General features: G+C 65.2%; 37 protein-coding genes, 1 tRNA gene, 1 other RNA gene and 1 pseudogene. 21 read left to right on the top strand and 19 right to left on the bottom strand.

The features are described from left to right. Positions 1 to 56: 56 nt before the first annotated feature. The 3 genes and pseudogenes from ATE59_RS16850 to coxB form a co-directional block, all read right to left on the bottom strand. Positions 57 to 530, bottom strand: a pseudogene (locus tag ATE59_RS16850) (UbiA family prenyltransferase); the annotation flags it as partial. 64 nt (positions 531 to 594) lie between these two features. Continuing rightward, positions 595 to 2,262: a cytochrome c oxidase subunit I gene (ctaD, locus tag ATE59_RS16845; protein WP_003050220.1), complete on the bottom strand. Its 1,668-nt coding sequence runs from the start codon at positions 2,260 to 2,262 to the stop codon at positions 595 to 597. A gap of 16 nt (positions 2,263 to 2,278) precedes the next feature. Continuing rightward, complete coding sequence (coxB, locus tag ATE59_RS16840; RefSeq protein ID WP_058813410.1) at positions 2,279 to 3,370, bottom strand: cytochrome c oxidase subunit II; 1,092 nt, start codon at positions 3,368 to 3,370, stop codon at positions 2,279 to 2,281. Positions 3,371 to 3,603: 233 nt separating this feature from the next. On the opposite strand from coxB, the gene pyrE reads away from it, so the two are divergent. From pyrE to ATE59_RS16815, 5 genes are all read left to right on the top strand, one after another. Then, positions 3,604 to 4,185, top strand: a complete 582-nt coding sequence (gene pyrE, locus ATE59_RS16835; protein ID WP_003050216.1) for an orotate phosphoribosyltransferase — start codon at positions 3,604 to 3,606, stop codon at positions 4,183 to 4,185. Beyond that, positions 4,182 to 4,925 carry a pyridoxine 5'-phosphate synthase gene (locus tag ATE59_RS16830; RefSeq protein WP_003050215.1) on the top strand — a complete coding sequence of 248 codons (744 nt, stop codon included), beginning with the start codon at positions 4,182 to 4,184 and terminating at the stop codon, positions 4,923 to 4,925. Before pyrE ends, ATE59_RS16830 begins: the two co-directional genes overlap by 4 nt. Before the next feature lie 121 nt (positions 4,926 to 5,046). Beyond that, positions 5,047 to 5,448 carry a holo-ACP synthase gene (gene acpS / locus ATE59_RS16825; RefSeq protein ID WP_058813409.1) on the top strand — a complete coding sequence of 134 codons (402 nt, stop codon included), beginning with the start codon at positions 5,047 to 5,049 and terminating at the stop codon, positions 5,446 to 5,448. A gap of 2 nt (positions 5,449 to 5,450) precedes the next feature. Beyond that, positions 5,451 to 6,308 carry a signal peptidase I gene (gene lepB, locus ATE59_RS16820; protein ID WP_003050212.1) on the top strand — a complete coding sequence of 286 codons (858 nt, stop codon included), beginning with the start codon at positions 5,451 to 5,453 and terminating at the stop codon, positions 6,306 to 6,308. A 25-nt stretch (positions 6,309 to 6,333) separates the two neighbouring features. Further along, positions 6,334 to 7,407, top strand: a complete 1,074-nt coding sequence (locus tag ATE59_RS16815; RefSeq protein WP_058813408.1) for an AI-2E family transporter — start codon at positions 6,334 to 6,336, stop codon at positions 7,405 to 7,407. 34 nt (positions 7,408 to 7,441) lie between these two features. Here ATE59_RS16815 and ATE59_RS16810 read toward each other — a convergent pair whose 3' ends face one another. After that, positions 7,442 to 7,963, bottom strand: coding sequence for an FKBP-type peptidyl-prolyl cis-trans isomerase (locus ATE59_RS16810; RefSeq protein ID WP_003050208.1), 522 nt, complete (start codon positions 7,961 to 7,963; stop codon positions 7,442 to 7,444). Positions 7,964 to 8,060: 97 nt separating this feature from the next. Continuing rightward, on the bottom strand, positions 8,061 to 8,543 hold the full coding sequence (locus ATE59_RS16805) for a DUF6456 domain-containing protein (RefSeq protein WP_003050207.1): 483 nt from the start codon (positions 8,541 to 8,543) through the stop codon (positions 8,061 to 8,063). A gap of 85 nt (positions 8,544 to 8,628) precedes the next feature. Between ATE59_RS16805 and ATE59_RS16800 the strand changes: the two genes are divergently transcribed. Both ATE59_RS16800 and ATE59_RS16795 read left to right on the top strand, forming a co-directional pair. Continuing rightward, a complete protein-coding gene (locus ATE59_RS16800) occupies positions 8,629 to 9,189 on the top strand; it encodes a helix-turn-helix domain-containing protein (protein ID WP_058813407.1) in 561 nt (186 codons plus the stop codon). A gap of 18 nt (positions 9,190 to 9,207) precedes the next feature. Further along, positions 9,208 to 10,374, top strand: coding sequence for a glycosyltransferase (locus ATE59_RS16795; protein WP_058813406.1), 1,167 nt, complete (start codon positions 9,208 to 9,210; stop codon positions 10,372 to 10,374). A gap of 4 nt (positions 10,375 to 10,378) precedes the next feature. Here the strand turns inward: ATE59_RS16795 and secF are convergent, their stop codons facing one another. The 3 genes from secF to yajC are packed head-to-tail and all read right to left on the bottom strand — an operon-like array spanning position 10,379 to position 13,374. After that, entirely contained in the window at positions 10,379 to 11,365 is a 987-nt protein-coding gene (gene secF, locus ATE59_RS16790; protein WP_003050202.1) for a protein translocase subunit SecF, read from the bottom strand. A gap of 16 nt (positions 11,366 to 11,381) precedes the next feature. Continuing rightward, positions 11,382 to 12,995 carry a protein translocase subunit SecD gene (secD, locus tag ATE59_RS16785; RefSeq protein ID WP_058813405.1) on the bottom strand — a complete coding sequence of 538 codons (1,614 nt, stop codon included), beginning with the start codon at positions 12,993 to 12,995 and terminating at the stop codon, positions 11,382 to 11,384. A 49-nt stretch (positions 12,996 to 13,044) separates the two neighbouring features. Further along, entirely contained in the window at positions 13,045 to 13,374 is a 330-nt protein-coding gene (yajC, locus tag ATE59_RS16780; RefSeq protein ID WP_003050198.1) for a preprotein translocase subunit YajC, read from the bottom strand. 253 nt (positions 13,375 to 13,627) lie between these two features. Here yajC and ATE59_RS16775 point away from each other — a divergent pair. The 4 genes from ATE59_RS16775 to ATE59_RS16760 all read left to right on the top strand — a co-directional run bounded on the left by ATE59_RS16775 (position 13,628) and on the right by ATE59_RS16760 (position 19,124). Next, a tRNA-Pro gene (locus ATE59_RS16775) sits at positions 13,628 to 13,704 on the top strand. A 194-nt stretch (positions 13,705 to 13,898) separates the two neighbouring features. After that, positions 13,899 to 15,140 carry an NAD(P)/FAD-dependent oxidoreductase gene (locus ATE59_RS16770; RefSeq protein WP_058813404.1) on the top strand — a complete coding sequence of 414 codons (1,242 nt, stop codon included), beginning with the start codon at positions 13,899 to 13,901 and terminating at the stop codon, positions 15,138 to 15,140. 92 nt (positions 15,141 to 15,232) lie between these two features. Further along, positions 15,233 to 17,047, top strand: a complete 1,815-nt coding sequence (locus ATE59_RS16765; protein WP_058813403.1) for a DUF885 domain-containing protein — start codon at positions 15,233 to 15,235, stop codon at positions 17,045 to 17,047. A gap of 166 nt (positions 17,048 to 17,213) precedes the next feature. Beyond that, positions 17,214 to 19,124 carry an AsmA family protein gene (locus ATE59_RS16760; protein ID WP_197409199.1) on the top strand — a complete coding sequence of 637 codons (1,911 nt, stop codon included), beginning with the start codon at positions 17,214 to 17,216 and terminating at the stop codon, positions 19,122 to 19,124. A 117-nt stretch (positions 19,125 to 19,241) separates the two neighbouring features. Here ATE59_RS16760 and ATE59_RS16755 read toward each other — a convergent pair whose 3' ends face one another. From ATE59_RS16755 to ATE59_RS16740, 4 genes are all read right to left on the bottom strand, one after another. Next, positions 19,242 to 24,878 carry an autotransporter domain-containing protein gene (locus tag ATE59_RS16755; RefSeq protein ID WP_058813401.1) on the bottom strand — a complete coding sequence of 1,879 codons (5,637 nt, stop codon included), beginning with the start codon at positions 24,876 to 24,878 and terminating at the stop codon, positions 19,242 to 19,244. Between the two features lie 274 nt (positions 24,879 to 25,152). Continuing rightward, positions 25,153 to 26,259, bottom strand: a complete 1,107-nt coding sequence (locus ATE59_RS16750) for a helix-turn-helix transcriptional regulator (RefSeq protein WP_058813400.1) — start codon at positions 26,257 to 26,259, stop codon at positions 25,153 to 25,155. A gap of 180 nt (positions 26,260 to 26,439) precedes the next feature. Next, positions 26,440 to 27,768: an alpha/beta fold hydrolase gene (locus ATE59_RS16745; RefSeq protein WP_197409198.1), complete on the bottom strand. Its 1,329-nt coding sequence runs from the start codon at positions 27,766 to 27,768 to the stop codon at positions 26,440 to 26,442. A gap of 450 nt (positions 27,769 to 28,218) precedes the next feature. Beyond that, positions 28,219 to 30,876: a sensor histidine kinase gene (locus ATE59_RS16740; RefSeq protein WP_058813398.1), complete on the bottom strand. Its 2,658-nt coding sequence runs from the start codon at positions 30,874 to 30,876 to the stop codon at positions 28,219 to 28,221. A gap of 255 nt (positions 30,877 to 31,131) precedes the next feature. On the opposite strand from ATE59_RS16740, the gene kdpF reads away from it, so the two are divergent. The 6 genes from kdpF (at position 31,132) to ATE59_RS17920 (ending at position 37,266) form a co-directional block, all read left to right on the top strand. Continuing rightward, on the top strand, positions 31,132 to 31,221 hold the full coding sequence (kdpF, locus tag ATE59_RS16735) for a K(+)-transporting ATPase subunit F (RefSeq protein WP_040590286.1): 90 nt from the start codon (positions 31,132 to 31,134) through the stop codon (positions 31,219 to 31,221). 14 nt (positions 31,222 to 31,235) lie between these two features. Then, positions 31,236 to 32,939 (top strand): potassium-transporting ATPase subunit KdpA, encoded by a 1,704-nt coding sequence (gene kdpA, locus ATE59_RS16730; protein ID WP_058813397.1) that lies wholly within the window; start codon positions 31,236 to 31,238, stop codon positions 32,937 to 32,939. Positions 32,940 to 32,951: 12 nt separating this feature from the next. Beyond that, entirely contained in the window at positions 32,952 to 34,982 is a 2,031-nt protein-coding gene (kdpB, locus tag ATE59_RS16725; RefSeq protein ID WP_058813396.1) for a potassium-transporting ATPase subunit KdpB, read from the top strand. A 10-nt stretch (positions 34,983 to 34,992) separates the two neighbouring features. Further along, complete coding sequence (gene kdpC, locus ATE59_RS16720; protein ID WP_058813395.1) at positions 34,993 to 35,580, top strand: potassium-transporting ATPase subunit KdpC; 588 nt, start codon at positions 34,993 to 34,995, stop codon at positions 35,578 to 35,580. A gap of 9 nt (positions 35,581 to 35,589) precedes the next feature. After that, entirely contained in the window at positions 35,590 to 36,282 is a 693-nt protein-coding gene (locus ATE59_RS16715; protein ID WP_058813394.1) for a response regulator, read from the top strand. Between the two features lie 150 nt (positions 36,283 to 36,432). Then, complete coding sequence (locus ATE59_RS17920) at positions 36,433 to 37,266, top strand: hypothetical protein (protein WP_197409197.1); 834 nt, start codon at positions 36,433 to 36,435, stop codon at positions 37,264 to 37,266. Positions 37,267 to 37,380: 114 nt separating this feature from the next. On the opposite strand, the gene ATE59_RS16705 is transcribed toward ATE59_RS17920, so the two are convergent. Next, positions 37,381 to 39,435 (bottom strand): S46 family peptidase, encoded by a 2,055-nt coding sequence (locus tag ATE59_RS16705; protein ID WP_058813393.1) that lies wholly within the window; start codon positions 39,433 to 39,435, stop codon positions 37,381 to 37,383. A gap of 177 nt (positions 39,436 to 39,612) precedes the next feature. On the opposite strand from ATE59_RS16705, the gene ATE59_RS16700 reads away from it, so the two are divergent. After that, a complete protein-coding gene (locus ATE59_RS16700; protein WP_058813392.1) occupies positions 39,613 to 41,484 on the top strand; it encodes a M1 family metallopeptidase in 1,872 nt (623 codons plus the stop codon). On the opposite strand, the gene ATE59_RS16695 is transcribed toward ATE59_RS16700, so the two are convergent. From ATE59_RS16695 to ATE59_RS16680, 4 genes are all read right to left on the bottom strand, one after another. Next, a complete protein-coding gene (locus ATE59_RS16695) occupies positions 41,481 to 42,854 on the bottom strand; it encodes an efflux transporter outer membrane subunit (protein WP_058813391.1) in 1,374 nt (457 codons plus the stop codon). The two genes, ATE59_RS16700 and ATE59_RS16695, sit on opposite strands and share 4 nt — an antisense overlap. Further along, positions 42,851 to 44,038: an HlyD family secretion protein gene (locus ATE59_RS16690; RefSeq protein ID WP_156416829.1), complete on the bottom strand. Its 1,188-nt coding sequence runs from the start codon at positions 44,036 to 44,038 to the stop codon at positions 42,851 to 42,853. The genes ATE59_RS16695 and ATE59_RS16690 overlap by 4 nt, the downstream gene beginning before the upstream one ends. Next, a complete protein-coding gene (locus ATE59_RS16685) occupies positions 44,035 to 45,717 on the bottom strand; it encodes an MFS transporter (protein ID WP_058813390.1) in 1,683 nt (560 codons plus the stop codon). The genes ATE59_RS16690 and ATE59_RS16685 overlap by 4 nt, the downstream gene beginning before the upstream one ends. Before the next feature lie 186 nt (positions 45,718 to 45,903). Further along, a complete protein-coding gene (locus tag ATE59_RS16680) occupies positions 45,904 to 46,521 on the bottom strand; it encodes a cation transporter (RefSeq protein WP_003047320.1) in 618 nt (205 codons plus the stop codon). Positions 46,522 to 46,628: 107 nt separating this feature from the next. Here ATE59_RS16680 and ATE59_RS16675 point away from each other — a divergent pair, with 107 nt between their 5' ends. Beyond that, the gene (locus ATE59_RS16675) at positions 46,629 to 47,039 is read left to right on the top strand and encodes a MerR family transcriptional regulator (protein WP_003047323.1); all 411 of its coding nucleotides are present in this window, start codon (positions 46,629 to 46,631) and stop codon (positions 47,037 to 47,039) included. A gap of 90 nt (positions 47,040 to 47,129) precedes the next feature. On the opposite strand, the gene ssrA is transcribed toward ATE59_RS16675, so the two are convergent. Both ssrA and mscL read right to left on the bottom strand, forming a co-directional pair. After that, positions 47,130 to 47,488, bottom strand: a transfer-messenger RNA (tmRNA) gene (ssrA, locus tag ATE59_RS17670). Positions 47,489 to 47,546: 58 nt separating this feature from the next. Next, positions 47,547 to 47,969 (bottom strand): large conductance mechanosensitive channel protein MscL, encoded by a 423-nt coding sequence (gene mscL, locus ATE59_RS16670; protein ID WP_003047324.1) that lies wholly within the window; start codon positions 47,967 to 47,969, stop codon positions 47,547 to 47,549. A 118-nt stretch (positions 47,970 to 48,087) separates the two neighbouring features. On the opposite strand from mscL, the gene ATE59_RS16665 reads away from it, so the two are divergent. Both ATE59_RS16665 and ATE59_RS16660 read left to right on the top strand, forming a co-directional pair. After that, positions 48,088 to 48,690: a LemA family protein gene (locus ATE59_RS16665; protein WP_003047327.1), complete on the top strand. Its 603-nt coding sequence runs from the start codon at positions 48,088 to 48,090 to the stop codon at positions 48,688 to 48,690. A 1-nt stretch (position 48,691) separates the two neighbouring features. Then, a partial coding sequence (locus tag ATE59_RS16660) for a TPM domain-containing protein (protein ID WP_231737473.1) occupies positions 48,692 to 49,446 on the top strand: 755 nt, incomplete at its 3' end.

Raw genomic sequence — 49,446 nt, 5'->3', positions numbered from 1 at the left:
CATCTACACAATGTGGCTCAAGCCGCGGACGCCGCAGAATATCGTGATTGGCGGCGCGGGAATGCCCCCGCCGCGCCGCCAATCACGATATTCTGCGGCGTCCGCGGCTTGAGCCACATTGTGTAGATGAAGACGTAGAACAGGATTGAAACGGTCAGCAGTACCGCCGCCTGCCAATTGGCGGCGAACAGCATGAGGAAGACCGAAAAGGCAGCGAGTCCGACCCCGAACTGCAACGCCGTCTGGCGGTCGAGACGACCGGCGGGCAGCGGGCGATTCGCCGTCCGCTTCATCTTCGCGTCGATAGTCGCTTCATACCATTGGTTGAGCGCCCCCGATGCGCCCGCCCCGAGCGCGATCGCGAGGATCGACGAAAAGGCAAGCACCGGATGAACGCTGCCCGGTGCCGCGAGCAAACCGCACAGCGCGGTAAAGACGACGAGCGACATCACGCGCGGCTTGGTCAGCGCGAACAGGTCGCGCCAGTCTGCGGGAAGCGACATCTCGCCGTGGGTCAGGCTCTGCGCCATGCTAACTCCAGGCCGGAAAGCGGAGCGCCCCCTGCCAAGGCTCTTAGCAGGGGGCGCAGCGTAATCAGGCGATACGCGGCAGTTCGTTGAACTGGTGGAACGGCGGCGGGCTCGACAGCGTCCATTCGAGCGTCGTCGCACCTTCGCCCCACGGGTTGTCGGCGGCCTTCTTGCCCGCGAACAGCGACCAGGCGATGTTCACGAAGAAGAAGATCATGCCGACGGCCATGATCACATAGCCGAACGACGAGATATAGTGCCAATAGGCGAAGGCTTCCGCATAGTCGGGATAGCGGCGCGGCATGCCCTGCTGGCCCAGGAAGTGCTGGGGGAAGAACAGGACGTTCACGCCGATGAAGAAGATCCAGAAGTGCAACTGTCCGAGGAACTCGTTGTACATCCGGCCCGACATCTTCGGGAACCAGTAATAGAAGCCCGCGAACAGCGAGAAAACCGCGCCGAGCGACAACACATAGTGGAAGTGCGCGACCACATAATAGGTGTCGTGCAGGTTGGTGTCGACGCCGCCATTGGCGAGCACGACGCCGGTCACGCCGCCCACGGTGAACATGAAGATGAAACCGATCGCCCAGACCATCGGGGTCTTGAAGCTGATCGAACCGCCCCACATCGTCGCGATCCACGAAAAGATCTTGATGCCGGTCGGAACCGCGATGACCATCGTCGCGGCGGTGAAGTACATCTTCAGGTTCACGCTCATGCCGACGGTGAACATGTGGTGCGCCCACACGATGAAGCCGACGACACCGATCGCGACCATGGCGTAGGCCATGCCGAGATAGCCGAACACCGGCTTGCGGCTGAAGGTCGAGATGATCTGGCTGACGATGCCGAAGCCCGGCAGGATCATGATGTACACTTCGGGGTGGCCGAAGAACCAGAAGAGGTGCTGATAGAGCAGCGGATCGCCGCCGCCCGTGGCGTCATAGAAGGTGGTGCCGAAGTTACGGTCGGTCAGCAGCATGGTGATCGCGGCGGCAAGGACCGGCAGCGCGAGCAGCAGCAGGAAGGCGGTGACGAGCACCGACCAGACGAACAGCGGCATCTTGTGCAGGGTCATGCCCGGCGCACGCATGTTGAAGATCGTGGTGATGAAGTTGATCGCACCGAGGATCGACGCCGCACCGGCAAGGTGGAGCGAGAAGATCGCCATGTCGACCGCCGGGCCGACCGACCCGCTGGTCGACAGCGGGGCATAGACGGTCCAGCCGGTGCCGGCGCCGAGGCCGCTGCCGCCCGGAACGAACATCGATCCGCACAGCATGACGAACGCAACCGCCGTCAGCCAGAAGGACACGTTGTTCATGCGCGGAAAGGCCATGTCCGGCGCACCGATCATCAGCGGGACGAACCAGTTGCCGAAGCCGCCGATCATCGCGGGCATGACCATGAAGAAGACCATGATCAGGCCGTGCGCGGTGATCATGACGTTCCAGAAATGCTTGCCCGCGGTCGCGTCCGCCGCGCCACCGAGCATATGCGCCCAGCCCGGAAGATACTGGATGCCGGGTTCGGCGAGTTCGAGACGCATCATCCCCGAAAGCGCACCGCCGACGATGCCGGCGATGATCGCGAAGATCAGGTAAAGCGTGCCGATGTCCTTGTGGTTCGTCGACATGAACCAGCGGACAAAGAAGCTGGGCGTGTCATGGTCGTGGTCGTGCGCATGGTCGTGGCCATGCGCCGGTGCAGTCGCTGCGATATCGGTCATCTGTCGGACCCCCTGATTAATTCTTGGCGGCCGGCGCGGCGGCAGGCGCCGCAGCCGGAGCCGCTGTGGTCGTGTCGGCGGCGGGGACGGTCGTCGCCGGGATCGGGCCGGTCGGCGCCGGGGCGGCCGCGGCGGGCGCTGCCGCGGCGGCGGCCTGGGCGCCGTCGGGATTGCCGCCCTTCGAGCGGACCCACGCCTTCCACTTGTCCATCGGCAGCGCTTCGACCGCGATCGGCATGAAGCCGTGGTCGACGCCGCACAGTTCCGAACACTGGCCGTAATAGACGCCGGGCTTGTCGACGGTGAACGTCGTTTCGTTGGCGCGGCCCGGAACCGCGTCCATCTTGGTCCACAGCGCGGGAACCGCGAAGCTGTGGATCACGTCGGCGCCGGTGATGATCAGCTTCACCTGCTTGCCGACGGGGACGACCATGCGATTGTCCACCGCGAGGTGATAAGGCTCGCCAGCGGCGACGGCCTTGTCCTCGGGCAGCATCTTCGAGACATATTCGCCGATACCCTGGTCGGGATAGGCATAGCCCCAATACCATTGATAGCCGGTGACCTTGATCGTCAGCGCATCCTTCTTCGGCGGCTCATATTGTGCCGCGAGCAGGCGGATCGACGGAACCGCGATCACCGCAAGGATCAGGACCGGGATCGCGGTCCAGATGATTTCGATGAAGGTGTTGTGCGTCGTCTTCGACGGCACCGGATTGGCCGAAGCGCGGTAGCGCACGACGACCCACAGCAGCAGGCCGAGCACCAGCAGCGAGATGAAGGTGATGACGGGCAGCAGCATATAATGGTTGAACCAATAAGCGCGCTTGCCGATCGGGCTTTCCTGTTCCTGGAAGTTCCATCCGCCCTCGACCGGCTGACCGATGCCTGCGGTCGGCTTCATCGGCACATAGGTCGCATCGCCGGCCGGCACCGCAGCCTTGTCGCCGGCGGGAGCCGCCGCATCGCTGGTCGTCGCGGCCGGAGTCGCATTCGTCGTCGCGGCCGGCGCCGCAGCGGGAGCTGCCGCCGGGGCCTGCGCCTGCACCGCGCCCACGGTGCCGAGCGACAAAGCCGCCGCAATTACAAGGGTTTTCAAGCTCTTCATAAGGATAGTGCCGCCCGTTGCCTGTTGCTGTTCTCGATCCCCCAACCTCTCCGTCTCGGCAGCCGGGCACAGGCCCGGACAGCCCGCGAACAGGCTGAAACTCGCCGGGGCTATAGACCCGCTTGCCGCTTGCCTCAAGCATCTCTAACACTATTTTGCAGCACGATATTCTTCGTGCCCGAAACCCGCTCATCCGACGCGGGCGACTTGATGGACAAAAGACCGAACCTCCCATGACCGACGACGAAATTCTGGCCGAGTTCCGCGCCGCAGACGCGCTGTTGCAGGGGCATTTCCTGCTCTCTTCGGGGCGCCACAGCGAATATTATCTGCAATGCGCGCGCGTTTTGATGGACACCGAACGCGCCGGACGGCTGGCGATCGCCCTCGCCGCCAAGCTGCCGCGCGACCTGCGCGCGGCGATCGACATGGTCGTTTCGCCCGCGATGGGCGGCGTCATCATCGGCCATGAAATGGGCCGCGCGCTCGGCAAGCCCGCGATCTTCGTCGAACGACCGACCGGCACCTTCGAATTGCGCCGCGGCTTCGCGATCCCGGCCGGCGCCAAAATCCTGATGGTCGAGGATGTCGTAACCACCGGCCTGTCGTCGCGCGAAGCGATGGAGGCGGTCCGTGCCGCGGGTGGCGACGTTATCGCCGAAGCCGCCCTTGTCGATCGTTCGGCGGGCAGCGTGGACCTCGGCGTTCCCTTCTACCCGCTCGTCGCGATCAACTTTCCGACCTATGCCGAAGACGAACTGCCGCCCGAACTCGCCGCGACGCCAGCGATGAAGCCGGGGAGCCGCGCGAATTGAGCGCGCCCTCCCCTCGGCGGCTGCGCCTGGGCGTCAACATCGACCATGTCGCGACGATCCGCAACGCGCGCGGCGGCGATCATCCTGATCCGGTACGCGCGGCCGAGATTGTCGCGTCGGTCGGCGGAGACGGCATCACCGCGCATCTGCGCGAAGACCGCCGCCACATCCGCGATGACGACCTCGCCCGCATCCAGGCCGCGACCGACCTGCCGCTCAACCTCGAAATGGCGGCGACCGACGAGATGCTGGCGATTGCGCTGCGCCATGCGCCGCACGCCGCCTGCATCGTCCCCGAAAAGCGCGAGGAGCGCACGACCGAGGGCGGGCTCGACGCCGCCGGCCAGCACAACCATCTTGCCCCGATCGTGGCGCGCCTGTCCGACGCGGGCATCCGCGTCAGCCTGTTCATCGAACCCGACGCGCGCCAGATCGAGGCGGCGATGCGGCTGAAGGCTCCCGTCGTCGAATTCCACACCGGCCGCTATGCGCATGTGGAGGGCGAGGAACGCGCCGCCGAACTCCGCCGCCTCGCCGACGCCGCCGCGCTCGCGTGGAAGAACGGGATCGAGCCGCACGCCGGCCATGGCCTGACCTATGACAATGTCATCCCTGTCGCTGCCATCCCGCAACTCGCCGAGCTCAACATCGGCCATTATCTGATCGGCGAGGCGATCTTCACCGGGCTCGAAACCGCGGTGCGCCGCATGCGCGACCTGATGGACGAGGCGCGCGGATGAAGAATTTCGTCATTGCGAGCGAAGCGAAGCAATCTCGAGCCCTCCGCCTTGCGCGAGGCCGATGGCTGGAGATCGCCGCGTCGCCTTCGGCTCCACGCGATGACGGCTTTTCGGGGTCGTCATGATCATCGGCCTGGGCTCCGATCTCTGCAGCATCGAACGCATCCAGGCTTCGCTCGACCGTTTCGGCGAGCGTTTCGAACTGCGCGTCTTCACCGAGGTCGAGCGGGCCAAGGCGGCGCGGCGGCCTTTCACCCGCGCCGGCACCTACGCCAAACGCTTCGCCGCCAAGGAGGCTTTCTCCAAAGCGGTCGGCACCGGCTTCAAGCGCGGCGTGTTCATGAAGGACATCGGCGTCGTCAATGCCCCTTCGGGCGCACCGACACTGGCCCTCACCGGCGGCGCCGCCGAGCAGCTCGCCGCGATGCTGCCCGACGGTCATAGCGCACGCATCCACCTCACGCTCACCGATGACCATCCCTGGGCGCAGGCGTTCGTCATCATCGAAGCCATCAAGGATTGACCATGGCAAAGAACAAGGCGGCAAAGACCAAGGCCGCGGACGAAGGCAGCATGCTCAAACTGCTGCGCGACATCGTGGTGATCCTGATTCTGGTGCTCGGCATCCATAGCTGCGTCGCCAAGCCCTTTTACATCCCGTCCGATTCGATGATGCCGATCCTGCGCAACGGCGACCGGCTGATCGTCAGCAAATATCCCTATGGCTGGTCCTACGCCTCGGTCAGCTTTCACCTCGCACCCAAGAAGCCGGGGCGCTGGTTCGGCAAGCTGCCCGAACGCGGCGACATCGTCGTGCTCGAACATCCCGTGACGCGCGTCGACTATATCAAGCGCGTCATCGGGCTGCCCGGCGACACGATCGAACTGCGTGGCGGCGCGCTGATCATCAACGGCAAGCCGATCAAGCGCGAGGTGCAGCCGATGCTGTCGGTGCCCGTCGATGCCAATATGCCGGGTTCGGACAGCAGCCTCGGCCGCTTCGTCACCCGCGACGCGGTCGGCAAGGCAGTTCTCGAACTGCCGATCGTGCGCGAGACGCTGCCCGGCGGAGCGACCTTCGACACGATCGACATGGGGCCGGGCTATCTGACCGACGATTACGGGCCGATCACGGTGCCCGCCGACCACCTGTTCCTGATGGGCGACAATCGCGACGGCAGCGCCGACAGCCGGGTGCCGGTCGACCGCAAGGGCCTGGGCGGCCCGGTACCTTTCGACGCCATTGCCGGCCGGGCCGAGATCATCAGCTTTTCGACCGACGGCACCGCCGAATGGTATAATCCGCTGAGCTGGTTCGAGGCGCTGCGCCCCGGCCGCGCCGGAACCAATCTCCGACCGGAGCGTCAGGCCAGCAAGAACTGAGGCGCAAGAGCGGGGAAGCGAAGCGATGGCCGACATGGAAACGCGGATCGAAGCCCCGACCGAGATCCGCAGCCAGCTCGTTCGCACCGAACTGCTCAAGGCCAGCGTGTGGCTCGGCGTCGCGCTGCTCGTCGGCGTTTGCGTCATCCTGATCCAGCCCATTCTGCTGATCTTTGCCGGTATCGTGATGGCGGCGATGCTCGATGGCGGCACCCGCCTCCTTGGCCGCGTGCTGCCGATCGGACGCGGCTGGCGCCTGCTGATCATCTGCTTGTCGCTCGTCGCCTTTCTTGCCTGGACCGTGATGTTCGCAGGTTCACAGATCGCCGATCAGGCGGCGACACTGCAAAAGGTGATCATGAGCCAGGTCGAGCGCGCCGCCAACTGGGCGAGCGAGCATGGCATGGGCACGATCGACATCGACACCAAGACGATCACCGAGAATCTCGCAGGCACCGTCGGGCGCGTCACCGCGGCGGTCGGGTCGGTGCTCGGCGCGCTCACCAGCCTCGTCATGGTCGTCGTGCTCGGCATCTTCATTGCGATCGAACCGCGACTCTATGAACGCGGCATCGCCTGGCTGTTGCCGATGAAGAACCGCGACGATTTCTACGTGACGACCGCGCGCATGGCCTTCACACTGCGCCGCCTGATGGCGGGGCGCCTGCTCGGCATGGCGGTCGAGGGGGTCGGCACCTGGCTCGCTTGTATGGCGGTGGGAATACCGATGGCGGCACTCATGGGGCTGCTCACCGGCCTGCTTGCCTTCATCCCCAACATCGGCGCGATCGTGTCGGGCGTGCTGCTCGTTCTCGTGGGTTTTTCGGCGGGCACCGATACCGGCCTGTGGGCGATCGGCATCTATTTTTTCGTGCAGACCGTCGACGGCTATCTCATCGTCCCGATGGTCGCGAAGCAGACGGTCGACCTTGCCCCGGCGCTCGTCCTCGGCGCGCAGATCCTGCTCGGCACCTTGCTCGGTATCATGGGGCTGTTCCTCGCCGACCCGATCGTCGCGATGATCAAGGTCGCTCTGGAGCGCGAGGCCGAGCGGAACGCGGGCGCCGCCCCCAAGAAAAAAGCGGCGGCAAGCGCCTAGCTCACCGCCGCTTCTTCAAAACGGAAAATCCCGATCAGGGCTGCGGCGCGGCGCCCGGCGCTGCGGGTGCGCCGCCTGGGGCGCCCTGCATCATCTGTTGCTGCTGCATCATCTGCTGCATCGCGCGCACTTCGGCTTCGCTGCGGAAGTCGATCAGTTCGATATCGAAGTGCAAGGTGCTGTTCGCGGGGATCGGCCCGGCGGCGCGGTCGCCATAGCCCAGCGCCGGCGGAATCACGACCTTGTACTTACCGCCCTTCTTCATGCGGGTCAGCGCATCGGCAAAGCCGGGGACGACCTGCGATACCTGGAGCGGCGCCTGTTCGTTCGAATCGAACACGGTGCCGTCGTCGAGCTTGCCTTCATATTTGATGAGGACGATGTCGGCTTTGGTCGGGCTCGGCCCGCTGCCTTCCTTGACGACCTCGAAGCCGATCCGCGGCGTGTGCGTCAGGGCGAACGCGACGCCGATGCCCAACAGCGCGATCAGGCCGATCCACAGCAGCCACAGCCCGCCCTTGCTCACCGGGCGCAATGGAACCGTCGTTACGCTCATGCTCTTGTCCTTCCCCTGCCCGTTCGGGCGAAAACATCGGCGAAGCCTATAGGCGGTGCGGTGCGCGAGGGTCCAGCGAGAAGTTGCGCCGCCCCGTTCAGCCGGTTCCATAGAAGCGCGCCAGCCGATCGAGCGCCAGCGTCAAAACCAGCTTGCCCGATCGCGACGGCCATCCCAGCGCCTTTTCGGCGCCGCCGATCCCCTCACCCGCACAAATCACGCGCCAGCAGATGTCGGCCAATCCCGGCCCGACATGCTCCACCGCAGCGTGGAAACGCCGATGCGCGTCTATGCGCGCCAGCGAGGCATCGGCAGCGCGGCCGCCTCCGCGGCTTTTCGACGGCGGCGCCGCGTCCCAGCGCATCGTCACCCGTCCCGCCAGCCCCGCTCGCTCATAATCGGTCCGCAGCCGCTCGCCGGCGCGATACTGCGCGTCCGAGACCATCCTGCGCGCCGCGAGCCATGCCAGCGGACTTTCCGCGACATTGACGGTGACATGCCGCATCACCTGCGGCCCCGCCCTGCCGGGATCAACCCGATCGTCAGGATGCAGGCGGGTTACGAAATGGCGCGTCGTCATGCGATTCTCCTTGCTGGGAGTGTCGGCTTGACATTGGAATATTTTGTAGGAAAGAAGAAACCGATTTGGTTATCGGAGGTTCGTCATGATCAACAGCATCCGCGCCGTGCGCCGCGCCAAGGGACTGACGCTCGAAGAGGTTGCGCAGCGCTGCGACCCGCCGACGACCGCCCAGACGATCGGACGCCTCGAAACGGGAACGCGCACCCTGTCGCTCGGCTGGATGAACCGCATCGCCAAGGCGCTCGGCGTCGATGCTGCCGATCTCGTCCAACTACCCCAGGATACCCAGCTTGCGATTACCGCGCTGCTCGGCGCCGATGGCGCCCATGCGCCGACGCGCGTCGAACAGGCGCTGACCGCGCGTCCGACCGAGGACATGATCGCCGTGCGCGTCACCTCGTCGATCGGCGACTATCGCGCGGGCGACGAGATATGGTGCCGCAAGGTCGAGGGCGACTGGACCAGCGCGCTCAATCGCGACCTGCTCGTGCCGCGCCCCGCCGGTCGCTTCATCTTTGCGCGGCTGCTCAACATCGATGGCGAAAAGCTGCACCTGCTGCCGCTTGGAGCCGGTCAGCGCCAGCAGGTGGTGAGCAACCCGCCATGGGCCGCGGTCGCGGTCCGCCTCATCCGGACGCTTTGATGGCGCGATGAGGCGGAAATGAAGCCCCTTCGCATCCTGTCGATCGCCACGCTCTTTCCCGATGCGGCGCGCCCCAATTTCGGCCTTTTCGTCGAAAAGAGCCTGCTTGCGCTCGCCGCGCAGCCGGGCGTCATGCTGACCGTCGTCGCTCCCGTCGGCCTTCCGCCCTTCCCGCTTTCGCTCCACCCGCGATACCGGGCGCTGCGCCGATTGCCACAGCGCGAGGCGTGGCGGGGCCTCACCGTCCATCGGCCGCGCTTCACGCTGATTCCGAAATTCGGCGCAGCGCGCAATCCGGCGGCGATCGCGCGCGCCGTGCTGCCGATTGCGCGGCAAGGCGGCTTCGATGTCGTCGATGCCCAATTCTTCTATCCCGACGGTCCCGCCGCAATGCGTATCGCAGACGCCTTCGGCCTTCCCTTTTCGATCAAGGCGCGCGGCGCCGACATCAGCCATTTCGGCCACGATCCAGCGACTCGCCCGCAACTGCTCGCCGCCGCCGAGCGCGCCGCCGGATTGCTCGCCGTGTCGGCGGCTATGCGCGGCGACATGGCGGCAATCGGCATCGATGCGGGCGAGACGATGGTCCACTATACGGGCATCGACACCATGCGCTTTCATCCCGGCGACCGCACCGCGGCCCGCGCGGCGCTCGGCATGGGGGACGCGCCCGCGATCGCGACCGTCGGCGCGCTGATCCCCCGCAAGGGCCAGGCGCTCGTCATCGAAGCGCTGCCTGCCCTGCCGGGCGTCCACTACTGGCTGGCGGGCGCTGGCGAAGAGGAAGCGCGATATCGCGCCCTGGCGCAGCGGATCGGCGTCGCCGACCGGGTTCACCTGATGGGGCCCGTCGCCAACGCCGACTTGCCGCAGCTCTACCGCGCGGTCGATGCCGTAGTCATGCCGTCGGTCAGCGAGGGGCTCGCCAATGCGTGGGTCGAGGCGCTTGCCTGCGGCACCCCGATCGTCATCAGCGATGCCGGCGGCGCGGCCGAACTGGTGACGTCGCCGGCGGCAGGACGGATCGTCGAGCGCACACCAGCGGCGATCGCCAATGCGGTGCGCGCGCTATTGGCGGCGCCCGCCGCGCCCGATGCGGTCGCGGCGAGCCTTGCTGGCCGCTTCGACTGGGACCGCAACGGCCGCGAACTGGCGGAGCATCTCCGTCGCTGCGCGGGCTGCTGAGCGATCAGACGACAGCGCCGTCGTCGTCCTCTTTGCTGGTCACGCGCTCGGCGCCCTGCGTCGCGGCGCTGGTCCGCGGCACGAAACTGTCGGGACCGACCTTCAGCCACACCAGGATCGGCGCCGACATATAGATCGACGAATAGGTGCCGACGAAAATGCCGAGCAGCATTGCAGCGGTAAAGCCGAAGATCACGTCCGGCCCGACCCACAGCAGCACCGCGAGCGCGATCAGCATCGTGAAGCTGGTCATCACCGTGCGCGCCAGCGTCTCGTTGATGCTGAGGTCGAGCAGCGGGATGATCTCCATCTTGCGATATTTCTTCAGATTTTCGCGGATGCGGTCATAGACCACGATCGTATCGTTCAGCGAATAGCCGATGATCGTCAGCAGCGCGGCCACGATGTTAAGGTCGAACTGCATCTGCGTCAGCGCGAAGAAACCGAAGGTCAGCATGACGTCGTGGAACAGCGCGAACAGCGCCCCGACCCCGAACTGCCATTCGAAGCGGATCCAGATGTATATCGAAATCGCGATCATCGCGAGCGCGAGGCTGAGTGCACCGGTGCGCAGCAACTCGCCCGATACCTTGCCCGACACGGTTTCGACCGACCCGGTCTTGGCGGTCGGAAACGCCTTGTGGATGCCGTCGACAAGCTGCTTGCCCGCACGGTCGGCGGCCGCCTTGTCGCCTTCGGGCAGCGCGGTACGGATCGACACCGCCTGGTCGGACCCGAATTGCTGGATCGTCGCTTCGCCGAGGCCGATATTGTCGACCTTTTCGCGGATCTCGTCGATCTTGGGCATGGTGCCCGAAAATTCGACGCGCACCGACTGGCCGCCTACGAAGTCGACGCCAAGGTTCAGCCCGCGCACCGCGACCAGCACGATCGACGCGACGATCATCAGAAAGCTGATCCCCATGGCGATGTTGCGCCACTTGAGGAAATGGATGTTGGTGTCTTCGGGGACGAGTTTCAGCAGACGCATGGGTTCGGTCCCTCTATCAAATATTCAGCGACGCCGGACGCGTCTTGTGCAGCCAGTGCGCGGCGAACATGCGGGTCACGGTAACCGCGGTGAAGACGCTGGTCACGATGCCGATGGTCAGCACGACCGCGAAGCCCTTGATCGGCCCGGTGCCGAACCAGAACATCAGCGCGGCGGCAATAACGTTGGTGATATTGGCGTCGAAAATCGCGCGGCTGGCTTCCTTGTAGCCCAGCTCGACCGCCTGAAAGACGCGTCGCCCGCGTTTCAACTCTTCGCGTATACGTTCGTTGATCAGCACGTTGGCGTCGACCGCGGCGCCGATCGTGAGCACAAAACCCGCGATACCGGGCAACGTCAGCGTCGCGTTGAAGGCGGCCATGATCGCAACGATGAGGAAGATGTTAAAGAAGAGCGCGACGTTCGCGTAGATGCCGAAGCGGCCATAGACGACGATCATGAACGCCAGCACCGCAACCGTCGCGATGATCCCGGCGATCGCGCCCTTGCGGATCGAATCGGCGCCGAGCTCGGGCGTCACCGTCCGCTCTTCGACGACGGCCATCTTGACGGGCAGCGCGCCCGACCGCAGCGAAATCGCCAGCGCATTTGCGCTTGCGACAGTGAAATTGCCCGAAATCTGCGCGCTACCGCCCAGGATCGGCTCGTTGATCGACGGCGCCGACAGCACCCGGCCGTCGAGCACCATGGCAAAGCGCTTGCCGACATTCTGCGCCGTCACCTTGGCAAAGGTCGCCGACCCGCCCGAATCGAAGCGGATGGTGACGACCGGCAGGCCGCTCTGCGGATCATAGCTCTGCTTGGCGTCGATAAGCTGGTCGCCGCTGATCATGACCTGGCGGCGCAATACTTCGAACGGCACGCCATTGCCGGCGTCGGGCGAATAGGGAACGACCTCGCTGCCGACCGGGACGCGGCCCGCGGCGACTTCGTTGGGATCGGCATTGGTATCGACCATGCGGAATTCGAGCCGCGCGGTCTTGCCGATCAGATCCTTCAATTGCTGCGGGTCTTGAAGCCCCGGCACCTGCACGACGATGCGGTCGTCGCCCTGACGGATGATCGTCGGCTCGCGCGTGCCGAGCGCGTTGACGCGCTTGTCGATGATGTCGCGGGCGGTATCCATCGCGCGGCTGATCGCCTGCGCCTGCCCCGCCTTGGTCGGCGTCATCACGATGCGCGTCGTATCGACGACATCGATCGTCCAATCGCGCTGGCCGGTCAGCCCCGCACCCTGCGTCTCGCGGAAAAGCCGCTCGCGCGCCTCGTCGAGCTGCGCCTGGTCGCGGACCAGAAAGCGGATCTTGCCGCCCGCGGTCGACAATTCGCCGATCGCGATGTCGTCGTCGGGCCCACGCTCGCCGCGCATCGCGGTGCGCACGGTCTTTTCCATATTGGCAAGCTGCGTCTTCTGGAGATCGCCAAGATCGGCCTCAAGCAGCAAGTGGCTGCCCCCGGCAAGGTCGAGGCCCAGATTGACCTTCATCTGCGCGAAGGACGGCAGGCTTTCGAACTGCCTTTGGGGAAGGAAGCTGGGAATGGAAAAGATGACACCAAGCGCCAGGATGACGCTGATGCCGATGACTTTCCAGCGCGGGAAATCGAGCATGACGGGGTTCCGATGGTCTGGGCGGCGCCGGTTCCCCGACGCCGGCGCGTCAGTCGTTGGCGGGCTTGGCGCCCGGCTGGAGGACGTCGGAGATCGTCGACTTCACGATCTTGATCTTCACGCCCTGGGCGATTTCGACATCGGCGAAATCATCGTCGACGCGCGTCACCTTGCCGACGATCCCGCCGCCGGTGACGACCTGATCGCGCGGCTTCACCGATGCGATCTTGGCGCGATGCTCCTTCATGCGCACCTGTTGCGGGCGGATGAGGAAGAACCAGAATACGACGAAGATCAACAGATAGGGCACCAGCATGATGAAGCCGGCTGCCCCGCCCCCCGATCCGGCCGCCTGGGTCAGAAGCAATTGGGTCGACATGAATGAAAGACTTTCCGTTACCGTGGCGCGCCCTTTCCCCATGGAAGGACCACGCAAAAATAAGCGCGGCGCCTATCACGCGGGGGCGTCCCGCGCAACCGTCGCTGCGCCCCTCCCCCACGGCAAGCCCCCGCCAGATGGGGTCGACGACGGCGCGATCAAGCCCGCCGAAAGAAACACCGCCAAATGGCCATCGCCGCTTGCATCGCCAGCAAAGCCGCGCTAGGGGCCTCGCCTGCCCGAAAGGGCCGGTCGGGACGTAGCGCAGCCTGGTAGCGCATCACACTGGGGGTGTGGGGGTCGGAGGTTCGAATCCTCTCGTCCCGACCAATTTTACCGCAAAACCATATCGCAAAGCGCTCGCCGCAGCTGCGCGCTATTGCCCCGCCCGCGGGAACCAGCGCGCGACGCCGCGAGTATGCGACGGTTATGCACCCCTCGCTTCCCTTGGTCGGACTCTTGGTCAACCGCCGTTCGGCAGTCGCCTTCCCCATGAAGGGCCCGCCACTCGGGACGGCGGCGCGGTGACCCGTCCGTCCGAGCCTTCGGTCACCCAGCATCGCGATCTGCGAACGGGGCGCCCGATCTGGCTCCGCCACCGTCGCCTCCCGCTCGCAATCAAAGAGCTTGCGCGATCGCTGCGCTGCGACGTGGTGATCGTCGGCGCGGGCATATCGGGCGCGCTGATTGCAGAGACGCTCAGCGACGCCGGGCTCGACGTGGTGGTCGTGGATCGTCGCGGACCCGCCGCAGGATCGACCGCCGCGTCGACCGCGATGCTGCAATATGAGATCGACCTCCCCCTCTCGCAAATGGCCGGGCGGATCGGCACGGAACGCGCAACGCGGATCTGGCGCCGCTCGCGGCTGGCGGTCGACGCCTTGCGCGAACGAACCGAACGCCTCGGTCTCGATGTCGGCGCTGCCACGCGCTCGACGCTGTATCTCGACGGCAATATTCTCGACCCGGCCGCGCTCGCCGTCGAAGCGAATGTCCGGCGCAAAGCGGGTTTCGAGGTCGAATATATCGGCCCCGCTGAGGTCGAGCAACGCTACGGGATCAGCAGGCGCCACGCGATCGTCGGCTACGGCAATTATTCGGCCGATCCGCGGCGCCTGGCGGCGGCCTATCTGCAAGTCGCACAACAGCACGGGATGCGCCTCTATGCGCCTGCCGAGGTGATCGGCGTGGAGAGCGACGACAGCGGCGTCCAACTGCAGATCGACGGCGGGGCCACGATCACCGCGGCGCACGCCATTTTCGCGACGGGCTACGAGATGCTGAAAGGTATCCCGAAAAAGGGAAATTACATTATGTCGACCTGGTCGATCGCAACGCGTCCGCAACCGCAGCGGATCTGGCGCGACGCGGCCATGATATGGGAGGCGTCCGACCCCTATCTCTACATTCGTACGACCCCTGACGGCTGCGTCATCTGCGGCGGGGAAGACGAGGATATTTCGGATGCGACGGCGCGCGACGCGAAGATTGCGGACAAGGCGAAAACGCTCGCCCGCAAGCTAGGGGCGCTGCTTCCCGCGATAGACCCCACGCCCGCTTATGCCTGGGCCGGAAGCTTCGGTAACAGCCCGCTCGGTATTCCGACGGTGGGACGCATACCGCGCATGCCCAATTGCTATGCGGCGATGGGTTATGGCGGCAACGGGATCACTTTCTCGATGATGGCGGCGCAGATCCTGCGCAGCGCCATTTGCGGCGATCGCGATCCCGACGCCGACCTGTTCAGCTTCCACCGGTCTTTTTGAACGCCCGCACCCGCACCGCTTTACCACCAACGGAAATATAATTGCGCCTTCTCGAACCTTGGGCAACAAGGCCCCTCATTCAACAGGAGAATATGATGCGCCTTGCCGTTGCCCTGATGCTGCTGCCCGTCGTCCCGCTCGCCGCCAACGCCCCGGCATTTGCCCAAACCGCGTCACAGACCCAAGCGCAGGATGCCGCGCTGTTGCAATTTCTCGATCAGGCTTTCGACGCGCGCTTGGCGCTCAGCCCGGAATCGCAAACGCAGCTTGGGCTGAAAACCAGCTACGACCGGCTCGATGACTATAGCGATGCGGCGGCGTTGCGGGAGCAGGCGCTGGCCGAAACGCAGCTCAAGGCCATGCACGCCCGGTTCAAGCCCGACCAGCTCGGCGAAAGCGCGCGGGTGAGCTATCGACTGTTCGAATATGAAGTCGAGCGCGGCCGCGAATCGCTTCGCTTCCGCAAACTGCGTTTTCCCGTGTCGACCAATGGGAGCCCCGCCGGCGACATCCCCGTTCTGCTGATCAACAATCACAAGATCGACAGCGTGGCAGACGCCGAAGCCTATATTGCACGTCTGCGCGATACCGACCGCGTCATGCGCGAAGTCGCGGCGCGAATGCGCGACCAGGCGGCGGCGGGGATCATCCCCAACAAGGTCAATTTCGCTCCCGCCCGCGCTGATGCGCTCAAAATCCTTGCCGGTGCCCCGTTCGACGGCGGCGGCGATTCGACGCTCATGGCCGACTTCCGCAAAAAGGTCAGCGCGCTCGATGCGCCGGAGGCGACGAAGGAAAAGCTGCTCGCGGATGCCAGCGCGGCCCTCACCGGCCCCTTCAAACATGGCTATGAGACATTGATCGCCGCGATCGACGAGATCGAACCCAAATCGACAGGCAATTTCGGTGCCTGGCACCTTCCTGACGGCGCGGCCTATTATGCGGACCGCCTCAAGAGTTCGACGACGACAAATCTTACCGCGGACGAGATTCACGCGCTTGGCCTCGCACAAGTCGCGGCTATCCACAAAGAGATGGAAGCCGTGATGCGCGAGGTCGGCTTCAAAGGCACGCTCGCCGAATTTTTCGACAGCATCCGCACCGACCCCAAGTTCAAATATCCGAATACCGATGCGGGCCGCGAAACCTATCTGGCCGATGCACGCGCCGTCATCGCCTCGGTAATGGAGGCTGCCCCGCGCTATTTCCGCGTTCTGCCCAAGGCGCCGCTCGAAGTGCGGGCGGTCGAGAAATGGCGTGAGGGCACGGCGTCGACGGCCTTCTACAACCCGCCGTCGGCGGACGGGACGCGGCCGGGCATCTATTATGTCAATCTTGTCGACATGAACCAGACTCAGAAGGTGCAAGTCGCCGGGATTGCCGCACATGAAGGGGCGCCCGGCCATCATTTCCAGATCGCGCGCCAGCAGGAACTGACCGGCATACCGAAATTCCGGAAATTCGGCGGCTATGGCGCCTATATGGAAGGCTGGGGCCTCTATTCGGAGCGGCTTGCAGACGAGATGGGCGTTTACAAGACGCCTTATGACCGCTTCGGCATGTTGTCGCTTCAGGTGTGGCGCGCGATCCGGCTGGTTCTGGACACCGGCATCCATTCGAAGCGCTGGACGCGCGAACAGGCCATCGCCTATTTCAAGGCCAACAGCTCGGTATCGGACACCGACATTGCGCGCGAAGTCGATCGCTATTTCAACTGGCCGGGCCAGGCGACGAGCTACATGGTCGGCCAGCTCAAGATCGCCGAACTTCGCAAACGCGCCGAAACCGAACTCGGCCTGCGTTTCGACATTCGCGACTTTCACGAGGCCGTTCTGAGCGAAGGCGCGCTGCCGCTCGACATCCTGGAAGAGCAGGTCGACCGGTACATCGCCGTACACAAGCAATAGTCGCACCTCTCCCGCGCGCCTCGCCTCACCGCGGCGCGCGGGGATAGCGCCGGCGCCCGCCAACGCCCCCCAAATGGCGTGCAAGGAACCTTGCGCGCGCTCCCGCATATCGAAGACGCATGTTTTCGATATCGTCCCACATCGTCCGCGCTTGCGAGCGAACCGCGTGAACCGCCCCGCCCTGCCGCGCCTGTCGCGCAAAGCGCGCATGGCCCTTGTCGTCGTCGCAGGCGTGGTTCTTGTCGCCGCGCTGCTGCTCGCGACCTTTCCGGTGGGAATGCTGCGCGGGACGGCCGAGGCGCGCCTGAGCGAAAAATTCGGCGCGCCCGTTCATATCGGGGCGCTGGAGAGAAGGGATGTTTTCTCCTTCTCGCCCGAGATCGAAGCCCGCAGCGTCCGCGTCGGACAGCCCGCCTGGGCGGGGCGCGGCGACATGGCGACGATAGGGCGCCTGCGCATCCGCCTGCCCATCCTGAAGCTTTTGACCGGCACGATCGCGCCGCGCTCGATCGATATCGACGGGCTGTCGCTGGCGCTGGTGCGCGATGCCGACGGACGGAGCAATTGGGGTGGCCGTCGGCCCGGCGGTTCGGACGGATCGGACGGTTCGCCACCCCTTGCCATCAGCGCTGTCCGGATAAGTGATGGCCGCTTCACGCTCAAGGATGCCAAGCGCCGCCTCGACATCGCCGGGACGATCGAAGCCAAGGACGCCAAGGGTCTCGCAATCGCCGCCGAAGGGCAATTCAACGGCGCGGCCGCGAAGCTCGGCGCGACGGCAAGCTGGACGGAGGATGCCGACGGCCGCTGGCCCTTTTCCGCCGAATTGACGTCAGACCTGCTCCGGCTACGCGCCTCGGGCACGATGGCCGCCCCCCTGGACACCGGGCATATGACCATGCGGATGGCGGCGCGCGGTACCAGCCTCAAGCAACTCGACTATATCATCGAGGCGGGGCTGTTCGGCACCCAGGCGATCGACCTTGTCGGCACGGTGCGCCGCGACGGGAGCGACTGGTTTATCGACAAGCTCGACGGGCGCATCGGTCGTTCGACGATTGCCGCCACCGCGAAGATACAGAAGCGTGACGGTCGCACCAGAATCGACGCCAGCATCGATGCGCCCCGGCTGGACTTCGACGATCTGGCCGACGACGCCGGACTTGCGGCCGCACGCGCGCAGGAAGCGCGCATCGGCCCGCGCATCTTTCCAGACACGCGGATCAATCTAGCGAAAATGGGGCCTACCGACGGCGTCATTCGCATCACGATCCATCAACTGCTCGTAAAGGGCGGGTCGGTGTTCAAAAGCCTTAAGGGTCAGCTGTCGCTCGACCACCGGATACTGACGCTCGACAAGGCCGTCGCACAGCTCGGGCGCGGCACCATGACCGGCCGGGTCAGGGTCGATTCGCGCGGCAAGATTCCCCTTTTGACCACCGAATTGCGTGTCGAGGGAGCAAGCTTCGACGATTTCATCGGCCAGCCCGACATGATCCGCGGTCCCGTGCGCGGGCTGGTTCGGATTTCGGGACGCGGCGACACCGTCCGCCAGGCCTTCGCTTCAGGAAACGGGAAGATCGCCTTCGTCGCGAGCGGCGGCGCGATGAACCGCGCAGCCGCTTATGTCATGGCGCAGGACCTCGGCGGAGCGATCGGGCAGAAACTAGGCGACGACGAGGCCATGACGCCGATCCGGTGCGCGATCCTCGCCTTCGCGGCCAAGGACGGACTGCTGACGCCCGCCCCGCTGGTCATCGACACCGCCATCGCCCGGGCGCGCGGGCGCGGCCAGATAAACCTCGATGGTGAGCGCATCGCGCTGGCCATGAATGGCGCGGGAAGCGAGAAGCCCGATCTCAAGCTCGTCGATCCGGTGAAGGTCGAGGGAACGCTGTCGCAGCCCACCATCGATTTCGCGCCGCCCGGCAAGAAATCGGGCGGTGGGGTGTTCGGGGCGGTGACACGGTCGATCGGCGCGGCGCTCGGTCTGCGCAAGGATCCGCAGCGCGATGCGCCGCTTCCCAAGCCGGGAACGGTCAACTGCCGCGCGCTCGCCGCCGAAGCGCTGCGCTAGGGGCCTGCCCCCACGTTCGGAACGCACCCCGCGCCGTGCCGAAACGGCGAAGGGGCCGGAGCATTTTGACCCTGCTCCGGCCCCAGCCGCATGTTGCCTTTGATCGGGGTAGAATGATCAGAAGGCAATCCGCGCGGTCACGCGTGCGCCATGGGTGTTGCGATCGCCGGCCAGCGTACCGCTATAGGCGGCGCCGATCCGGAAATTGCCCGCGCTATAATCGAAGCCCGCTTCGATCTCGGCCGAATTCTTCGGGATCGGCGTGCCGATCAGGGCGAAGCTGCCGCCCCCGGTGGTGAAGGCCGCGGACACCGGCGCACCGCGGTCGCCCGAAGCCCGGTTCCACGCGGCGGACACATAGGGCTGGAAGCCCTCACCGATGTTGAACCGTGCGCGGCCGCCCAGGCTGACGAAGGTCGTTTCCTGCTTTGCCGCCGCGATCGAAAGCGCCGCATTGCCGCCGGCTTCGGCAAAGGCGTCGCTCTTGGTGCGGACATGGGCAAGACGGAAGAAGGGCGTCAGTGCAAGGTTGCTCGTCCGCACGTCATAACCAAGTTCGCCGAAGAGCTGCATCGTGTCCGCATCGCGCTTCGACGTCAGCGTCTGCGCCAGCGTCGCGACGCTGATCGAACGACTGGTGTCGATATCGTGCCAACCATAGGCAAGGCCGGCGGAGGCGCGAACGCCCTCGCCCGTGCCATAGCTGACATGTGCGGCCAGATATTTGCTGTCGGCCTGTGCATGGTCGTTGCGGCCGCCGAGGCGGAAATCGCTATCGCCGATCCCTGCCGAGATTGCCGCCGCGAAGCCGTTGCCGCCATAGCCGATGCCGGTGACGAAGCCCTTGTGGTCGGTATCCATGCCAAAGCGTCCTCCCTTGGCATCGAAGTCGCCCCAGCCGCCAAAGGCCGAACCCCAGAGGAAGAGGCCGGCCTCGGCCGGACCCGACATGCTGTACAACGCGTTGCGCAGGTGCCGGCTATCGTCGGTCAGCCCGCTGAGCGTGCTGGCAAGAATTTCGCCTGAGAGATCACCGAAAGCGGCCTGCGCGCCGGTCGCATTCTGGTTGACCACCGCTTCGAACAGCGGATCGTCGATGCCGCGCGACTGGACCGCCGCGGCAACGCTCGCCTGGTTGAACCCGATCGCCACGTCGGCGAAATCGACGTCGTTGCGATACAGCGACAGCGTCACCGAATTGGCGCCGTAACGCAGCAGCGGATCAAGGAAGGCCAGGTCGCTGGTCACCGAACCGAAGGTGCCGTCGATCCCGCCCGCACCCGTCAGGATCACATAGTCGGTGCGGCCGTTATAGTCGCCGTCCTCCGCCAGCACCGCCACGCTCGCATCGCTGTCGATGGTGACGAGGCCCGTCGCATCGACGCGGTCACCCGCACCCGCGGCATTGACCTCCACCTCATAGACCGAACCGGCCGCGAAATTGAGATCGCCGTTGACGGTAAGGCGCCCGATCGAGTTGCCCGGCGTCAACTTGCCGTCGCCATTGATCGTCGTCGTGCCGACGCTGCCGTTGCCGCCCAGCGCGCCGCCGGCATTGACGGTGACGTCGGAGACGATCGAACCGTTGACGGCAAGCTTGCCGCCATCGACGGTCGTCGGGCCGGTATAGTCGCTGTCGCCCGACAGGTTGAGCGTACCGTCACCCGATTTGACGAAGCCGCCGCTTCCCGAAATGGTGCCGGCAAATTCGCTGTTGTCGTCCTGATCGACGGTCAGTTGATTGTCGCCGAGCACGACTTGGGCGCCGCTATCGCCAGCAAGGCCGCCGATCGTCTGGTCCTTTCCGGTGATGTCGAGCGACCCGCCTTCGCCCAGATTGAAGTCGGTACCGGGGTCGATCGTCCCGCCGATCCGCACTGCGCCACCGAAGATGTTGGTCACGCCCTGGAAGCCATAGTCACCCATGAAGGTCAGCGTGCCGTCGCCCAGCTTGTCGAGCGTGCCGCTACCCGAAAAGGCGCCGAGGAAGTCGTAATCGTCCGAACGGTTGAAAACGAAACGCCCGTCGTTGACGATGTCGCCCGCGAAGCTGCCTTCGGTGCCGCCCGCGCCGAGTTCGAAATAGCCGTCGCCCTCGGTCTTCACATCGCCCTGAAGCAGGCCGGTGAGGACAAGGCCGCCGTTCGACACGATCGTCCCGCCGGTGTGCGCCACCGTATCGGTATCGACAGTGAAGACCGCATCGCCGATCAACTGCAGCTTGCCGCTGCCGCTGATCGTCAGTTCGTCAAGGTTCGAGACGGTCTCATCGTCGCCGAAGTTGAGCACGAGCAAGCCGTTGGTCGTCACCGCCGGGGTCAGGATGGGCGATTCCGCGCCATCCTCGCCGATCACTTCATTGACCTGCAGCGCAGCGCCTTCATCGATCACGACGTTGCCGAATTCGCCGACCATGCCGCTGGTCGACCAATAGCCCGCCGCGACCGTCAGCGCTTCGAAACCCGATACCGAAGTCAGCTGCTGCGCCTCGGTCAGTTCAAGGATGTCGCCATCGAGCACCAGATTGTCTTCGCCCGCCCCGGCGTCGATCAGGCCATCGACGGCGCTCCCGGTCTTCAGCGTCACCACATCGTCATATGCATCGAGCTGGATTGCGACCCCATTCCCTCCACTCAGCGTGCCCGCATTGGTGACGTTCGACTGGACATGAGCGATGATCGCCGCGCCATCGGAGCTGGTGATCGTCCCGCTGTTGATGAAATTGCCGAGCAAGCCGGGCGTATCGGCAAGGTCGCTCTGAATGAGGACGCCGCCGGTGGTGCCGGCGATCGTGCCCGCATTGTCGACGGTGCCGCCGCCCGACAGGATGATACCGAACCGGTCGCCACCGATCGTTCCGCTCGCGCTGTTGACGACATTGGCCGCAAAGCTCTCGCCATCCTGTCCGTCATAGGCGTACATCGACACGCCATCGGCAAAGGAAGCCCCCGCACCGGTAATGGTACCGCTGTTGGTTACGGTGCCGCCGCCGATCAGGCGGGCGCCATCGTTCGATTCGCCGCTGATGGTGCCGCTGTTCTCGACCGTGGTTCCGATCGCGATGCCGACCAGATCGCCGATATCGTCATCGAATTGATAGGCGGTGGTGATCCCTGCGCCCGCGCCCGAGATGGTGCCGCTGTTCGTCACGCTCGACGTTGCGGTCGTGATCGTGATCCCGGCGTCGGGCGCGGCGGCGAAGCCGTCGTAGCTGCCGTTGCCGCGGATCGTCCCGGCATTGTCCACCGTGAGCGTCCCGGTCGCAAAGGAATATATGCCCGATGTTGCGCCCTCGATCGTTCCGCCTTCCAGATTGGTGACGGTGACGTCGGCACGCGATCCTTGCGAAACCGCGGCACCGAAGTCACTCAGGATCGTACCGCTGTTTTCGAGCGTGGCGCTCGACATGTCGCTGCCGAAGCCGACGCCATAGCCGTCGCCGCCGCTGCCGCCCAGGTCGCCCGTGCCGTGGATCAGGCCGCTGTTGACGACGCTGGCGGTCAGCCCGCTGCGATCCTCGCCCGGTGCGCTGTTGAGCGCGGTGCCCTGGATGAACACGCCGCCAGCGACGCCGACGATCTCGCCGGCATTATCGACCGAACCGCCCCCCGACAGGATGATACCGAAGCGCTGCCCGGCGATCGAACCGCCGTCCTGATTGGTCACGCTGGCCGCATAATCCTCGTTCGGCTGATCGGTATAGGCAAACATCGAAATGCCGTCGGCAAAGGCTTCGGTGCGACCTTCGATCGTACCGCTGTTGGTCACACTGCCACCGCCGATCAGGCGGACGCCATCGTCATTGTCGCCGATGATCGTACCGCTGTTGACGACCGCCGTGTCGACCGCGACGCCGCTATATTCGCCCGTGAAGGGATCCATATAGGGAGCGGTCGTAATGCCCAGACGATTGCCCGAAATGGTGCCGCTGTTGGTAATGGTCGCTACCCCGCCGGTAACGGTGATGCCCGCGTCGGGATAGAAATAGAGGTCGTTGCTGCTGCCGTTGCCCCGGATCGTGCCCGCGTTGACGATCTCTGCCGTACCATCATCGATGCGGATGCCCGAAGCCGCGCCGGTGATCGTCGCGCCGTCCTGATTATCGATCATCGTATGGCCACCGGCCATATAACTGACGTTGACGCCATCGTTGCCGCCGCCGGTGATCGTGCCGCTGTTCGTCAGCGTCGCGCTGGCCAGCCCATCGAAGGCGACCCCGAAAGCGTTGGTGCCGGTGATCGAACCACTGTTCGTCACACTGCCCGCGACATCGGCAAGGCCGAGCGCATTCTGGACGACGACGCCGGTAAAGCCGCCGCTGATGCTGCCGTCATTCTCGACCGAACCGCCAGCCATCAGGTTGACGCCGAACCGCCCCCCCGACACTTCGCCGTCGGCTTCGTTGGCAACCGTCGCCGAAAAGTCTTCGGCATCCTGATCGGGAAGCATCGCGATATAGACGCCGTCGACGGTGCCGCTGATCGACCCGCTGTTGGCGACCGATCCGCCGCCCTGGAACCTGACGCCCGTGCCGTTCTGCGCCGTGATATAGCCGCTGTTGACCACGCTGGCGTTGACGGCCGTATTGACGAAAATGTTCGGCGCGGTCTGCAGCGCCGCGGTCGTGATCGCGTTGGTGCCGCCGACGATCCCGCCGCTGTTGACGATGACCGCATTCGCTGAGGCTATGTTGATGCCGACCTGGCCCTGGCTCTGGATCAGCCCGGCATTGTCGACGGTGAGCGTGCTCGTATTGGCGGCGATCGCATTGCCGCTCGCCACGATCTGTGCGTCTTCGCCATTGTTGACGATCAGGTCGCCGGTCGATTGACCGGTGATACCGACCCCCTGCCCGATGATCGCACCTTCATTGTTGATGGTTACCGTCTCCAGCGAACCGGTTGCGACCACACCGATGAACCCCTGGACGAGTCCGTCGTTGGTCAGCGTCGCGCTCCGTCCCTGCTGGTCGGGCGTGGCAGTCATGACAACGCCGATGGGCGTCTGCGCTACCGGCGTCGCCGGATTGAACTGTCCATAGGCACGGATCGTGCCCTGGTTCTCGATCGTGCCGCCCCCCTGCAGGACGGCGCCGATAGCCTGGCCTTCGATCAGCCCGTCTTCGCTGTTGACGATCGATCCGACGCCTTCAACCCCCTCGGCGATCCGGTCGGGAAATTCGGCGATCGCGACGCCGATGCCGTTGATCCCGCTGCCCGGCGCGCCATTGGCGCCGCGGATGGTGCCATCGTTGGTGACGCTGCCGCCGCCGACGAGCGACACGCCCGCTCCGCCTTCCCCGCTGATCAGACCGCTGTTGACGACGACCGTGTCGGCGGCGAGCGCCGCCGGCGGCAGATTGTCGCCATTTTCATCCTCGCTGAAGAAATAGGACGTGGCGATCCCGTTTGCCGCACCGCTGATCGTCCCGCTGTTGGTGATCGACGCCCCCGGCTGAGCGATGACGATGCCACCGGCTGGCCGGCTGTCCAGCCCCGCCGGCGAAAAGCCGTCCCCGCGGATCGTCCCGGCATTGTCGACGATGACCGTGCCATTATCCGCGTAGATACCGATGTCGTTGCCAACGATTTCCTCGTCCTCGCCGACATTGATCTCGACCGTCCCGGGTTGGTCCACATGCACGCCGAAAGCGGGGGTCTGCTCCTGCGCATGGGCGGCAGCGCCCAGTTGCAGGATTGAAATTCCGGCGATCGCGCTGGTCGTCAGCAGACGCGATTTGGCAATGGTCGACATGATGTGAAAACCCCTTCAGTTTCAAGCCCGAGCGGCAGGGTTTCCGAAAGGCGCCTCGCGCCCCGGATGACCTTGTCCGCAATGTCCGTCACGATCCCCTGTCCTTGGGAGCAACCGGCCACTCGGGGTCGCATCGAGTGGCCGGTTACCGGTGCCCGTTCCCGCGGGGCGGATTGCCTCGCAGCAATCGGCACCCGGCGAACGACCCCTTAGTCCCTGATTGGATGCCGTAATTTAGCCGGCACCCTGGCGTCACCCCCCGCGCGGGGGGTGCCTATGCAAAAATCGGTGCAAGCAAACGCATTAGTGCCGCCTCCCCGTCGACACCGCACTTCTGATAGATTTGCTTGATCTGTCCGCGCAGTGTTTCAGCCGTCACGCCGCGTTCGTCGCTGATCTGTGCGCGGGTCTTTCCTTCGAACAGACGCAGCGCAATGTCGGCCTCTGCCGGGCTGAGCCGGTAGAGCGTCGAGAGGAAGGGCGTAACGCCCGCGCGGTCGCGTCGGGGCGGGTTGACGACCAAAATCGCGTGCGGTCGCTTGCCCAGCGACCAGTCGCGCTCGGGAAGGCGAAAGCCCTCGATCATCAGCGACGGCGCCGCATCTCCGGTCGCCAGCATCGTGCGGCCATGCCGCGCGCCCTCTTCGGCAATCAGCGCCTGGATCAAGGCACGGAGCGTATGGGGGGCGCCGCCGGCATCGATCGACAACCCGACCTGCCGGACCGTTCCCGCGTGCAGCAAGGCCTCCGCCGCCAGCGTATGCGCGAGCAAATTGCCCCGGGCATCGAGTATGAAGGCGGTCGCCGAAATTGCGTCGAAAGCACCGGCAAGCAGTTGGGCCTGCTGGCCTTCGAGCTTTTCCTGCAAGCGCACCGCGCGGCGGGCTGCGGCGGCCGCTTGCGCAAATATACCGCGCTGATCGTCGGTGGTGCGGCCATCGCCCCGATTGCGGAGCGTCGCCAGCCCGACAATGCCAAAGTTGTCGATGACGAGATTGGTCTGGCAGCCGAAGGGAATGCCGATCTCTTCGCACCAGTCGACATAGTCGCGCGATTCGAGCGTCTCGACCGCGGCATCATAATGCGCTTCGTGCAGGATCGGATCATAATGGCCTTTGGCAACATGCTGGTTCGACACGGCGATGCGGAAATTCGTCGTCTCGCCGTACCAATCGTTGCTCTGCGCCTTCGCGATCATGTCGGGGCCGAAATTGGTAACGATATTGAAAGGCCGCTCGCGAGCGCCACCGACGCCGATCAACTGTCCGTGGCTGGATCCGGTATGGCTCGCCATGCGGTCGAGCGCCCCCAGCCAATTGGCGGGTTCCAGTGCTGCTTCAAGAAATATGTCGTCCCAATCCGGCGGGATACGCTGCCCCATGCCCTGCCCTCATCACCCCGAGTTGACCGCGCTGCGCGCAGCCCATGCTCAAAACCGACCCCTGCCTTATACGGATATCATTGCCCTGCGCGCCGACCGTCGAAGTCCGCCGTGGGGACGTCTACCTAAAAGCGCGGCGGCGGCGTCGTCCATCCCGGAATGTATGGTTCTTTCAAAAAATCACGCCTCGGCAAGTGCTTCGGCGACGATTTCAGGGTGCGAATAGGCGAGCATCTGGCCGGCATCGGCGATCCGCCTGACCGGCGTGTCGGGCAGTCGCGGTTGCCAATAGGCGATCGCGGCGTCGGGTGCGTGCAAGATATAATGGGCGCCCTGCACGATGCGCCACTGCGCCTTTCCGGGCAGCGGTTCGACGTCGAAACCGGTCGCCCAGGCGCGTTGTTCCTCCACATAGCCCCGAATCCGGCCGCGCGCGAAATCGCGCGTCGCGCGCAGATAATCCGCCACGAACTGCGGATCGCCCTCGGCCAGCGCGAGATCGGGCGGGCTGTCGCGATAGGAGCGGATCATGCCGTCGCGCATACGCGTCGCGGTGGCGAAGCGGGCGAGCGTGCGGATCATCAGTTCGATCACCGCCGGATTCGCCGCAAAGCGCCGCTTGACGATGCCGAGCGGCCCGCGGTCGTGCGGCGTGTGATCGATCGCCGGGGTCGGATTGACGAGGACGGCGCGCGCCACCAGATCGGGGTGACGGTGCGCGAGGCAGACCGCCGCCTGACCGCTCCCCCGAGCGACAAGATCGATATGCGCGATGCCCAGCGCGGCGCAGACCGCCGCGACATCGTCCGACGCGGGGCGATAGAGCGACGACCAGTCGGCCGCCGGATCGGTACCCCCGAACCCCGGCCGGTCGATGGCCAATACGCGGAAGCCGCGCGCCGCCAGTACGCGCACCAGCCGCGTCGGCGGCGCGCGCGCGGTTATCGTGCTGTGCAGGATCAACACCGGCTTGCCTCCCGCCGGGCCATAATCGGAATAGGCAATCCTGCGGCCCCCATGGTCGATCGCAGCGGCGGGCAGCACATGGCCGTCGAGCATCGTTATCTCGGGCTCGGCATCGACCGAAGGATGCTCAAGCGCGGCGGAAACGATCCGGACGACCTCGGCCGCATTGCCGGTACCAAGGATCAGGTGGATATTCTTCATCTCGGCATCGATCACCGATTCCGAAAGGTGCAGCGATCCAGCGATTTCGGCGCGGCTCTTGCGGATCGCGACGGCACGGGCGATTGCAAACTGCCGATCACTGAGCCCGAACAGATCGTGCAACTGCGTGGGTCCGGCATGATGATCGCTGATCGCAAGAACCTGTCCGACGATCAGCGGGATCGTGTCCAGCCCCAGCTTGACCTTGATCTCCGCGAGCATGTTGCGCGCCGAAACATAGGAAATGCCCGCTGAAACCGCCGCGTCGCGCAACGCCCCGGTATCGACGAGACTCCACAATAGTTCGGCCTGACGCGGCGAAAGCGCGAATATTCGGGCCACGTTGACGCGCGACGCATTGTCGTGGGCGCCCATGCAGTCGGATGCCGGGTTCGAGTTCAATCTAAGCGTCGCCCCTGAATCTTGAATCAACCCAACTGTCGCGATTTTCCTTTTGAAAACAAGATCAATTGCAATCGCCAATTCATCCGGACCCGCCGGTCCCGCGAACGCCGAGGCGCGGCGGCAGTCCCATCCACAGGAGGCCGCAACTGGTCAATGCATCCGCTATGCCGGTACCATGATATGCCGGATCAACCATCAGAAAATCGATTTCGAGATCCGTCTTGCTATGGCGGGTAGCGACGAGGAAGGCGAGACGGGCAATTCATCGAGCCATGCCTCCAGAAGGCCAAAGCGAGCCACGCCAATGGATTTCTGTTGCGAATCGGGCTCACTTCCAACGCGCCTCTCATCGCGGTCAAAATCACCAGAAGGTTGGGTTCGCTGCAATCATTCGGCATCGGAAACGGTCGCGATCAAGGCGGACGGGAAGGTCAGCGTAAATGCTGCGCCCCCGTCCGGATGATTGCTCGCCGAAACCGAGATACCGAGCGCGTCGGCGAAGCCCTTGACGATCGCAAGCCCGAGCCCGCTGCCGCCATGCCGGTCGCCGCCCTTCCCTTGCTCGAATGTGTCGAAGATCGTGCCTTCCGATCCCGGTTCCAGACCGCCGCCATGGTCGCGCACCGTCAGGGCTACGGCATCGGGCGTCCGGCGGCCGATGATGGCGATGGGCCCGGCGCTGCCCCCATGCTGGATCGCATTGGCGAGCAGGTTGAGCAGAATGTGATGGAGCAGCCGCTCATCGACCCGGACAAGCGGAAGACCCGCGGGAACCTGGAAATCGACATGATGTCCGCGCAGCAGATCTTTCAGATCGTGGACCACAGCCGCCACGGCGTCGGTCAGATCGACCGGCGCCACATCCAGGCTGAGACCGCCTGAATCGAGGCGAACCAACTCGACGAGATTGTCGAGAAAACGCCGCAATCGCGATACCTCCGCGCGCGCGAGCGGCAGCGCGGACGCGCCGGGATGCTCGCTCGCCAGCGCCTCGATCGCGGCGGTCACGCCGGTCAGCGGGGTGCGCAGGTCGTGCCCGATCGACGAGAGCAGCGCGGCGCGGAGGCGGTCGCGTTCCTCGAGAACCGACAGGCTGCGCATCTCGTCTTCCAGATGCAAGCGTTCGTGCGCCAGCGCCGCCTGGCCGACGAGCGTGGCGAGCAGCGCGGCGCGGTCGGGCGAGATCGGGTCGCGGCCGTCCTCGCTCGCGATGCCGAGGATCGCGAGAACCCCGAGCCCGGTCTTGAGCGGATGAAACTGCCAGTCGGACGCAACCAGCGTATTCGTCCCGCGTCCCGCAGGCTCCCCGCTCGTCCAGGCCCATTCGGCCGCCGCCTGATCGATCGGCGAGATCGCCGCATCGACGGGCCGGGCGACCAGCGGTTGCAACAGCCCGCCCTGCTCGGCCAGAATGATGCTGCGCACGCCCAGCAAGCGCGCCACTTCCTCGCAGGTTACCGCCGCGGTGGTTTCGCGATCGGAGGCGCGCGCAAGCATCTGCGCGAAGGCGGCAAGCGACGCATTTTCCTGCGCGCTGCGAACCCCGATCCGCGCGCGCGTTCGCAGCCGGCCGGCAAGATTGCTCACCACCGCGGCGACGCCGGTAAGGATCAACATGGTGAGGACGCTCTGCGGATCGGCGATCGTGAAAGTGTGCCGCGGCTCGAGGAAGAAGAAGTTGAACGCCAGCGCCGCCACGAGGCTCGCGAACAGCCCCGGACGCAAGCCGTAAAGCGTCGCGGCGACAATCACCGGAACGAGATACAGCAGATCGACGGCCCCGGTCCCGATCCATGGTTCGGCCAACCGCGCGGCGCCCGTCATCAGCGCGATGAGCCCCAGTCCGACCGCATAGCTCGACGGGCGCCCCCAGCCGCGGGTCCAGTCGAGACCCCGGCGCGTGGCAGGAGATTCGCGGGGCGACGGGATGACGTGGATGGCAAGATCGCCCGCGTCGTGGATCAGCGCCTCGACCACCGAACCGTGGCGCAGTTCGAACCACCAGCTACGCTGCGATCTGCCGATGATGAGCTGGGTCGCGCGCATCACCTCTATCTGGCCGCGCAGTCCGGCAATAACGCTCTCCGCAGGAACGGTAGCAATCGTCGCGCCGAGGGTAGCGGCGAGTGCGAGCGACGCGGCTATCCGCCGCCGGGCGTCGTCGTCGAAGGCGGCGCTTCGTCCCGTCTCGATATGCACCGCCGTCCATGGGGCGTTCAGCCCGTCGGCAAGGCGCTTCGCGGTGCGCACGAGCATATCGCTGCCTGGCTGTTCGCTGATCGCGACGAGAATCCGCTCGCCGGCGGCAAAGGTGCCCGCTTCGCCGCTCGCGTCGAGATCGTGCAACATTTGCCGGTCGACGCTCAGGGCAGCCCGGCGCAGCGCCATTTCGCGCAGTGCCGAGAGGTTCGCCTTCGAGAAAAAATGGCCAAGCGCACGGCTTGCCTCGTGCGGCACATAGACCTTGCCATCGCGCAGCCGGTCGATCAGTTCGTCGGGCGGCAGGTCGACGAGCTTGATTTCGGCCCCTTCGAACACGCTGTCGGGTACCGTCTCGCGAACGCGCACCCGGGTAAAGCTTGCGACGACGTCATTCAGGCTTTCGACATGCTGGACGTTGAGCGTCGTGTAGACGTCGATCCCCGCATTCAGCAGTTCCTCGACATCCTGCCAGCGTTTGGGATGCCGGCTGCCGTCGATATTGGTATGGGCATATTCGTCCACCAGCGCGAGTGTCGGGGCGCGGCGGAGCACGGCATCGATGTCCATCTCGGTCAGTTGGTGGCCGCGATAGGCGACTTCGCGGCGCGGCACGACCTCCATCCCGTCGAGCAGTGCTTCGGTCTCCGCCCGACCGTGCGTTTCCACCACGGCGACGACGACGTCCTGTCCGTCGCGCCGCAACGCGGCGCCTTCGCTGAGCATCGCATAGGTTTTGCCCACGCCCGGCGCCGCACCGAGAAAAATCTTCAGCCGCCCGCGCGCCTCGCGCTTTGCCTGCCGCAACAGGGCTTCGGGTGAGGGTCTCTTGGTGGCCGATACCATGCGCCCGCTTACCCCGGACGCGGACACAGGGCCAAGCGACAATCGGCGATCTTTATGGAATCCTTATGCGCCCGGCGAAATTCGACCGCGAAATTTTACGGCGAAGGGGCGTAGCGGCGTCGCATTCAGTCCGGCTCCCTCGGGAGTCGCCCGTTGCCGGAGACCTATGATGACCGATCTGATGTGGCTCGCCCTTACCGCGCTCCTGTTCGCAGCCACGCTCGGCTACGCGCGCATCTGCGACAAGGCCTGACCATGAGCGCTTCGTCGATGCTCGCCGGCGCCGTCGCTGCGGCGCTGTTCGTCTATCTCGTGGTGGCGCTGCTGCGCCCCGAACGTTTCTGACCGGAGGCAATTCCATGACCTTGTCCGGATGGATGCTCATTTTCGCCTTCGTCGCGATCCTTGCCCTTCTTGCCAAGCCGATGGGCCTCTGGCTCTTTGCCCTTTACGAAGGGCGCACCACCCCGCTTCACCGCATCCTGGGGCCAGTCGAGCGGGGCTTCTACCGAATGGCCGGGATCGACCCGACCGAAGAGCAGGGCTGGCGGCGCTACGCGCTTCATATGCTGCTGTTCAACCTCGCGCTGCTGCTTTTCACCTATGCGGTGCTGCGATTGCAGGGGGTACTTCCCGTTAATCCGCAAGGCTTCCGCGCGGTCGGCGCCGACGGCGCTTTCAATACGGCGGTCAGCTTTACGACGAACACCAACTGGCAATGGTATTCGGGCGAGACGACGCTGTCGAACCTGTCGCAGATGCTCGGGCTTACGATCCAGAACTTCCTCTCCGCCGCCACCGGTATCGCGATTGCCTTCGCGCTGTTTCGCGGTTTCGCAAGGCGCGAAACGGGAACGATCGGGAATTTCTGGGCCGATACGACGCGCATCACGCTCTATCTGCTGCTTCCCATCTGCACGGTCTACGCGCTGTTCCTGATCGCGAGCGGCGTGCCGCAGACGCTGGCGGGATCGGCTCACGCAACGACGCTCGAAGGCGTTCGGCAGACGATCGCGCTCGGCCCGGTCGCAAGCCAGGAAGCGATCAAGATGCTGGGCACCAATGGCGGCGGCTTCTTCAACGCCAACAGCGCGCACCCTTTCGAAAATCCGACCGCGCTCACCAATCTGATCCAGATGCTCTCGATCTTCCTGATCGGCGCCGGGTTGACGTGGTGCTTCGGCAAGGCGGTCGGCGACACGCGCCAAGGCTGGGCAATCCTCGCGGCGATGGGACTTATTTTCATCGCCGGCGCCAGCATTGCCTATTGGCAGGAGGCCGCCGGCAACCCCGCACTTCATCACCTCGGCGTTGGCGGCGGCAACATGGAGGGGAAGGAAGTTCGCTTCGGCATCGCCGCCTCTTCGCTCTTCGCCGTTGTCACCACGGCGGCGTCCTGCGGGGCTGTCAATGCCATGCACGACAGTTTCACCGCAATCGGCGGCCTGATCCCGCTACTCAACATCCAGCTCGGCGAGGTCGTGGTCGGCGGTGTCGGCGCGGGCATCTATGGCTTTCTGCTTTTTGCCATCCTCGCGGTGTTCGTCGCGGGCCTCATGGTGGGGCGCACACCCGAATATGTCGGCAAGAAGATCGAGGCGCGCGAGGTCAAGCTCGCCGTCCTCGCCATTGCGATCCTGCCGCTGGTCATCCTCGGCTTCACCGCCATTGCCAGCGTGCTCCCCGTGGGGCTTGCCGGACCGCTCAACAAGGGGCCGCACGGCTTCTCGGAGATTCTCTACGCATTCAGCTCGGGGGCCGGTAACAATGGCTCGGCCTTTGCGGGCCTGAGCGCGGGCACTCCCTTCTACAATGCCATGATCGGGATCGCGATGTGGCTTGGCCGGTTCTTCGTGATCGTGCCGGTGCTCGCCATCGCCGGTAGCCTCGCCGCAAAGCGCCACACCCCCGCTACCAGCGGCTCTTTCCCCACCACCGGGGGGCTGTGGATCGGCCTGCTGATCGGGATCATCCTGATCATGGGCGGCCTCACCTTCCTTCCCAGCCTCGCGCTAGGTCCCGTCGCCGATCATCTCTCGATGATGGCCGGCCAGCGCTTTTGAGGGATCAGCGACATGACGACTCCAACCTCGATGTTCAGCCCCGCACTGGTCGTTCCGGCGATGCGTGATGCGGTAAGGAAGCTCAATCCGCGCGAGCTGATGCGCAACCCGGTGATGTTCACCACCGCCTGCGTTGCCCTGCTCCTGACGGTGCTGCTCGCGCTCGGCGACCCCGGCCTGTCGCTGGGTTTCGAAATCCAGCTCGTCGCCTGGCTCTGGCTCACCGTGCTTTTCGGCACCTTTGCCGAAGCCCTGGCCGAGGGACGCGGGCGCGCCCAAGCGGCCTCGCTTCGCGCGACGAAGGCCGAGTTGCGCGCCAAGCTGATGCTCGGCGTCGGCGAGACTTATGAAATCGTCGCCGCAAGCCAGCTCGAAAAGGGCGAGATCGTGCTGGTCGAGACGGGCGACCTCATCCCCGCCGACGGCGAGGTGATCGAAGGCGTCGCATCGGTCAACGAAGCGGCGATCACCGGCGAAAGCGCCCCCGTGATCCGCGAGGCCGGCGGCGATCGTAGCGCCGTGACAGCCGGCACGCGCGTCATCTCCGACCGCGTCAAGGTGCGCGTCACTGCCGAGCCGGGCCAGGGTTTTCTCGACCGCATGATCGCACTCGTCGAGGGTGCTGAGCGGCGCAAGACGCCCAACGAGATTGCGCTGACGATCCTGCTCGTCGGGCTGACCATCATCTTCCTGATCGCCGTCGCGACTATTCCGGCCTTCGCCTCCTATGCCGGCGGATCGATCCCGGTCGCATTGCTCGCGGCCCTGCTCATCACGCTGATCCCGACGACCATTGCGGCGCTGCTCTCCGCTATCGGGATTGCCGGAATGGACCGCCTCGTGCGCTTCAACGTGCTGGCCAAGTCGGGCCGGGCCGTCGAAGCCGCGGGCGATGTCGATGTTCTCCTGCTCGACAAGACCGGCACGATCACGATCGGCGACCGCCAGGCCAGCGAGTTCCGCGCGCTGGCGGGCGTCGATGACGAAACGCTGGCCGAGGCCGCACTGCTCGCCAGCCTGGCCGACGAAACCCCCGAGGGTCGTTCGATCGTGACGCTTGCGCGCGAGCGCTATGCGATACGCGTGGCGGCGCTTCCGGCCGGGTCCGACGTCATCCCCTTCACCGCGCAGACGCGCCTTTCGGGGGTCACGGTCGCCGGGGTGACGATCCACAAGGGCGCGGTCGATTCGATCTTCAAGGCCCACCCGGACACCGCATCCTCGCCTGCCGCGCAGGAGTTGCGCCGCATAACGGACGAGGTTGCGCGCGCCGGCGGCACGCCGCTCGCGGTGGTCAGGGACGGGCGTCTGCTCGGCGCCATCCACCTGAAGGACGTCGTGAAGGCGGGCGTTCGCGAACGCTTCGGCGAATTGCGCAAAATGGGAATCCGCACCGTCATGATTACGGGCGACAACCCGCTGACGGCCGCGGCGATCGCCGCCGAAGCCGGGGTGGACGATTTCCTGGCCGAAGCGACGCCCGAGGACAAGCTTGCCCTCATTCGCCGCGAGCAGGCCGAGGGACGGCTCGTCGCCATGTGCGGCGACGGCACCAACGACGCCCCCGCGCTGGCGCAGGCCGATGTCGGCGTCGCGATGAACACCGGCACGCAGGCGGCGCGCGAGGCGGGCAATATGGTCGATCTCGACAGTGATCCGACCAAGCTGATCGAGGTTGTGGGCCTGGGCAAGCAATTGCTGATGACGCGCGGCGCGCTGACGACCTTTTCGGTCGCTAACGATGTCGCCAAATATTTTGCGATCATCCCGGCGATCTTCGTCTTTCTCTATCCTGAGCTCGGCGTTCTCAACGTCATGCGCCTTGCCACGCCCGAAAGCGCGGTGCTGTCGGCGATCATCTTCAACGCCTTGATCATTCCGTGCCTTGTTCCGCTCGCGTTCAAGGGCGTGCGCTACCGGCCGATGCCCGCCGGCCCGTTGCTCGCGCGCAATCTTTCGATCTTCGGCCTCGGCGGACTGGTCGCGCCATTTGTCGGCATCAAGCTGATCGACCTCGCCGTGTCCGGCCTCCAGCTTGCGTAAGGACAATTCCATGTTTTCCGAACTCAAATCCGCCCTTCGTCCCGCGCTCGTGCTGACCGCGCTTTTCGCTCTCCTCCTCGGTCTGGTCTATCCGCTCGCGCTGACGGCTATGGGCCAGCTCGTCTTTCCGGAGCAAGCCAATGGCAGCCTCGTCCGCGACGGCTCAAAGATCGTGGGGTCGAAGCTGATCGGCCAGAGGTTCCTGGCCGACGCCTATTTCCACGGGCGCCCCTCGGCCGCCGGCGCCGATGGTTATGATGCTGCCGCTTCCTCGGGGTCGAACCTCGGTCCGGCGAGCAAAGCGCTCGCCGATCGCGTCGCCGCCGACGTCAAGGCGCTCACTGCAACGGCACCGGGCCGCCCTGTCCCGCCCGACCTGGTGACGACCTCCGCCTCGGGGCTGGACCCCCACATCAGCCCCGAGGCGGCTTTTTTGCAGATTGCGCGCGTGGCGAAAGCGCGCGGCATCGACGACGCCAGCCTCCGGGCACTGGTCGAGGCATCTGTCGAACACCCGCTCGCAGGAATCCTTGGCGAAAGGCGCGTCAACGTGCTGATGCTCAATCGGGCACTCGACGCGCGCTTCCCGACGAAATAGGCAGGCTGAATGGTGCCACCGGCAAAAATCCTGATCATCGAGGACGATGCTCATATCCGGCGGCTGCTGCAGGCCACGCTGCAACGCGCCGGTCATCAGGTGATCGAAGCCGACAGCGCCAGGCAGGCGATGGCGCTGTTCGACATCGAGCGGCCCGATGTCGTGCTGCTCGATCTCGGCCTGCCCGATCGCGACGGGCTGGAATTGATCGAGCCGCTGCGGCTGCGCTCGAACGCCACGCTGATCGTCGTATCGGCGCGCGAAAACAGTGCCGAGAAGGTGACGGCGCTGGATCTGGGCGCCGACGACTATGTAACCAAGCCCTTCGATACCGAGGAATTGCTCGCCCGCATCCGCACGGCCCTGCGCCACCAGCGCGCGGCCGCGTCGGGCGAGGAACCCACGGTCGTGGAGGCAGGCGCGCTGCGAATAGACCTTGCGCACCGCCGCGTCTTTCGCGGCGCCGAGGAGGTTCATCTGACCCCGAAGGAATATGGCGTCCTGGCCGAGCTTGCGCGCCGCCCTGACCGCGTCCTGAGCCACACCCAATTGCTGACCTCGGTGTGGGGCCCGGCACAGGCCGATCGCGTGGAATATCTGCGGATCGTCGTCCGCGGACTGCGCCAGAAACTGGAAGAAGATCCGTCGCAGCCGAAGCGGATCGTCAACGAACTGGCGGTGGGGTACCGGCTGCGGACTTAATCTGGCCGGTCGCGGACTGACAGCCCGGACGGAGCCATCGGACGAAAAAAGCCGGGACGAACCTACCGGTACATTTGAACTATACCGCTCGGCCCGCCCCTGTGTTAGCCGCAACTTATCTTAATTGCGCGGATCACGGCTTGGACGGACATGCTGCCATTGTATTTTCAAGCGGAAATGCCCATGAAATTTCCAAAGAGATTGAAGCGCAGATGGACGCAGATTCTTCTGACTCTTCTATCATTCTGTTTCTGGCCGCAAACCGCTCATGCCGAGCATCTATGCGCCGGAAGGTCCAACGAATACACCATCAGTGAAGTCTATGATCAAACCGGCAACATCGTCGAATATTGGTGCGAATGGGGGTCAGACGGCAACCAAGGCGCGGCGATGCGATATTATTCGCCTGAAGAATGGGCGGCATTCGCCAAGCATGGGGCGGAGGTTGAAGCCGCCAATTCAGAGCAACGCAAACTGATAGGTCAACGATATCGTCAGCTTCAGGAAGGCCTGTGGTTTCTGCCTGGCGAGGAACCCTTCGCCGGATGGTCGCCCGAACCAGCTTCCAGTTCACAGCGTGCCACCGAAAAAGGGAAAGCGGATAAGGATTGCACCGTCAGCTATTGGACACCTGCCGGCGCCGTGATCATGTCGGCCCTTGAAGGCAGGAACGGTCCCGCCGTCATCCAGTATATGGGTTACAGCATCCCGGCGCCGGACAAATCCCAGTCGAGGGCGTTTTCGCTGACGCAGTCCGGGGAAATCCAAACCGTAACGGCTCTGATCTCCAAAGTCGGTCTCCGGAGCAAAACAATGGGCATGGTGAGTTTCGCCGTGCCGAGCGGGGCCATTCTGGTGGGCGCGATCGAGGATATTCAGGATTACAGCCTGGCAGACAATGGCAAGACCATCTTCTCCGGGCAATGGCATGATGGATTGAAGGCGCGCGACGCGCTCGCCCAATGCCTTGCTCAAAAGAAATAGCGACAGGCGAACCGCAGCCCGGCCATGGAAGAGCGTGTGATGCGGCGAGCGACGGTCCACAGTCCGCCGCTCGCCGCAATCGCCGGCATCCCCTGCACCGGGACGCCGGGGCGGCTATTTGCCCGCAAGCTCCTTCACCAGCGCCGGCGCGGGATAGATGGTTTCGAGCGCTTCCTGCACGGCAGCGGTCGAAACGACCACGGTGCGGTTGAGCGTGCCGTCGTAACCGTAATTGCCGCCGAGCGAGTGGATATTGCCGTCGAAGGCGGCGCCGATCACGGTGCCTGCCTTGTCGATCACCGGTGAACCCGAATTGCCGCCGATGATGTCGTTCGTCGTCACGAAGTCATAGGTGACCGCCGGATCGATGGCCGCCTTGTTCGCCGCAAAGGCCGGAGCGACGTCGAACGGCGGATTACCCGTCGCGCGGTCGAAGGTGCCACCCATTGTCGTCGCGATCGGCACCGCATTGCCGCGCTCCATCCAGCCCTTCACCTGCCCATAGGAAATGCGCAACGTGAAGGTCGCGTCGGGATAGAGCGTGTCGCCATAGGCGGCGAAGCGCGCGTCGGCGATCTTGCCGCCGGCGACGGCGAGCGGACCGCCATAGGCCTCGTCGACCGCGTTTTTTAGCGCGCGCTGGCGCGGCGCGAGGCGCAGCGCAAAGCGGATCATCGGATCATCGCTGGCCTCGATCGCGGCAAGCCCGCCATCCCACAATATCTGGCGATAGGCGGGATCGGCGAGCTTCGATCCTTCGACCAGCCGCTTGGCGAGCTGTTCGGGACTGTCCTGACCGAGCAGCAATTTGGTGTCTGGATCGTCGGCGCCCAGATATTCGCGCGCCTTCGACAGGCTCCATTCGAGCGTCAGCTCGTCGAGCCAGGGATAGACCGGCTTCGCATCGAGCAGGCTCTTTTTAGTCAGCGGCAGCGCGCTGTCGGTGTAGCCGGGCAGGCGCTCGCCATTGGGCTTCGAGCGCTCCTGCGCCGCATAGACGAGCGTTTCGGCATAGCCATAAAGATCGCTCATCGGATTGGTGAAGCGCGCCGGCAAATAGAGCGAGCGATAGTCGCCGACCGCCTTGTCGACCGACGCCCAGGGATCGCCGATCGCGGCATTCCCCGCGCTCTTCTCCTTGAGTTCGTCCTCCTTGGCGACCAGTGTCGCGGTGAAGGCCGGGTCGTTCAGCGCCTTCTGGCGGCCGATATAGACTTTCAGGCTGTTTTCGAGCCCGTTGAGCAGATCGAGCCCTTCGCGCTCATGATCCTTGCTTTCCTCCATCGCGCGCAGCAGGCGGCCGCGCAGTTCGGAATAGGTCGTCACCGTGATCGGCAGGCGCAGCTCGCGCTCGAAGGCAAGCTGGCTGGTCGTGTAGAGCCGGCTGGTCGAACCGGGGTTGCCGACGACGAAGGTCATCTCGCCCTCACGCGGCGCGCGCGGGTTCCATTGCAGGTGCGCGGGCGTCACGACCGGCTTGCCATTCTCGTACGCGCGCAGGAAGCTTGCATCGAGCGAATAGCGCGGGAAGTTGAAATTGTCGGGATCGCCGCCGAAGGTCGCGGCGCGATCCTCGGGCGCCCATGCCAGCCGCACGTCGGAATATTTGCGATATTTGTAGAGCTTGTACTGACCGCCGCCGAACAGGGTGACGACCTGGCAGCGCGTCTTGTCGGTGTCGGGACAAACGCTCTTTTCGATTTCGGCGATCTTCGCGTCGCGCGCCTTGGTCAGCGCTTCACCCGCGAGCGATCCCATCGCCGCCTTGATAGCCCCGGTGACGTCGCCGATGCTGGTGACGACCTCGGCCTGCTGACCGGGGCATTTGAGTTCCATGTCGCGGCGGTCGGCGACATAACCGTCGTTGAGATAGTCGGCGCCCGCCTTCGAATTGTCGAACAGGCAGCTTGCGACACAATGGTGGTTGGTCAGGATCAGGCCTTCGGCCGATACGAAGCTTGCCGAACAGCCGCCGGTCAGACGCACCGCAGCCGCCTGCACCTTGCCCAGCCACGCCTGGTCGGGCGCCCAGCCATACGTCTGCTTCACCTGCTGCGCCGGAAAGGCATCAAAGGTCCACATCCCCTCTTCGGCGAGGGCGGGAGGGGCAAGCAGAGCAGCGCCGGCGAGCGCGGCCGCGGCGAACGAAATGGGGCGATATCGGGTCATTGGCAAAATCCATCATTTGAATCATCGACATCCCGCGCCGAAAATGGCCGTGCGGGAATGGCGCGCACCTTGCGCCGGATCGACCGCAATCTCCACCGACAATTTCGCGTTCGCCAGGATTGCTTCGGGCCACCAGCCGGTTGCAGTTTCGTGCGTCGCCGCCTACGCCGCCTTCCCATGCGTATGATCCTGCTCGCCGCCGCGCTGCTCGCCGGCGCCTCGCCCCTCGCCGCACAGACGGCGACCGCCCCTGCCCCCATATTGACCACGCCCGAAGCGAAGGACGTATGGACCCACGCCGATCCCGAGGTCGCCCGCGTCACCCATGTGTCGCTGAACCTCGATGTCGATTTCGCGACCCGCACGCTGGGCGGCACCGCGACGCTCGATCTGCTCGTCGCCAACAATGCCCAGTCGATCGTCCTCGATGCCGACAATCTGGCGATTTCTTCGGTCACCGACGCCAATGGCAAGCCGCTCAAATGGGCGGTCGGCGATGCCAATCCCGAACTCGGTTCGGCGCTGACGGTCGAACTCGATGGCGCGCAGCGCATCGTCTTGACCTATCGCAGCCGGCCGGGAGCCAATGCGCTACAATGGCTGCCGCCCGAAATGACTGCGGGAAAGACCAAGCCCTATCTGTTCAGCCAAGGCCAGGCGATCCTCAACCGGAGCTGGATTCCGACGCAGGACAGCCCCGGTATCCGTCAGACATGGGATGCGACGCTGACCGTTCCGGGCGATCTCGTCGCGGTGATGAGCGGCGAGAAGCTGAGCGGCGACAAGGGCGAAGCGCTGCCCGACGGTCGCCGCCGTTTTCGCTTTCGCATGGACAAGCCGGTGCCGCCCTATCTGATCGCTTTCGCGGTCGGCGACCTTAAATTCCGCTCGCTCGGCCCACGCTCGGGCGTGTGGACCGAAGCGACGATGCTCGACGCCGCGGCGCGCGAATTCGGCGATGTCGAAAAGATGATCGACGCGGCCTCGGCGCTCTATGGCCCTTATCGCTGGGGCCGCTACGACATGCTCGTCCTGCCGCCCTCCTTTCCCTATGGCGGCATGGAAAACCCGATGCTGACCTTTCTCACGCCGACGATCATCACCGGCGACCGGTCGAACACCGACGTCGTCGCGCACGAACTGGCGCATAGCTGGTCGGGCAACCTCGTCACCAATGCGACCTGGTCCGACAGTTGGCTCAACGAAGGCTTCACTACCTATTTCGAGAACCGGATCATGGAGGCGCTCTATGGCAAGGAGCGCGCGGCGATGTATGCCGATCTCGACTGGGACAATATGATGCGCGACATCGACGCCAATGGCGGCCAGACCGGCGCCAAGACCCGGCTGCACGGTGCACCCGGCGACGGCACGCTCGATTATACCAAGGGATCCAACTTCCTGCGCATGATCGAAACGACGGTCGGCCGCGCGCGCTGGGACGCCTATCTCAAATCCTATTTCGACCGCCATGCCTTTCAGCCGCAGACGACCGCGGGTTTCCTGACCGATCTGCGCGAAAATCTGCTGAAGGGCGACCCGGCGCTCGAACTGTCGTTGCAACTCGACCGCTGGTCCTATGCCGCGGGCCTGCCCGACAATGCGGTGCACCACAAGAGCGCGACGCTGGCCGCGGTCGATGCCAAGCTTGCCGCCTTCAACGCCGGCGGTCCGGCGCGCGCCATCGCGCCCGAAGTATGGACGACGCAGCAATGGCTGCGTTTCCTGAACGGTATCCCGCGGGCGCAGAGCGCGGCGCGGCTCAAGGAACTCGACGAAACGCTGGGTTTGTCGGCGTCAACCAACGCCTATGTTCGTTCCGCCTGGCTCGAGCTTGCCATCGCCAACCGCTACGAACCCGCGCTACCGTCATTGCGCCAGTTCGCCGGCACCGTCGGGCGCGGTCTGCTGATCCGGCCGCTCTACACCGGGCTGAAGCGTCAGGGCGCGTGGGGCGATGCGATCGCGCGCGACCTGTTCGCCCGCTCGCGCGCCACCTATCACCCCGCGGTGGCATCGGGGATCGAGAAAATCCTCGCTGGCGATTAAGCCGCCGGGGCGCCGCCGCCGAGCGCCTGATAGAGGGCGACATATGCGTTCAGGCGGTCGGCGCGGAGCTGGATCAGCGCGAGATCGACGCCGAGCAGCGACCGCTGCGCGTCGAGCTGTTCCAGATAGGGCGAATAGCCCGCGCGATAGCGGTTGGTCGCGTGCCGCAGCGCATCGGCCACCGCCGCGCGCTGCGCCATCAGCGCCTGTTCCTGCGCGTTGAGCCGGTCGATCACCGCCAGCTGGTCCTCGACCTCGCGAAAGGCGGTGAGAACCGTCTTGCGATAGGCGAAAGCCGCCTGATCGCGCTGCGCCGTCGCGGCGTCGAACTGGCCTTGCAGTCGCCCGCCCGAAAAGATCGGCGCCAATATACTGCCGCCCACCGACCATATGCTGATCGGATCGCCCAAAGCCGACGAAATCACCGCCCCGGCCGACGCCGCCAACCGGACTTGCGGCAGGAATTGTGCCCGCGCGGCACGCAGATTGGCGTCGGTCGCCGCCAGCGCATATTCGGCCTGCGCGATGTCGGGCCGCCGCCGCACCAGGTCAGACGGCAGCACCGCAGGCACCGGCGGCACGGCGAGCGCGGCAAAACCTTCGCCACGCGCGATTGCATGCGGCGTATCGCCGACGAGCAGCGACAGGCCGTTTTCCTGCCGCGCGATTGCCGCCTCGATCGCCGGGATCTGCTGCGCCGTCGCCTGATATTCGGCCTCGGCCTGTCGCAGTTCGAGCTGCGAGGTATAGCCGGCCTCGGCGCGGCTGCGCGCGAGCCGGAGCGCCTCCGACCGCGAGGTCAGCGTCTCGGCGAGCAACTGCCGCCGCGCATCGAGCGCGAGCAAGGTGATATAACCACTCGCCGCCGCCGCACTGACCGACAGCGTCGCCGCCTCGCGCGCCGCCGCAACCGCCGCCGCATTGGCGCGCGCCGCCTCGCGCGTCGCGGCATTGCGGCCGAACAGGTCGATCTCGTAGCTTGCCTGGAACACCGGCTGCGCGGTGAAGCTTTCGGTTGGCTGGCCGAAGGCGTTGACGCTGCGCGCCTCGGCCCCCTGCCCGCTCAGCGACAGGTTCGGCCACAGCAGCGACCGTGCGACGCGCTCCTGCGCCCGCGCTTCGGCAACGCGCGCCGCCGCGATGGCAAGATCGCTGTTATTCGCGCGCGCCTGTTCGACCAGCGCGGTCAGCCGCGGGTCGCCGAATGCCGACCACCAGCGGCTGTCGATCGCCGCACCGTCCGTCGGCAGCGCAGTGCGCCAGTCGGCGGGCGGTGCGACCGCGCTCGCGGCGGGCGGCGGCGTCAGCGCGGGCGCGCAGCCCGCCAATGCCAGCGCCAGACCGGCAAGCGGCAAGGGGAGCGGCCTCATTCGCCGCGTCCGGTATGAACCGTCGCCACCACCGACATGCCGGGGCCGAGCCGCTCGGCAAGCTTCTGCTTCGGATCGATGCGGATACGCACGGCGATCCGCTGCGGCACCTTGACGAAATTGCCCGATCCGGTGTCGGGTTTGATGATGCTGAACTCGCTGCCCGCCGCGGGGGCGATATTTTCAACCACGCCCCTCAGCTCGGCGCCGCCCAGCGCATCGACGCGCAGCGTCGCGCGCTGGCCGACGCGGATGTTCGCGGTCTGCGCTTCCTTGAAATTGGCGACCACCCAATGTTTCTGGGGCACGAGATACATGAGCTGGGTGCCCGGGCTGACGAGCTGGCCGACGCGGACCGACACTTCGCTCAGCTTGCCCGCGCGCGGGGCGCGAACGATCGTGTTCTGAAGATCGATGTCGGCCAGCCCGCGCGCCGCCTTTGCATTGGCTACCCCGGCCTCCAGACCGCCGCGCCCGACGCTCACCGATCGCACCTGCTCCGCGGCGATCGCGCGCTGCGCCTCGGCCTGCCGCACCGCCGCTTCGGCCTGGCGGAGCCCCGCGAGCGTCTGGTCACGTTCGCGGATCGACACCGATCCTTCGCCGACCAGATCGTTGACGCGGCGCATATCGGCCTGGGCACGGGCGAGCTGCGCGCGGGCGTTGGCGACCGCCGCCTCCTGCGCCTTCACCTGCGCTTCGGCCGAGCGCCTGCTCTGCGCGCTATTGTCGAGCGAGGCGGTCTGCGCGGCAATATTGGCGCTGCCCTGCGCAACGCGCTGGCGGTAGATGCGGTCGTCGATCCGCACCAGTTCCTGCCCCGCCGCGACAGTCTGGAAATCCTGCACCAGCACCGCGGTCACATAGCCGCCCACCTGCGGCGCGATGATCGTCGTCTGGCCGCGCACATAGGCATTGTCGGTCGTCTGGCTGTTCGCGCGGAAGGGCGGTAGTCCCCAGGCGTAGAGAATGGCGAGCGCGCCGACGAGGATGATCGCGCCGAACAGGATGATCCGTCCGCGCGAACGCGGCGGCGCCCAGCCATCGGCCGGCGCGTCGGCGGGCCGTTCCGCCGGGGTCGGATCGGCAGCAGCCGGTGCCGGGGTCGGCATCGGGTCCGGCGTCGGAGCCGGTGCCGGCGTTTCGGGCGCGGGCGGCGCGCCTTCCTGTTTGTCGTCGCTCATTGATTTTGCGCCCTCAGTTTCTGCAAGACTTCAAGTTCCCGTGCCAATGGATTGATTCCGCGGCGTCGATCATAAACCCAGCGCGCGAACATCGCGACGAAGGCGATCGCCGACAGGCTGCCGATCACGACGAACACGTCGTTGAATGCCAGGATCGTCGCTTCGCGCGCCGCCTCGCGCACCACCTGCCCCGCGGCGGTCGCGCTGCGCAGCGCCGGGTCGGCGATGCTGCCGGTCAGACTCGCCGCGATCGCGTTGATCCCCTGCGCCAGTTCGGGGTTGGTCGTCGACAGGGTTTGCCCCAGCGTCATCAGATGCGCCTTGGTGCGCAGCGTGTGAAAGGCCGATAGCGCCGCAACCCCGGCAAGCCCGCCGATCGTCTGCGACAGGCTGAACACCGCCAGAAAGCTGACCATATAGGCAGGGCCGCGCGAAATGGCGCGCAGCAGCCCTTCGAGCAGCAGCGGCCCCATCACATAGACCGCGGCGAAGGCGATCGCGCCTTGCGAGAAATACAGGTTCACCGGCCCGGTGCGCAGACCCGAATGGGTGTCGAGGAACGCGCCGACGGTGATGACGGCAAGCGCGACGAGGATCGGCCGCCGCAGGTCGGTCGGGTCGAGCCGCGCGATCGACAGCACCGCCCCCATCAGCGTCGCGAACGACAGCACCGCATAATAGGCGACAAGCTGATCGTTGACGAGGCCGGTAGCCGACAGCAGCCCGCTCGCCCCGAAATTCTGTTCGGACGTCAGCACGCGGACCAGTGCGCCGGTCAGCGCGAATTTTATGAGGTTGCGACTGCCGATCCAGCGCGTGTGGAGCATCGGATTCCGGCGATAATGTTCGATCAGGAAGGCGGTGCCGATCAGCACCACCGACGCCGCCAGCGCGCCGCCGAGCCACGGCGTCGACCACCAGATGATGCGCCCCTGCACCAGAAAGGCGCAGAGCAGCCCGACGCCGACCGCCAGGATCGGAAAGGTGATGAGGTCGAGCTTTTCGAACGAGCGGATCGTTTCGCCCGGCGGGAGCTGCAATATGTTGACCGCACCGACCGCGACGAGCGAGAGCGCAAATTGCAGCACGAACAGATTGCCGATGTCCCCGTCGGCGAGCAACAGCGGCGATACGGCGCGCGCTAGCGGAATTGCCACCTGTCCCAGCCCGATGCCGAGCAGAAAGCCCGCGATCCGCATCTTCGCCGGCAGGCCTTGCATCATATAGAAGGCGGCGAGCGTCGACAGCCCGCTCGCGGCGATCCCCGACACGCCGCGCGCGATCAGTTCCATGCGGTAACCGGCATCGAAAAGCTGGACGAAATTGGCAATCAGGAGCGCGATCATCGTCGCGCGCACGAAACGCTGAATGCCGAATTGCTGGCGCGACTTGTAGAGCAGGATGCTCATGCACGCATTGGTCATATTATAGGAGACGGTGACCCAGCCCGCATCTGCGGGCGTCAGGTCGAGATGCCCCTGCAGCACCGTCAGATTGGCGATGAGCAGGCCGTTCTGGAAACCGCCGACGATCGCAAGATACAGGCCGATGACGAAATAGCCGACCTTGCGCCCGACGGGATGGTCCGGCGACGCGGGCGACCCAGGCATGATCGGGCGTTCGTGCGGCTTGAACACATAGGCGCCGCCGGCTGCCGCGGGCGCTGCGGGATCAGCCACGCGCGTGCCTCCATCCTGCGCGCGGCCGTCGGCACGCGCGCGCCGGGCCGAAGTGCAAGGCGCCCCTGATCCGCATCCTGTGCGCCACAATATGCTCCTGACCGGCGAAGGCAAAGCGGGGAAATGCTTTGCCGCCAGTTCGGTTCCGCGCGGCGCATACGAATGGCACCTATAGGGCGGCGCGCGTCAGGCGGCGGTGAGATCGCGGCGCGCGTGGCGGAAGACCTCCGCGCTGCCCCATATGGCAAGCAGCGCCATGATCGCGGCCACCAGAAGGTCGGGCCAACCCTGCCCGGTGCCGAACACGCCGAGCGCCGCCCCCATCACCGCCAGATTGCCGATCGCATCGTTGCGCGAGCATATCCACACCGAGCGCATATTGGCGTCGCCGGTCCGGTAGCGATAGAGCATCAGCGCGACCGCGACATTGGCGGCGAGCGCGACGACGCCGATCATCCCCATCGTTTCGGCATGCGGTGCGCTGCCGTCGATGAAGCCCCAGATCGTCGAGCCCAATATCCACAGCCCGAACGCCAGCATCGTCGCAGCCTTCAGCATCGCCGCGCGTGCGCGCCAGGCGATCGCCATGCCGGCGACCGTCAGGCTGATCGCATAATTGGCGCTGTCGCCCAGAAAATCGAGCGCATCGGCCTGCAGCGCGCGCGAATCGGCTGCGACGCCCGCGACGATTTCGACGAGGAACATCGCCCCGTTGATCAGCAGAGCGATCCACAGGATGCGCCGCCACATGGGGTCGTTCAGCGCGGTCGCTCCGCTTTTTCCGGCGCAGCATTGATCGGCCATCGCCTGCATCTCCTTCCGTCTCGGCCGCCGCAGGAATTGCCGGGCGGCCGCTTGGTTCTTCGAGTCGGCATCCTATATGCACCCTGTAGCAACTACAGGGTCAAGTGATGAAGATCGGCGAACTGTCGCGTGCCACCGGCACCAACATCGAAACCATCCGCTATTATGAGCGGATCGGCCTCCTCACCGCCCCGGCGCGGACCGAGGCCAATTACCGCAGCTATGGCGACGCGCATCGCGCGCGGCTGCGGTTCGTGCGCCACTCGCGCGAACTGGGCTTCACGATCGACGAAATCCGCTCGCTGCTCGACCTCTCCGATCATCCCGAACGCGACTGCGCCGACGCCGACCGCATCGCGTCCGCGCATCTGGAACAGGTCGAGGCGAAGATCGCACAGCTTTCGGCGCTACGCGACGAGCTGACCCGCATCGTCGGCCGCTGCCGCGGCGGCTTGGCCGGCGATTGCCGGGTGATCGAGGCGCTGGGCGATCATGGTCAATGCGACGGCGCGCATTGATAAGACACGGTCGCAGGGGCGACGCGAGAGGCGGCAGCTGAAAAAGGGAAAGGTGGGACGATTCTGTTGCCCGGCTCGTCCCCAGCCGCTGGTATCCGATTCTGTTGCCCGGTTCGGTCCGAACCGCGTTCTATTTGTCTAACCTTAGGCCGTGAGGCTTATCGGTTAGGCAGCAAGAGCGAGTGCTTCGTTATCGTTAGCACCTATTGGTTTTGAGCCTTTAACGGGTTACTCAGCCCGGAAGAAAACATCGTCTTTGAACACACGTCGATCCTGGTTCGGCCCCGTCAGAAGCCCGCGCACCCCTTCGAAAAGGACGCGGGCTTGTGGTGGAGCCGCCGGGTACTGCCCCCGGGTCCGCTGTGTCTATTCCACGACACCATTTATCCTCATAGCCGGTCGAAACCGGCCCTTCCCATATAGGAAGCCCGCCCGCACTTTGGAAGAGCGCAGGCGGGCCTTTCGTCCTGAATCGACACCGGACCCACGCCGACGCGCGATGAAATGCTATTTCTTGCGCAGTTCGTCGCGGATTTCGGTAAGCAGATCGACCTCGCTCGGCCCCGCGGGCGCTTCGGCCGGCGCTTCCTTGCGCACCACCTTGTTCACCGCGCGCACGAGCAGGAAGATGATCCATGCCAAAATCAGGAAGTTGATCACCGCGGTGATGAAGGCACCATAGCCGATCATCGCGACGCCCGCCTTTTTCAAGGCGGCATAGTCGGTCGCGGCGATGCCGTCGGGAATGCTGCCGAGCAGGATGAACTTGCTCGAAAAATCGACTCCGCCGAACAGCCAGCCGACGAGCGGCATGATGACGTCCTCGGTCAGCGATCCGGTGATCGTCGCGAACGCGCCGCCGATGATGACGCCGACCGCCAGATCGATGACATTGCCGCGCGCGATAAATTCCTTGAACTCGTTCAGCATCTTATTGCTCCCCGAACTGCTGATCCTGCCGTCATGGTGGTGCGCCGGTCATTGCGCAAAAGCAAGGGGCATCCTATTATGTGTATTGTTGCGGCAAAACGCCGCCTGAGGGAGCCTGATGACCATGTCCTATCGTTCCGCCCGCTGGCTGATTGTTCCGGCCGCCGCGATGAGCCTGTCGGCCTGCGGCATCAACAGCGTTCCGACCAAGGAAGAAGCCGCGAAGGCCAAATGGGCCAATGTCGAAGCCGCCTATCAGCGCCGCGCCGACCTGATCCCCAACCTCGTCGAAACCGCCAAGGGTGCCGCGAAGATCGAGCAATCGACGCTCGAAGGCGTTATCCAGGCGCGCGCATCGGCAACGCAGGTGAAGCTGAGCACCGACGACTTGGAAGACCCCGCGAAGGTTCAGGCCTTCCAGCAAGCGCAGGGCAATGTGTCGAGCGCACTCGGCCGCCTGCTCGTTACCGTCGAACAATATCCCGAGCTCAAGAGCCAGGCGCGCTTTGCCGACCTGATGACCCAGCTCGAGGGAACCGAAAACCGCATCAACGTCACGATCCAGGACTATAACGCCGCGGTGCAGGACTATAACACGACGATCCGCACCTTCCCCGACATCATCGGCGCCAAGATCGTCCACGGCGCCAAGCCGATGACCCCCTATAAGGCGGTCGATCCCAACGCGAACGTCGCGCCCAAGGTCGATTTCGGTCAATAAGGTGGGCCTGATCGCCCAGCTTCGTTCCATAGCAACGGCGGCCCTCTCCGGGCTGCTGTTGCTGACGGCCGCGCCCGCGGCGGCGCAGGATTTCCCCAAGCTCAGCGGGCGCGTCGTCGATCAGGCGGATATCATTCCGGCGGCCGAGGAAGCCAATCTGACGGTCCAGCTCGAACAGCTGGAAAAGACCACGGGGCACCAGCTCGTCGTCGCGACGGTGAACAGCCTCGATGGCAATGACATCAGCGACTATGGCTACAAGCTCGGCCGCGCGTGGGGCATCGGCGGCAAGGAGAATAACGACGGCGTCGTCTTCCTGATCGCCCCCAACGAACGGCGAATGAACATCTCGGTCGGCTATGGGCTTGAACCCGTGCTGACCGATGCGCTGTCGGGCCGGATCATCCGCGACGTGGTGACGCCCAAATTCAAGGCCGGCGACATGCCCGGCGGCATCCAGGACGGCGTGAACGCGATCGCCGAGCAGATCCAGCTGCCGCCGGAGGAAGCCGCGGCGCGCGCCGCGAAGGCCGCGAAGGCCGAGCGCGACCGCGCCGACAATGGAAATATCGGCGGGCTGATCTTCGTGGCCTTCATCATCTTCTTCTTTTTCATCCTGCCGATGCTCGGCGCCTTCGGGCGTCGCGGACGGCGGCATCGCAAGCATCGCCCATGGGGCGGCGCCCCGATCATCATCTGGGGCGACAATGACTGGGGCGGCGGTTCGGGTGGCGGCTGGGGCGGTGGTTCCTGGGG

Source organism: Sphingopyxis sp. A083 (assembly GCF_001468495.1).
GTDB classification, from domain to species: Bacteria; Pseudomonadota; Alphaproteobacteria; order Sphingomonadales; family Sphingomonadaceae; genus Sphingopyxis; species Sphingopyxis terrae.
This window is presented reverse-complemented; position numbering and strand designations above follow the sequence as displayed.

Coding starts and splice junctions, on each gene's coding strand:
- ctaD (WP_003050220.1), bottom strand. CDS start 2,262: ATGACCGATATCGCAGCGACTGCACCGGCGCATGGCCACGACCATGCG.
- coxB (WP_058813410.1), bottom strand. CDS start 3,370: ATGAAGAGCTTGAAAACCCTTGTAATTGCGGCGGCTTTGTCGCTCGGC.
- pyrE (WP_003050216.1), top strand. CDS start 3,604: ATGACCGACGACGAAATTCTGGCCGAGTTCCGCGCCGCAGACGCGCTG.
- acpS (WP_058813409.1), top strand. CDS start 5,047: ATGATCATCGGCCTGGGCTCCGATCTCTGCAGCATCGAACGCATCCAG.
- lepB (WP_003050212.1), top strand. CDS start 5,451: ATGGCAAAGAACAAGGCGGCAAAGACCAAGGCCGCGGACGAAGGCAGC.
- ATE59_RS16815 (WP_058813408.1), top strand. CDS start 6,334: ATGGCCGACATGGAAACGCGGATCGAAGCCCCGACCGAGATCCGCAGC.
- ATE59_RS16810 (WP_003050208.1), bottom strand. CDS start 7,963: ATGAGCGTAACGACGGTTCCATTGCGCCCGGTGAGCAAGGGCGGGCTG.
- ATE59_RS16805 (WP_003050207.1), bottom strand. CDS start 8,543: ATGACGACGCGCCATTTCGTAACCCGCCTGCATCCTGACGATCGGGTT.
- ATE59_RS16800 (WP_058813407.1), top strand. CDS start 8,629: ATGATCAACAGCATCCGCGCCGTGCGCCGCGCCAAGGGACTGACGCTC.
- ATE59_RS16795 (WP_058813406.1), top strand. CDS start 9,208: ATGAAGCCCCTTCGCATCCTGTCGATCGCCACGCTCTTTCCCGATGCG.
- secF (WP_003050202.1), bottom strand. CDS start 11,365: ATGCGTCTGCTGAAACTCGTCCCCGAAGACACCAACATCCATTTCCTC.
- secD (WP_058813405.1), bottom strand. CDS start 12,995: ATGCTCGATTTCCCGCGCTGGAAAGTCATCGGCATCAGCGTCATCCTG.
- yajC (WP_003050198.1), bottom strand. CDS start 13,374: ATGTCGACCCAATTGCTTCTGACCCAGGCGGCCGGATCGGGGGGCGGG.
- ATE59_RS16765 (WP_058813403.1), top strand. CDS start 15,233: ATGATGCGCCTTGCCGTTGCCCTGATGCTGCTGCCCGTCGTCCCGCTC.
- ATE59_RS16755 (WP_058813401.1), bottom strand. CDS start 24,878: ATGTCGACCATTGCCAAATCGCGTCTGCTGACGACCAGCGCGATCGCC.
- ATE59_RS16750 (WP_058813400.1), bottom strand. CDS start 26,259: ATGGGGCAGCGTATCCCGCCGGATTGGGACGACATATTTCTTGAAGCA.
- ATE59_RS16740 (WP_058813398.1), bottom strand. CDS start 30,876: ATGGTATCGGCCACCAAGAGACCCTCACCCGAAGCCCTGTTGCGGCAG.
- kdpF (WP_040590286.1), top strand. CDS start 31,132: ATGAGCGCTTCGTCGATGCTCGCCGGCGCCGTCGCTGCGGCGCTGTTC.
- kdpA (WP_058813397.1), top strand. CDS start 31,236: ATGACCTTGTCCGGATGGATGCTCATTTTCGCCTTCGTCGCGATCCTT.
- kdpB (WP_058813396.1), top strand. CDS start 32,952: ATGACGACTCCAACCTCGATGTTCAGCCCCGCACTGGTCGTTCCGGCG.
- kdpC (WP_058813395.1), top strand. CDS start 34,993: ATGTTTTCCGAACTCAAATCCGCCCTTCGTCCCGCGCTCGTGCTGACC.
- ATE59_RS16715 (WP_058813394.1), top strand. CDS start 35,590: ATGGTGCCACCGGCAAAAATCCTGATCATCGAGGACGATGCTCATATC.
- ATE59_RS17920 (WP_197409197.1), top strand. CDS start 36,433: ATGCTGCCATTGTATTTTCAAGCGGAAATGCCCATGAAATTTCCAAAG.
- ATE59_RS16705 (WP_058813393.1), bottom strand. CDS start 39,435: ATGACCCGATATCGCCCCATTTCGTTCGCCGCGGCCGCGCTCGCCGGC.
- ATE59_RS16700 (WP_058813392.1), top strand. CDS start 39,613: ATGCGTATGATCCTGCTCGCCGCCGCGCTGCTCGCCGGCGCCTCGCCC.
- ATE59_RS16695 (WP_058813391.1), bottom strand. CDS start 42,854: ATGAGGCCGCTCCCCTTGCCGCTTGCCGGTCTGGCGCTGGCATTGGCG.
- ATE59_RS16690 (WP_156416829.1), bottom strand. CDS start 44,038: ATGAGCGACGACAAACAGGAAGGCGCGCCGCCCGCGCCCGAAACGCCG.
- ATE59_RS16680 (WP_003047320.1), bottom strand. CDS start 46,521: ATGGCCGATCAATGCTGCGCCGGAAAAAGCGGAGCGACCGCGCTGAAC.
- ATE59_RS16675 (WP_003047323.1), top strand. CDS start 46,629: ATGAAGATCGGCGAACTGTCGCGTGCCACCGGCACCAACATCGAAACC.
- mscL (WP_003047324.1), bottom strand. CDS start 47,969: ATGCTGAACGAGTTCAAGGAATTTATCGCGCGCGGCAATGTCATCGAT.
- ATE59_RS16665 (WP_003047327.1), top strand. CDS start 48,088: ATGACCATGTCCTATCGTTCCGCCCGCTGGCTGATTGTTCCGGCCGCC.